Raw genomic sequence first — 57671 nt, 5'->3', positions numbered from 1 at the left:
TTGGGTTTGTAATTTTACTGTATTTTATAAATAATGTGCTTTATTCGTTTAAAGTTAAACATTTAGTTATACTTGACGTAATGAGTATTGCGGTGGGGTTTTTGCTTAGGGTTATTGGAGGAGCTCTTGTAATAAGGGTATATATTTCTCCGTGGATACTTTTGTGTACATTACTTCTTTCCTTGTTTTTAGGTTTTAGTAAACGGAGAAACGAACTTGTCATACTGGAGACGGGGGCAGAAAATCATAGAAAGATACTGGAAGAATATTCTCTTGAGTTTATAGACAATATGCTCTCTATTATAACCGCATCAACTGTAATGGCATATTCTTTATATACGTTTTCAACTAATAACGGAAATTATAATATGATGATTACTATACCTTTTGTTTTATATGGTATATTTAGGTATCAATATATTATTTACAAGAAAAAAGAGGGAGGAAGTCCGGAAGAGACAGTTTTGTCCGACATACCTCTTATAATTAGTATTGTTCTGTGGGGGATACTTAGTATTGTTATATTGTATATTTAGAAATATAAGGAGATTTAACTAAATGAAAAGTACTGCAAAAACAGTAAGCATTGTTATGATTATCACGATAGTTTCAAGGCTTATGTCCTTTTTAAGTGTGATCATATATACAGCATTTTTTGGAACAGATGATGTATATATAAATATTTACTCGTATGCGACACAGTTTCCAAATATTATTTTTACTGTGTTTGGAACAGCTTTGACTACAGTAGTAATACCAATATTTTCAGGTAATCTTGAAGCAGGAAACAAAACTAGAGCATATAAATTTGCGGACAATGCTATCAGCCTTGCAACAGTTTTTACAATGCTGCTAGCTATTGCAGGAATACTTTTGGCTCCAATTTTTCCTTTGATGACAGAGTTTAAGACAAAAAGTTATGATTTTGCAGTTACTGCACTAAGAATAATGTTTCCGATTATGATATTTTTTGCTTTAAACTACATATTTCAAGGTATTTTGCAATCCTTGGGCAAGTTTAACTGGCCTGCTCTTGTGAGTATACCAAGCAGTGTTATTGTTATAGGATATGTCCTGTTTTTGGGCAATAGATTTGGAGTTAAAGGCTTGCTGATTGCGACGTTTATTGGTCTTTCCACACAGGCACTTATTCTGATACCACCCATTTTGAATACCGATTATCGGTTCAGGCCGTCTTTAAATTACAGGGATGAAGATATAAGAAAAGCTATAAAGCTTATGATTCCAATTATGATAGGTACTTCTGCCTATCCTCTGAATAATTTTTTTAATGTTACAGTTGCGGCAAACCTTGGCAATATGGTAACAATACTTACGTTTGCACAAAACCTTGTGTCATATGCTGTGCTGGCTTTTGTATACTCAGTTACGGCGGTTATTTTTCCGAAGTTTTCAGCCCTTGTTGCAAGAGGTGAAATGGATGAATTTAAGGCCAGTATTATAAAGGTCCTCACAACTATTTTTTACTTTTTATTACCTGTAACAGCGGGATTTATTTTAGTGAGGAAAGAACTATTAAACCTAGTTGTAGGGTGGGGCAAGTTTACACCAGATGCTGTAAACCTTGGGAGTATGCTGATGGCATTTTATGCAATTGGTATAATTGGTACAGGTGTAAAGGAAGTTGTTGACAGAGCTTTTTATTCATTAAAAGATACTAAAAAGCCTGCAGTGATAGGTATAATTATAATTGCAGTTAATATTTCTTTCAGCCTTGTATTATTGCGTATTATAGGTGCTTACGGGATACCGCTTGCAAACTCAATATCTATACTGACTGGTGCTATGGTGCTGGTATTGATGCTTAGAAAGAAAATCGGTGCCTTTGGATGTAAAAAGCTTGCTAAGGTAGTATTTAAGATAGCATTATCGTGCATTATTATGTCAGCAGTTGTTTTACCTGTGATTTACGTTGTCAACAGATTTACATATGGAGATGTTCTGATTGATAGGACAATTAAGCTTATTTTACCTGCAGCAGTTGGAGCTTTGGTGTATTTTGCTTCTACATATATATTAAAAGTTGATGAGACTGTGAATGTATTAAATAAGCTCAAAACCAAGGTTGGCTTTTAGGAAGAATTAGATGTAAAAAGCAATAGTTTTGGAGGATTTGAAATGAAAAAGTTGAAATACTATATTTGTTTAATGTTGTATTATTCTTTTGGCCGGCATCTTCCAGGATCAGATATGGTTTATAGCCTGGGGTCCAAACGGATACGACGTTTGTTGTGTAAAGGGATATTTGAAAAGACAGGCAAAAATATAAATATCGAGCACGGTGCTTTTTTCGGAGCAGGGATAGGCATTGAAATAGGTGACAACTCGGGTTTGGGTGTGAACAGCAGAGTTTCAGGGCCTTTAAAAATTGGCAATGATGTAATGATTGGACCCGACGTAATGATCTTTACTCAGAATCACAGAAACGACAGGTTGGATATTCCAATGAGGCTTCAGACTGACCCGAAAAAGCCCGTAGTAATAGAAGATGACGTCTGGATTGCGGCCAGGGTGATTGTACTGCCGGGTGTTACAATCCATAAAGGAGCAATAGTTGGTGCAGGAGCAGTTGTAACTAAAGATGTACCCGAGTATGCTGTTGTTGGGGGCAATCCTGCGCGTGTTATCAAGTATAGAAATGGGAAACCTGTCTAGAGATAGTATATGTTATGTTAAAAAGCATTGGATACTAATACCTATTATGGAGGTGATAATATGTTAAAGGTTTTGTATTTGCTTAATCATGCAGGTAAGGCTGGAACCGAAAGGTATGTTGAAACACTTGTTGAAAAGCTGAATAACGATAAAATCAAGGCATATTTTGCATATAATGAAGAGGGCTTGCTGGTAGAAAGATTGAAGGAACTAGGGCTAGATACTTATAGGATTGAGATGAAAAACCCTTTTGATATAAAAGCCGTTATTGAGCTTAACAATTTGTGCAGAAAACTGGATATTGATCTTATTCATACACAGTTTTTGAGAGAGAACTATATAGCATTGTTGTCAAAGCTGTTAAATCCAAAGGTTAAGGTATTTTATACAAACCATTTTATATTGTATAATAACAAATTCTTAAGAATAACCAACAGAATGCTTAATCCGCTCAGGTCAACTATTATTGCAGTTTGTAACAAAGGTAAGGATATGATGATCTCAAATGGCGTAGATGGCAAGAAGATAAAGGTAATCTTTAACGGTATTGATGTAAACTACTGGGCTGAGAAAATAGAATCCACAATGAGAAAGGAATTTGGCATTGGAGAGGACGAGTTTGTATTTTTATGTGCATCAAGGTTTGCCAATGACAAGGGCCACAAATTTCTCATTAATTCTGTTGCTGAACTTAAGAAGCTGACAGACAGGAAGTTTAGGTGTGTACTTGCAAATGATGGGCCTTTGTTTGAGGAGTGCAAAAATCAAGTAAGGGAATTGGGTCTTGAAAATGATGTAATATTTACGGGTTTTCGTAAGGATATTAAAAACTTGATATATGGAAGTGATCTGTATATAAATTCATCTGAGCATGAGGCTTTGAGTTTCGCAATTATTGAGGTTTTGGCATGTGGAATTCCTGTTATAGCTACAAATATGGCAGGAAATGGTGATATAATTAATGACGAGACTAATTGTGGAATACTGGTGGAATATAACAATTCAAAGGGACTGGCAGAAGCTGTTAACCGCATTATGAGTGACAAAGACCTGCAAAGGATGCTTAGGGAAAATGCGTTAAAAACTGTTAAAGAGAAATTTAACCTTGATAAGGTGGCTGCAGAAACATATAATTTATACAGGGAAAGTTGCAAAGGTAAAGAATAAATAATATAGGAGTGTATAAAAAATGATTATTGACAGTAAGGGGAAGCTTTTTGGGAAGGTAAGCATTATTGATATTTTAATTGTTTTAGTAGTAGTTGCAGCAGTTGTAGGTGTGGGGTACAAGCTGACGAAGTCAAACACTATTTCCTTTAAGCCAAATGAAGAAAAGTTTTTATTAACCTTTTACGCTGATGAGGCCCCAGATTACTCAGTAAAAGCAGCTAAAGTAGGGGATATTGTAAAAGATTTTGAAAATGGTTCTACTTTTGGAAAAGTAATAGAAGCGCCAAAAATAGACAAGGCAATATCTTTTCACGAATTTCATAACGGTGAGTGGATAGTAGGCAGCAAAACGGGTTATTGTTCTTATTATATGAAAGTTGAAGGAACTGGTGTAACTAACACTGATGGTGGATATTCTTTCACTGGTGCTAACTACTATATAGGAAGAACTGTTACAATGAGGGTAGGAAACGCTGTTTTCTCAGGAAGAATTTATAATATAGAAAAGGAGTAATGTGCTTTGATATATAATAGTTTTATTTTAAAGCCGATATTCTATATTATCAGAATAATTGAAGCTTCATATCCCGGGAGTTTTACCGGAAAGTTTTTCGCCTGGGTTCTAAGAGTGGCAAATAGGGTAAATGAAGCCTATGAGAATAGTTTGATACATCGAGTTATAGATAAAGTTGTAGTTATGTTAATAGTTTTGTTTACAAACAGCTCAATTTTCGGATTCTTTGCAAGGAGTGGAAGGGTCGGTAAGTGGTGGGAAAACAGCCTGATATTCAGGTTCGCAAATTTCTTATTTACTGCACCTTCAAACATGTTTAAAAATCTGTACAGAAGTAATGAAGCGGTTTTTAAAGAAAGTATATTTCTAAGATTGCTGTCATTATTGCTTCATAGGTTTGAAATTATTATCGGAATGGTTCTGTTTGTGACATTGATTGCACCTCATGAAATGTGGCATAACATCTATAGCGCTATATTGGCTATAGCATTGCTGGTTTTGTTATTTATATGTACCGTAATTAAACGGAATTCGTATTTTAACCTTAAGGCATTTGATTTTTCATTGGTTCTGTTTATGTTGATTGTAGCACTTTCATGGATTACCTCAATTAATCGTGGTTTAAGTTTTAATTTTCTTTTAATTAATATGACTTGCTTTTTGTTCGTTATACTTATTGTGAGTTCTATTAAAAATGAGAAGTCCCTAGGCGCGTTTGTTGAGATAATTCTTGCTGGTATAACTGTAATTTCACTATATGGTTTATGGCAGTTTGCTTCTGATTCGGTGCGTTTTGATCCTTCGCTAACTAATGTAAAATTAAACGAAGGTATGCCTGGTAGGGTTTACGCTACTGTGTTTAATCCGAACAATTTTGCAGAAATATTGATAATGATGCTGCCTTTTTACGTCGCGGTTATATTAAATGCCAAGACTTTTGTCAAGAAAGCGATATTTTCATTAATGGGCCTTTCGGCTTTGGCAGTTCTGTTTTGTACAGGTGCAAGGTCGGCATGGATTGCATTTGCTGTATCGGCTTTGGTATTTACGTTTTTTAAAAACAAACGTTTGCTGCCTTTAATGATGGTTGTTGGAATAATTGCAGTACCATTTCTTCCGCAGCATGTATATAGAAGGATACAAACTTTATTCAATCTTTCAAAAGACACATCGGCTCAATATAGAGTTAAGATTATTCAGACTTCATGGCCTATGCTAAAGGATTATGTACTAACGGGAGTTGGATTGGGAACTGATGTGTTTATGGATATTGTAGGCAAATATAAGCTTTATACATCTAAAGTGCCAGTTCACACCCATGTGTTGTATATGCAGATATGGATTGAGATGGGTATCATGGGGATTTTATCATTTGTATGGTTTTTGTTTAGAACAGTTAAAAGTTCAGTTACAAGTGTTTTGGAAAAATCAAATGTATATTTTACCAATGTATTAATAGCAGGTATATCATCACTTTTAGGAATACTTACTATGGCAGCGGTTGAGTATATATGGTATTATCCTAGAGTTATGTTGTTCTTTTGGGTTGATGTAGCGATTGTTTTATCGGTTTTAAGCATTATAAGAATAAGGAAAAACAAACTTACGGAAAATTGATAACCATAACCTGATAATGACATGGATTAATTTCCAAGGAGTGCAGACCACAAGCATGTGCAGTGCGTTTTTAACATTAATGACGGATTAAAGAGGTATAATGTTGATAAGCGCCAGGTGAGGGGGATGTATTATGTTTAATCCACTTGAAAAGCTTTTTGAAAAGAAGGTTCAGCATCAGCGGAAAAAGTTTGATAGAAGGGTGCTTAAAAAAAACAATATACATCTTCTCATTCTTGATGAAAGGTGGAATGGGCTCTTTCAAAACACCCCTAAAACAGAGGAAATATTAGAATGTGAGAAAAAGCTTAGGGAGCTTATTAAGGACGATTCACGGTTTACTTCCGAAACCAAAGAGCTGGTGCACAGAAAAAAAGAGTGCATGGATAAAATTATAAAGCTCACTCCGGATGTGTTTGAGAAAAATGACGAACAGGCAAAACTTGAAATGCACAATTGTGAACAAGAAATAAAGCATATCAATGAAAGATTGAAGGAAATAGAAGAGGGGCTTGAGATTAATCCTGACAAAGTCAGAGATACTAATCTTGAGCTTCTTGAGCATACAGTGAATACTGTCTATTTTAAAATGCGCGAAAACCAGAAAATATATAGGGAACTGGAAGGTTTAATTGAGGTAACCAGGCAAAAGTTAAAAGAATATACTGAAGAGAAGGAGTTTTTATCCCAGGATGATACTGCTACTTATTCATATTTTCATGACCTTCTAGGAGGAGAAGAGCTGGAAAAATTGGATAGGGAATACTTTGGGGAAACTTTTACTACTTTAAGGCCTGAGAATAATGCCGATAATGAAAATGAGTAAAACTAACGATGAACATATAAAATACACCTTTATAAATATTAAATAGATACGTTGTAAAGAGCTGTCTGGAGGTAAATGATGAGAGCAGTAACACCTGACCAAATGAAGGAAATTGACAAAACTGCCATAAATGACTTTGGTATACCGGGGATGGTATTGATGGAGAATGCAGCCTTGGGGGTTGTCCGGGAGATTTCAAAAATCCTTGGCACTGATCCAGGCTGCATGGCGAGCAGTGCAGCGAAGCGAAACGAGCCAAGTAAAAAGGTTATTATACTTGCAGGTAAGGGTAACAACGGAGGAGACGCTTTTGCAGTTGCACGACACCTGTTTAACATGGGTGCCAGTGTAAGTGTATATGTGTTGTCAAAGCTTGTTGATATTACCGGAGATGCAAAGACCAACCTCGATATACTGGTCAAAATGGGAATTGAAATAAATGAAGTTACAAGAGATGAGCAAATCGATGAGGTTAAAAAGAGAGTAGAATTGGCAGATATAGTGGTGGATGGATTATTGGGCACGGGACTAAAAGGTGAGGTTAAAGGTATCATGGCGTGTGTTATTGAGCTTGTGAATGATTGCCATGTTCCTGTAATAGCTATAGATATTCCATCGGGAGTGAACGGAGAAACCGGAAAAGTATCAAGCTCATGTATTAAGGCTTGTACAACAGTGACTTTTGGGTTCCCGAAGATTGGGCAGCTAATACATCCGGGTTGTGACTATGTTGGAGATTTGAAAATTGTAGATATAGGAATACCTAAGGCAGCTGTCGATAACATCAAAATAAAAGGCCATTTAATTGACATGGAGTTTGTTTCACAATTAATACCAAGAAGGCGAAGAGACAGCAATAAAGGTACCTATGGAAAGATTCTTGTTGTAGCAGGATCTAGAGGAATGACAGGAGCGGCGTGTCTTACAGGTGGAGCAGCCTTAAGATCAGGAGCAGGGCTTGTTTATCTGGCAGCTCCGTTATCTTTAGTACCTGTTTACGCTGGGGCTTTAGTTGAGGCGGTTACAATACCTTTTGAAGATGAGAATAAAGGTTATCTTCCGAGGCAATCAATTTCAGGAATATTAGAGCAGCTCAATAATGTAAATGTTGCAGCAGTGGGGCCTGGTCTTTCAGCAGGGAATGAAATTGCAGATGTGGTATATAATATTATAAAAGGTTCAAGAGTACCTATTGTGCTTGATGCAGATGGTATAAATCTGGTAGCAAAAGATTTGTCCGTTCTAAAGGATATAAGAACGCAGATAGTTATGACTCCTCATCCGGGTGAGATGGCAAGATTAATAGGCACAAGTGTTAAAGAGGTCCAGAAGGACAGAGTTAATATTGCCAGAAATTTCTCAAAAGAATGGGGTGTAATCACTGTTCTAAAAGGTTCAAGAACTATCATTGCATCACCTGAAGGTGAAATCTATATAAATACTACAGGTAATCCGGGAATGTCTACAGGTGGAAGTGGAGATGTATTGACAGGAATTATCGCCGGGCTCATTGGGCAGGGACTAAAACCTCTGGATGCTTCAATTGCAGGAGTATATTTGCATGGAGCTTGTGGGGATAATATTGCAGCAGAAAAAGGTGAACATGGCCTTATTGCGGGCGATCTGGTTCGGGAAATTCCTAACCAAATAAAAATTTTACAATTGCCTTAATGGAGTAGCGGGATGAAACTGCATCGTTGAAATGGTTTGCTGCGGTTGGAAGCAATTGCTTTATTTAATATAAAAACAGAGGAGTGGTGTAAAATGAAGGCTAGAGATATTATGTCTACAGATGTAATTGCCATTAAGAAAGATACTACAGTTGAAGAGATTGCCCACTTATTATCTGAAAAGAATATCAGCGGAGTACCGGTTTTGGATGACAGCAGTAAAGTTATAGGAATGGTTTCGGAAAAGGATTTGCTATATAAAGACATTGAACCTCATTTCCCTCCTGTTGTAGAAATTCTTGGAGGACTGATATTTTTAAAAAGTGTAAAGCAATATAATGAAGAACTCAGGAAACTTGTTGCAACTAGAGCAGAAGAGATAATGACAAAAAAGGTGGTAACTATTGGACCGGACACTGAAGTTGAGCGGATTGCTGAACTTATGATTGAAAAGGATATTAACAGAATTCCTGTTGTTGATAATCAAAAGCTTGTGGGTATCATAAGCAGAGCAGATGTTATAAAGTACATATCACAGCGGTAATAGATTTTCAAGTAAGAGTTCCGCTGCGGATAGAATAGAATGTGAGCTAATTTACTGAAATAATGGATCGAGGGGTCGAAATGGACTACAAATTTAACAGGGCTTGGGCAGAGGTTAATCTTGACAATATAGCCCATAATGTAAAAGAGATAAGAAGAATAACAGACAAAAAGGCTGAAATAATGGGGGTTGTAAAAGCTGATGCTTACGGGCATGGTGTAATGGAAGTAGCTAAAACCTTGCTTGAAAATGGGGTTACACGATTGGCGGTTTCCATGCTTGATGAGGCTATTCAGTTAAGGAAAAACGGCATTGACGTACCGATACTGATACTTAGCTATACAGACCCTAGAAGGGCAGAAGAGATCATTTTAAATGATGTTACTCAGACGGTATTCAGTCACGACCTGGCAGAGGCGCTATCTGAAGCTGCCGTAAGGCTTGATAAAAATATAAAAATTCATATTAAAATAGATTCGGGAATGACAAGGGTAGGTTTTATGCCTGGCTACAGCGCAGTAAAGAATGTTGTAAAAATAAGTAAACTGCCTAAAATAATTATTGAAGGGTTGTTTACACACTTTGCATCATCAGATGAGATTGACAGAAGCTATACCTACATGCAGTTCGAAAGATTTATGAGTATTGTCAGTGAATTGAACCGTATAGGTATATATATTCCTGTAAAGCATGTTTGCAACAGTGCAGGTGTTATTGAATTCCCGGAGATGCATCTTAATATGGTAAGACCCGGGATTGCATTATATGGAATGTATCCTTCTGAAGAAGTTCAAAAGGACAGGATAAACCTGAAGCCGGCCATGACCTTAAAGGCAAACATAATACTGGTTAAGGACGTAGAAACAGATACCTGCATAAGTTATGGAAGGATATTCAAGACGCAGCGTGAAAGCAGGATTGCGACATTACCTATAGGTTATGCTGATGGGTATACAAGGCTTCTGACAAATAAGGGCAGAGTATTGGTTAATGGGCAGTCGGTGCCTATCGTAGGAAAGATATGTATGGATCAGTGTATGATAGATGTGACCGACGTTCAGGGAGAAGTTAACGTAGGAGATGAAGTTGTGCTTTTTGGAAGCCAGAACGGAAGTGAAATATCGATAGAAGATCTAGCAAGCAAAATTGGCACCATAAATTATGAAATAGCATGTATTATCGGAAAGAGAATACCTAGGGTTTACTGGAAAGACGGGCAGCTTTTTAATGTGTTGAACTACTTGATATAAGGAATTTGCGAAGCAAATGTCCTAAAATGGAATGGGGCTAAATGCCCCTGAGATTTTCACTGAAGGAATTTGCGAAGCAAATGTCCTAAAATCGGCCATAAAAGGAAAACTGGAATATTTTGATGTCAACATATTTTAAATTTTTGGAGTTATATATGTATAAGTTGGCAAATAATATTAAAAACTAACTTTAATAAAATATTTCAGTTTTAATACTGGTGGGGATGATATAGATGCATTGAAAATTTGAGTTAATTGCATGGAATTATTTACATAGCTTGTAATAGCGCAGTAATTTAATTTTAATTTGACCCGTGCATATGTTGCGCTTTATAATTATATATATAAGTATGCAATAATTATGCTCTAAAATTGCATATTCATATATTATTCTTATCGCACGGTAGTACAATTAAAGTTGCAAAGTACATAATTAGTTGTGCTGTAGGCAGATGTTTCTTAATAATTATTGCAAAGTTTACAGGTTATTCATTTTAATTGTTTCTTTTAAATCTTGTAGACCCAATAAAAGAAGTGGGGGTTTTATTTTGGCTCAGTTAAAAAAGATTTTGATAAGTCTTCCCGATAACTTATTAAAAGAGGTTGATTCCATAGTAGCTATGGAGAGAATTAACAGAAGTGAATTTGTAAGGGAGGCTATGAAGCTTTATATACGAGAAAAGAGAAGAATTGAAATGAGGGATAGGATGAAGAAGGGCTACCAGCAGATGGCAGAAATTAATGAGAAGCTGGCTGAAATATGGTTTGAAGCCGACAACGATCAACAGCAAAAATATGAGGAAGGGCTTAGGGAGTTGGAAAAATAGTGGTTATAAAACGTGGAGATATATTTTATGCTGACTTAAGTCCGGTTATTGGTTCGGAACAGGGTGGCATAAGACCTGTGTTGATTGTCCAGAATGACATAGGCAACAAATACAGTCCTACTGTTATAGCTTCTGCGATAACATCACAGATAAACAAAGCAAAATTGCCTACACATATAGAATTAAGTGCAAAGGATTACGGACTCCCAAAGGATTCTGTAATACTTTTAGAGCAAATAAGGACTATTGACAAAAAGAGGCTAAGGGAAAAGATTGGCCATCTTGATGATGAACTTATGGAAAGAGTAAATGATGCACTCAGTGTTAGTTTTGGATTAGTAGAGATGTAGTAAGGGGGTTACAAAAGATGAAAACTATTAGAAGATGGAATAAGAAAACCATAGCTTCTTTATTAATTATTGCGTCAAGTTTGGTTGCGGTACATATTATTCAGGCGGCAGTTGCTGCAGAGCCTGGCACAGATTCTGATCCTTTGGTTACTCAAAGTTATGTTGATCAGAAAATTGATTCGCTCTCTACTAATGAGCAGGAGCTTATCAAGAAAGTTGATGAATTGACCAAAACAGTAAATGAATTGTCTTCAAAAAACAAAGATATGGAAAGCAGGCTGTCAAGCATAGAAAAGTATGGTATGTTTGTAGCTTTAGAGCTCACTGAAAACCAGAAGCTTATGGCTGGTGCAAGTGCAGAAATAATTGTTAGAGGTGGAAAGGCAAAAGCTATAAGAGGAACTGGAGGCGGATTATCTGATATCACATCAGGAACAGGTACTGACATTACCACAAACCAAGATGTACCTCTAAATCACTTGCTTCTAGTGTCCAGAGATGATGGAAGAGGAATTAAAATTGTAGGTAAAAAGGCATGGGTACTTGTGAAAGGCCCATATACTATAGAGTAGTTTGGGTTTTAATGTTTCGAGAATTGCAGCCAAGGTTTTACTTAAAAAATTTAATGTATTTTTTAATAAGACTCATATTAATTGAGGCTTATTTTATGCCAGCACTTATTAAAGAAATTATGGATAGACTGGCGAATGAATAAAAAATTATTATGAAAATAAATTATGAAAAGAAGGAAAAATGTATTTTGTGTAGAATTATTTTACATATAGAATTATTTTGAAGGTGGAAATTACATCTTTTAAGATCTAATAATTCCTGTAGCTTATTCTTATGATTTAACCAATGTAATATGGTTGATTATAGTTCTTGATAATATCAGAAATTACAATTCCAGGTTTAATGATTCTTTTTGGTACTTTAACTCTGTTTCTACTCATGCTAAGTTATGGATATAAATTGGTTTACGAGGTGAAAATATGAGAATTAATTTTAATTTGAAAAAGTTTTTTATAAAAGGCCGAATACCAAATATAAAAAATTTAAAGTCAAAAGGATTGAAAATTACGAACATATTAAACCTAAGGAATGCAAAGATAGGTCTTAAATTAACTATGGCCTTCGGAGCTATTATTCTATTTACTCTCTTTGTAATTGTTTATTACTCATATAAAAATATTTCAAATATACTACTTGAGCAAAATAAAAGCAATACAATTAATATACTTGAACAGACAGCCAGCAATATTGAAAGAGAATTAGAGGATATTTCCGGAGTTGCGGAGCTTGTTGCTAATAATAGTAGTATTGCTGAGAACATTCAGGCGATGAATAGCACAAAAGACAGCAATGTTTTTGAAAGTTATAGAGGCAAAATTAAAGGCGATTTACAAAGATATCTTGCAAACAGTTCTGATAAGATTGCATATATGATAATATCGAGTAATAACTCTACAAAGTCTTCACAGGCTGAAATGGTAGGAGAGGGAAGCTTGCAACATCTGAGAGCCGGACTAAACTATTTTGATACCTTGGGAATGAGAGAATTTGCTGAAAGCAAACAGAAATCTTTGTGGATTGATACTCACATTACAGACCTCAGTTTTATCAACTTAGGGCAAAATCGATTATTTTGCTTTTTTAGAAATGTTTATACTGCAACTAGTTTGCAAAGCCAGGGAATACTTCAATTTGATGTCAAAGAGGATGTATTAAGAGATGTCTTGTCTAGTGTAGATATACCCAATAAAGGTGAAGTGTTTTTGGTAGGGCGACAAAATAATATGATATATAACCGAAGTAACGTAGGTGAAGATGGATTTTCATTAAATGAGTTGTTTTTAGCAAATAAAGAAGGAAAAACAATGGCTGATTTGCTTGGAAAAACTCAAATCAAAGTAGGCGAAGAGATATTGACAGAGCCTACATACAAATTAGATATAGGAACTAAGCTCACTGATGAGCAGAAAGTAGGTTTAAAGCAGAGGGACAACTATTTAACAGAGGAAATATATAATCTGGTACAGGCAAAAGTAAAGGAAGCGTATAAGGAGTCAGAGAGCAACTTAGTAGGTGGAATGTTAGAAGATTTGTATGTTAATGGAAAGAAAGTAGTTGTAGGGTACTACTCAATAAAAAATATAGATGGAACTCCTCTTAACTGGACTTTGATATCAATGACCAAGGAGTCTTTAGTAGTTGGTAAGGTATATGAAACGTCGAGAAATATATTGATAATAGGTTTGATTTGTTTCATATTCAGTTTAATTATATCGGTAATTATTACTTCTGATATTACATCTGGTATAAAAGTTTTGGCAAATTCTATGAATGAAATAAAAATGGGTAACCTTGGGGAAGTATTTGACCTGAAGAGGAAGGACGAAATTGGAAGTCTTGGTGAAAACTTTAAGGAAATGGTACAAAATTTAAAGAAGCTTATAGGCAGTGTAAAGGAAGCATCTCAAGTTTCTATTGAGTCTTCTCAGTCCGTATCGGCAACTTGCGAAGAAAGCTATGCTTCTATACAGGAATTTCTTTTGATGCTTACCAGGATGAATTCGGAGATGGATAAACAGAATAAAGAGATTGATGTAAATGAAAACATTGCCAATAACCTATCAGATAAGATTCAACTTATAACTGACGACTTTAAGGAAGTCAATAGCATAGTATTAGGCGCAAAAGAACTTAGTGAATATGGTAAGTCAACTGTAAACAGCCTCCAGGTGAATGCTCATGAGGTTAAGAATACTTTATCCGAGTTTTCCAAGTTGATTAGTATATTAAAGGTTGAATCTACAGAAATATCAAAAATAACAAATGTTATAAAGAGTATAGCAAGACAGACGAAATTACTCGCACTAAACGCTACAATTGAAGCAGCTAAAGCCGGAGATGCCGGTAAAAGCTTCAGCGTTGTTGCACAGGAAATAAAGAAGCTTGCGGCTCAATCAAACGATTCAGCATTTTATATTGAAAATAAGCTGAAGTATATAACAGAGACTATTGAAAAAACTGGTGAAGTAGTTAAAGTGTCAGATGAGGTTATCAGTCAGCATGATTCATCAGTCAGCGATACTATAGAGAAGTTTGATAGCATTATGGATTTCATGGATAACGTCTTTAACCAGATGAATAACATTAATAACTCAGTTAAGTATATACAGGATGCAAAAGAAGAAATGCTAGAGTCTTTGCTAAAATTGAACAACAGTACAAAGAAAAATGTTCAAGATATTGACAACATATCAGGTGGTTTTAGCGAGCTAGTTCAGATAATCAAGCATCTTGTACTTCTATCGGAGGATTTGGGTAAACTTTCAGGACGACTTGAATCTACAATTGGTGAGTTTAAAGTATAATAAATATAAATAGCCTGCGAATGTAGCAGGCTATTTTATTCTGACTCTTTTAAAATTTATTTTTTTAGACCTACTTTCTTAGCAGTTACAAGCAGGATAAACCTTGGTAAATCAAGCATTCTTATAAACCTCCAAGGTTCCTTGTAAAGACGGTATAACCATTCAAGACCATTCTTTTGAAAAAACACTGGTGCCCTTTTGGCCCTGCCTGCAAGTACATCAAAAGTACCTCCAACACCTATACAAATTTTTGCATTAAGTCTATGTTTGTTTTTGTATATCCACTTTTCCTGCCTTGGAGCGCCAAGAGCAACCAACAGAACATCAGGATTTGAGGCATTTATTTGTTCAATTATATTTGATTCTTCATCAGCAGAAAAATATCCGTTTCTAATTCCAACAATATTGATGTCAGGGTTTTCTGTTTGTACTTTTTTCGCTGCTTCCTCAGCCACTCCAGGTTTTCCACCAAAAAAGAAATAAGAAATATTCATTTTAGAAGACAGCTTGAAACAATTTAGAGTAAGATCATAACCTGCAACACGTTCCTTTAAATTATCCCTGATAATTTTAGATGCAAGAACCACACCCGCCCCATCAGGTAAAAGCATGTCAGCTTCACTTAAGATTGCTTTTAAATCTGGCTCTCGTTGTGCAGCCATCATTATCTCGGCGTTTGGGGTATAAATGGTGTGTATACCGGGTTCGCCCAGGAGGTATTTAAACCTTTCTACTGCTCCCTCCATTGTCAAGTTATCTACAGGTATATCTAAAATTTTTACAGTCCTTCTCATACTAACTCCTTTGTATTATAAATTTACCAAGGGATTAATTCCCGAAATTAATAGTTTTCAATAAGATCAAAAGCTACATGGGCATTTTTTAATGCCTTTTCCTTAAGGTCTGCAGTAGTAGAATCCAGTTCTCTTTTGATACTTTCCCTGTTGTTCCATACATTATCAACTATTTGTTTCATTTTATCAAATTCCAATGAATTTACATGACCTGCCGAGGCTTGGTTTGCATACTTTAGAAAGCCTTCAACCTTAGGTTCGTAAACAATACCGACTGATGGAATGCCTATACTGGCTGCAAATATTAAAGCATGTAGCCTCATGCCAATAAGCATTTGAGTTTTACCAATTATTCCAAGTGTTTCTGATACAGAGTGTTTTTTTCTGATTGCATAACCTTTATTTTTCATCTTGGATAGTATGTTTTCAATAATTACAAGATCACCAGGATAATGCATTGGAATAAATAGTGTGTTAATGCCATATGTTTCTATGATGTAATCCGCAATTTTGGCAATGGTTGTTTCATATTTGTCATGGTTATTCCACCTTCTTACCGAAAAACCGATAAATGGGGTCTGAGGGTCGATCCCTTCACTTGAAAGTAAATAATTAATATGTTCAGGATTTTCAGCTTTTATAGTGAAGGCAGGATCTGCAGTCACATGAATTTGGGGTTTGTCTATATTTAAATTAACAAGCTCTTTGTAGGATAATTCTTCCCTAAGAGTAATAACATCTACTTTATTGACAACATATTTTGTTAGATTTCTATTGTTCTTCTTGTTTAAAGGTCCGATACCGTTGGCATAGATCATAACTTTCATGTTCGTTTTTTTAGCCAACCAGATCATTCCAAGGTAATATATAAGGGAACGGGTACTTGTATTATCCTGAATTAGGGTTCCTCCGCCGCTTATAAATAGTTTGGATTTTCTCATGGTAAAGAGGATTCTAAGGAGGTTAATTCTGTTTATTGAATCAACATTATAAATACGTCTTGTTTCAACAGGATTCTTTGAAAGTACCAATATCCGAAGATCCTTTTTACACATCCTTAGATTATCTATTATAGCCATGAGCATTGCATCATCACCGACATTTTTAAAACCGTAGTACCCGGAAATTATAGCATCATAATGATTTCGGGGAGTTTTTCTGTCAAGGCTTCTGCATATAATGTTTTCATATATTCCAAGTTGAGTATTACACATATTTTCAAGGGAGAAATACGTACTAGCCTTTTGATGAATTTTTTGACCCATTTCTTCTCTAAGCTGCGTATTATTAACGAGTGTAAGCATGTGCTTGGCGAGGGCTTGATAATCCTTAGGCTCAAAAAGAAATCCATTTCTTTCAGTATCAATAAGGTCTGAAATACCCCCTACATTACTGCTTATTGTAGCTTTCTTAAAGAGTGTACCCTCTAAAATAGAATATGGAAAACTTTCACTTAAGGAAGTAAGGACATTTATATCTATAGTGTTAATAAACTCATAGGGTTCATTAACAAAGCCTAGAAAGAACACGTTTTTATCAAGCTTGAGAGAAGCAGCTTTACGTTCTAAAGATTTTCTTTCTTCACCATCACCTGCTATCAGAAACCTTACTGAAGGATTTTGCTTAACTACTTCAGCGGCAGCCTGAAGAAAAGTTGTGATTCCTTTTACCGGGTGAAGTCTTGCAAGAATTCCGATAATTACATCATCTTTATCAAAATGTAGATTATATTTTGATAAAAACCCCTCTTTGGTAAGCTTTAATTCCTTCTTCTCGAAATTGATACCATTATAAACAGTAAATATATTTTGGGGGTTAAACCTTCTTTCAATCAGCATATCTTTGAAATTTTTAGATACACCGATATAGTAATCTACGAATCGAAGTGCAACCATATTTACCATACCAAAAGAAAACATCTTTACTATATTTTGAAGATAATCAAGCCTGTAATCACTGTGAACCGTTGTTACTACAGGCAAACCTGTAATCTTTTTAACTGCCACAGCAACCATGTTCGCTTTAGCACCGTGCGAATGTATAAGTTCATATCCCTCTTCCTTTATTATTTCCAAAACCTTCTTGACATCAGAAAAAATAGTACCCGTTTTTACAATGTCTATATTTATACCTAAAGTGTGGGCTTCATCAGCAAATGCACCTGTCCTGAAGCTGATTAATTTAACATCTATATGCTTGCCGAGCTCATTTACTAGAGAGAGAACATGGCTTTTTGCTCCACCTATGTCTCCTCCACCAATTAGATGAAGAACTTTCATTGCAATCTCCTTGATAATAGCTTTCTTAATTTTTATATTAAGAAATAGCTGAAGTTATATTTTCAGAATTCCTGAAGCAGCCCTCGGCTGCAATCAAATTATATTATGTCCATCACATTATAGCATAAACACAATATGTAATAAAAGAGATTGGTTAATATTATCTAAAGCTTTGTATTAGTGAATTGGATGAATAATATAATATTTGGGAAACATAAATTAAATTTGAGGTGTTTAACAGAGGTAAAAAATGAATTTAAAAGAAAATGCAACCAAAAACTGGAAAGATTATTTGATGGTTGGTGTAGGCTCAATAATAACAGCGGGCTCAATAAATATATTTTTAGTTCCTTATAAGATTGCTCCGGGAGGAGTTAGTGGGATAGCAACAGTTTTATATTATGTAAGCAATGGTAAGTTACCGGTTGGTACAACCATGCTTGCTCTAAATATTCCACTGTTCTTACTGGGTATGCGCTTTATTGGTAAAAAGTTTGTTTTAAAGACACTTTTCGGGACTGTACTGTTGTCTGTTATTATTGACCTGACTGAGCCTTTTACAAATACATTTGTCAAAAATTTTCTTGGGGAATCTGGAAGTCTTATTAATTCACAGGATATACTTCTATATGCCCTGTTTGGCGGCTTTTTAATGGGAGTAGGACTTGGCTTTGTATTCAGATCAGGTGCCACTACCGGCGGAACTGATCTTGCAGCTAGAATAGTAACTCACTTTTTCCCGGTGTTGACAATGGGTGAGACTCTTTTACTTATTGATACAAGTGTAATTATACTTGCAGCTGTTGCATTTAAAAGTTTTCAGTTGGGATTGTATGCAATTGTTACTTTATTTATAAGTTCAAAAGTAATTGATGCTATATTAGAAGGTGTGAACTTTGCAAAGGCAGTCTTTATAATTTCAGATCTTTCAGATCAGATAGCAGCAAAAATTCTAATAGATTTAGATAGAGGAGTGACAGCACTTGATGGGACAGGCATGTACACAGGAAACAAAAAAAAGGTACTTCTTTGTATTTTAAATAGAGGGCAAATGCCAATGCTGAAAAATATAGTTAAAGATGTTGATAGGAATGCGTTTATAATATTGGCAGATATTAGGGAGGTTCTGGGGGAAGGCTTTAAAACCTATGAATGAGGGTTTAGAGCACGTTTTGTAAAGCATTTTGTGTAATAAATTTGTTAAAAAAGAAGCGTATCTGTAGACTAAAAGTTTCCACTGTAGTATACTTATTACGAAAAAATTTTTCTTAGGAGATGTATCATGAACGAAAGTCAGATAAAAGAGTTAAAAAAGTACTCCACAATATTGAGGAAACATATAATTGAGCAAGTATATAATGCCCAATCAGGTCATCCAGGTGGATCACTTTCTTGTACAGATATAATTACTGTATTGTATTTTAACGAGATGAGGCTAGACTCAAAGAACCCGCACTGGGAAGATAGGGATAGATTTGTTTTGTCAAAAGGACATTGTTCTCCTGCTTTGTACGCAGCACTAGCTGAGAAAGGATTTTTTCCAAAAGAAGAACTGGTAAAATTCAGGAGTGTGGACAGCTTTCTTGAGGGACATCCCAGCATGAGGTACGTACCTGGAGTTGATATGTCGACAGGTTCCCTGGGTCAGGGTATATCTGCCGCTGTTGGAATGGCTATTGCGGGAAAAATTGACAATAAGGACTATAATGTATATGCTTTGCTAGGTGACGGTGAAATTCAGGAAGGACAAGTTTGGGAAGCATTAATGGCAGCAGCTCATTATAAGCTTGATAATCTTATAGCTTTTCTGGATCACAACCATTTACAGATAGACGGAAATATTAGCGAAGTAATGTCTCCTGAACCTGTTGAGGAGAAGTTTAAAGCCTTTGGCTGGAAAGTAATTATGATAAACGGGCATGACCATTTGCAAATTATTGAGGCAATAAATGAAGCTAAGAAGTCTAAGGACAAGCCTACTATGATCGTTGCTGAGACTATTAAGGGCAAGGGCGTTTCATTTATGGAAAATCAAGCTGGATGGCATGGCGTAGCTCCTAACAAGGAGCAGGCAGAAAAGGCTATAGCTGAACTGGATGCAGTTTTGGCTGGAATGGAGGTATGATTTAGAATGCAAAAAAGTATAGCGACAAGAGAAGCATATGGAAATGCTCTAGCTGAGATAGGTGCAGATACAAGAATTGTGGTAATGGATGCTGACCTTTCAAAGTCTACAAAGACTGAAGTATTCAAGAAAAAATATCCTGAAAGATTTTTTAATATGGGAATCGCTGAGGCAAACATGATGTCGGCAGCTGCGGGACTTGCTTCCTGTGGTAAGGTGGTTTTTGCCAGCACCTTTGCAATGTTTGCTACAGGAAGAGCTTTTGAACAGGTAAGAAACTCAATATGTTATCCAGCATTAAATGTGAAGATAGGAGGTTCTCATGCAGGACTGACTGTTGGAGAGGACGGTGCCTCCCATCAGGTTATTGAAGATATTGCATTGATGAGATCCATTCCTAATATGACTGTTATCAGTCCGGCTGATGCAGTAGAGGCAAGACATGCGACCATCGCTGCGGCTATGTTTGAAGGACCTGTGTATTTAAGGCTTTCACGTCTTGCTGTTCCTGTATTATTTGATGAAAATACCTATAAGTTTGAATTGGGAAAAGGTGTTACTATTTCAGAAGGTACAGATGTGACAATAATTGCTACAGGATACATGGTGGGAAAAGCTGTTGAAGCTGGTGAGATACTTAAGAGCCAGGGAATCAGTGCCAGAGTAGTAAATATTCATACTATAAAGCCAATTGACAAAGATATTATCGTTAGAGCAGCTAAGGAAACCGGTGCCATTGTGACATGTGAAGAACACACTGTAATGGGTGGGTTCGGAAGCGCGGTAGCAGAAGTGCTGGTTGAAAATTATCCTGTACCGGTTAAGATGGTAGGGGTTCAGGACAAATTTGGTAAATCAGGCAAACCGGATGAATTAATTAAACTGTATGGCCTGACAGCTGAAAATATTGTAAATAAAGCAAAAGAAGCAATTGCTATGAAAAAAGTATAGGTTTTACTCTTAAAATTCCGGGGGGCGCGCAGCTCCCCTTTGTTTTTGTGTTGAAGTGAATAGTCATTTATACAAATATTATACTTTAAACCTATAGCCGATTCCCCAAATAGTTTCAATGTATTGAGGTTTTGAATTGTCGAGCTCAATTTTTTCCCGGACCTTCTTAATGTGAACTGTGACAGTGGAAATGTCCCCGCAGGCATCCATTCCCCAGATGTTATCAAACAATTCCTCACGAGAAAAAACCCTGTTGGGGTTTTCGGCCATGAATAATAGAAGATCAAACTCTTTACCTGTAAGAGTAATCTCCTGGTTTTCAAGCCAGACTCTGCGGGAATCTTTATCTATAATAAGGTTTCTAATGTTAACTGTTTCCGTTTTCTTTTCTTTGCTTCCTATAAGTCTCTCATAACGGGATATATGTGCTGTAACTCTAGCTACAAGTTCGCTCGGGCTGAAGGGCTTTGTTATGTAGTCATCAGCGCCAAGTCCAAGTCCTCTTATTTTGTCAATGTCTTCTTTACGGGCTGATACCATAAGAATAGGTATATTCTTAGATTCCCTGATCTTCCGGCATATTTCGAAACCGTCAATATTGGGAAGCATTAGGTCTAGAATTATTAAGTTGAAGTCTTCCTTTAATGATCTGGAAAGCCCTTTATCTCCTGTCTTTTCTATTTCAACGTCATATCCGCTGATCTCAAGATAATCTCTTTGGAGTTCAGCTATTGTGACCTCATCTTCAACTATCAGTATCCGTTTTTTCATTACCTGTACCTACCTTTTCCAATTGAAAGTATATACTTGTTCCATTTCCAAATTCGCTCTCAGCCCAGATCCTACCTCCGTGCTCTTCTATTATCTGACTTGCAATTGCAAGTCCAAGGCCGCTTCCGCCTTTAGTTGTATTTCTTGAAGGATCTGCCCTGTAGAATCTGTTAAATATGTTTGGCAGATGTTCTTTTTTAATTCCTTCACCATTGTCGTGTATACCGATCAAAACCTTATCTTGTCTATCCTGTACATCTATCTTTATTTGACTGTTTTCATTATTCATATATTTTATAGAATTTTCAAATATATTTGCTATAACCCTTTTAAGTTTTTCTGAGTCGGCTTTTACCAGTGTATCGCCTGATAAATTGTAGCAGCTTGTAATGGTTATTCCAAGTTTATCTAGTTCTATCTGGTATTCATCAATCATATCTTCAATGAAGATTTTTAGATTAACCTTGGAAAAGTTAAAGGGCACCTTTTTTAAAGTCTGATTGGAATAAAAGGTCAGATCATTTATAAGTCTGTCCATATCAATAACTTTTTTGTAGATAATATCCATATATCTTGCGGTTTTCTCGGGAGTATCGGCAACACCATCCTTTAAACCGTCGATATGGCCTTTAATAGAGGTTAGTGGTGTTTTTAAATCATGAGAGATGCTTGCTATAAATTCATTACGCTCTTCATCATATTTTAGCTGCTGCTCGAGTGCGCTTTTAAGCCTGTATCTCATCTCTTCAAAGGCATGGCAGACTTCTCCGACTTCATCCTTGGATTTTTCATCTATAACAAAGGATAGATTGCCGTCTTTTATCTGTTCAGCACCATATTTAAGCTTTTTCAGGGGTTTAATAATGCTCCGTGATACAATAAATGTAAGAACTCCATTAGTAAGCAGCACGATTATCAAAAACCAGCTTACAAAGTTTGATACAAACCCATGAAAGAAATTTTCAAAGGGTTTTGTATTAAAGAAAATATAAATTGTGCAATCTTTTCCATCCGATAATTTGAATTTGTGGTTGAAGTAATCCATTTCATCAAACGTATGATCCGATTCATCAGAAGATTGTTTATTAGCTGCAATTAATGACAAGTGGTTTTCAAACTTTTGCCGGGCTATTTTGTCAGACAGGTAGTAGATTTTATCTTCAATTGTAAAGCCCAGATATCCATTAAGTGCTCTCAATTTTGTATCAATATTCTGAAGATATTGCAAACTCTTAAATTTATCTGGATTGTTTAAAGCATCATTTGATATAGTTATAAATTCCTTAAATGTATTCTGGACAACCTCATCGGATATTTCTTTAGAACTATCATGTCCAAAGCCGGCCTTGTCAAAGTTTGTGCCAATTAAAATAATTGCCAGCACTACTGATGATACTAATGGGATTACTATCATCAAAACATTTGATAGTATCAATTTAAATCGGATAGACATTTGTAAAAGCCCCCTTGGCTAGTACTCTTTAACATTACTATTTTTCTAACCTTTCATACCATTAAAAATACACTTCATCTGTTCTAAGCCACGTACGCCTTATAAAAAATCACCTTACCGGGCACTAGCTTATGTCTTTTTGCGTAAAAAGGTACGTTCCTGCAAACATAAATATTATACCATATGCAAGAATATATAATAACTGATTTAGGATGATAGAAAGATTAAAATCGGTATAAAAGTTTTGATACCATGTAAGGTATGTTGTTGGCATAAACGGTATTATTTCCGGGAAAATAAGCGAAGCTGCTGACATAAAGATTGAGGCCAATATCATAATTACAACCGTCAGACTGCCGCTTTTTGTGAATTGAGCTGCAAAGGCAGTAATTATAGCTACGAGCAGCATGGGGATAACTGCAGATACATATGCTATAAAATTAGATGGAAGTTTTGATAAGCATGTACTTAAATTACCTCCAAATAGGCTGGCAATTAAGGAGATTAGGAAAGTACCCAGCAAGAGAAACAGGATGCTTATTCCAATTGCTAAAATTTTAGAAATATAAAGTTTATTACGTGTAATTGGCCTTACCAATGACATAACAATTGAATTGTCGGAAAATTCTCCGGAAAACAGATCACTTGTGAGCATAAGTATAAATAGCGGTAGAAGTAATGATGACATAAAGTTTAGTACAGTGACTGGAAGGTTTGCATTATTTAGCAACGGAGCACCAAAGTTTCTGGATGATAACAAATTGATGGTTGAAGCTGCCACTGTTACAAGCAATGAGATTGAAAATAGAAAGATAAACTTCTTTTTTGAAAATATTTTAGAGGTTTCATTCTTTGTTCCTATTATAATTGAATTCATTTCCATCAGCCTCCTTATTTAAATTCGTCTTTTCGATAAAATAGTCTTCGAGTGAAATGCCTTCAGCTTTAACGTTTTTAACTCTGCATGTGTCAACTATTTTTCCATCCTGTATTATTAGGATTTTATCACACAGCATTTCTATTTCATAAATCTGATGACTTGAGATCAAGAAACTTATCATAAACTCTTTTGCAAGGTCTGAAATAATTTTCCTTAATTCCTTTGATCCTTCTATGTCAAGCCCATTGGCAGGTTCGTCCAGTATTACCAGTCTTGGCTTCTGATAAATAGCCATTGCTATTGCCAGTCTTTGCTTCATCCCAAGCGAAAAATTCTTGACTTTATCATTTTTATACTTTGAAAGACCTACTATTTGAAGTACTTCATCAATTCTTGATGTATCAATATTGCTATAGTAATTTGATATAAGTTTAAGATTGTTATAGCAACTCATATTTCCAATGGCTGATGGAGTTTCAATCAGACAGCCTACATTTACTATTGCCTCTTCAAATTTATCGGAAATATTGATGCCGCAGATTTTTATATTTCCATTGTCAATCTTCAGCAGTCCTGTTATGGATTTCATAATTGTTGTCTTGCCAGACCCGTTAGGACCAAGAAGCCCGATGATTTCACCCTGATTTATGTCAAAATTTATATCACAGACGCCTCTGCCGTTTTTATAAATTTTTTTAAGATCCGTTACTTCCAGTATTTTTTCCATTCTAATTCACTCCTTCGAAATGATGCAATCAGCTGTACCTAATTCTTCAAAAAGTCTGTTTGGGAAAACAAACTTTTTGAAAGAATTATGTAAGCTTTTCTATTCTTAGTCTTGATCAAAATCTTTGTCGGATATTTCCCTTACTTCTTTACCACTTAAGTCTACTGTGTCTACAGAAGTTGAATTAATTCCACCTACATCCACACTTAACTTAAGTTCTTGATTGTGAACCTTGTTTTGAGCGTCGTTTCCAGTAATATCAAAAACTAAATCCATTTCTTTTACGATGTTGTTTTTATCAACTACTATTTCAACATTGATTTTATCAGCCTCTATGTTGGTGAGTTCAGGTAAATCTAACTTCAAGGGGTCTACGCCAATGATGTCTTTTATTTTAGCTTCTGTCTTACATTCCTTATCATCTTCTCCATCATCTGCATTGAGTGCCAGATTAACTAAAGCAGGGATTTCACTTTTGTCGAGATCAATGCTGATCTGTTTTTCCTCATTGTCAAGTTTCTTTAGGTCTACCTTCTTTTTAAGGTCCCCAACTAAAGTATCCAGAATGTTTTCACAGAGTGCTTCAACTCGGGGATTATCGTGTTCCTCATCCTCTTTATCTGACTCGTCATCGGTGAAGTTTATTTTGTTATACACATTCGACGCATCATCCTTGAAAATTATGCTGTTTTCGCCCTCGAAGAAGCTATAACTTTTGTTAACATCATTGCTGTCAAGGGAAATAGCTCCACTTATTAACTCATCCTTTTCAAGCTTTAGAGTGGAATTTACATTGGTGAATTTTTTGTTGCTGTCTGCAATGGAGCCAGAGATATTAAATGTTGCATTTTTGATTGTCCTTGAACTTTTTACAGCAGCTTTCAAGGTTTCATAACCGGTAGGGCCGGCTGCCATACCCATAACTGTAGAGGTTACTAAAAGTGATCCTCCAACTGTTAAACCAATACATGTTCTTAATAAATTTTTATTCATTTTTATTGCCTCCTTTAAGTTTAAATTTTCTTGCTACATATTTATATTACCCCTCGAAAATTAAACAGCCGTGAAAGAAACATTAAAATAAAATGAAAAAATATTAAAAAACTATAAACTTAAGAAAAAATTTTTAAATGCTCATTAAGGCATCTTGTAAAATAAGAAATTTGACCACTTGAATAATAAACCAAACCCATGTATAATAGTTTAGTAAACGCGCGTTCATGGGGGTGAATATGAAGAGTGAGGATATAGCTCGGCTGGCAGGAGTGTCCAGGAGTACGGTGTCGAGGGTTATCAACAAGTATCCTAATGTTCCTGAAGAAACCCGGGCAAAGGTTCTGAAAATAATTGAAGAGCATAACTATGAACCTAACACATCCGCACAAATACTTGCAGGCAAATCCAACAACACTATAGGATTATTCGTAATAAGTGTATCTGAAAACGATGGACCAAGTAAAATTTATCAAAGCGCATATTATTCGACCTTTATCAATACAGTTGTTGACACAGCAAACACAATAGGCTACTACGTTTTAGTTCACACCATATATTCGGACAAGGATTACTCAAAAATCAGCCAGTCCTTTATGCAAAAAAGGATCAGCGGTGGAATTCTGGTAGGAAATGAAAAGGACTTAAATACAATCAGGAATATAGCCAGAATGGGTTATCCTATAGGGATCGTAGATTATGACATCGAGGAAATAGAAAAAAACAAGCTGAATAATTCCGGTTTGATTGTCGTCAATTCTTCCGATTTTGAAGGAACTGTTGAGGCGTTGAACCACTTAATTAAGTTGGGACACAGGGATATTGGAATTATTACAGGCCGAATGGGCACATATTCTGGAAAAGAACGTTACAGAGCATATGAATATGCCCTAAAAGAAAACGGTATAGAGGTAAAGCCTGAGTTTATATTAAAGGGCGAGTTTTTGAAAAAGAATACGTATGATGAGGTAAAAAAACTTATCGATTCTAAGAGACTTCCCACTGCTTTGTTTGCATGTAATGATGATATGGCCATCGCTGCTATTGAAGTATTCATGAATGAAGGAATAAGAGTACCTGAGGATATATCTGTTATTGGATTTGACGATATACCAATGGCTTCACATGTAAAACCTGCGCTTTCAACAGTAAATATACCGGTTTATAATATGGTTACTCAGGTTACTGAAGCGCTTATAAACAGTATAGAACAGGGCTCAAAAACTTTTTGCTCCTATACGTATCCCACTAAATTCGTTGAAAGGGATACATGCTCTGCAAAAAATTGAAGATAATAAATATTGTTTCAATACCGAGAATCAGTTAGAACGGGAAATAGTAAGTAGATTTCAGCTAATGCTGCTAAAATATTAATTATAAAATACAAGGAGGCTATAAAATGAAATTTGGTTTTTTTGATGATTTAAACAAAGAGTATGTAATCACATCCCCAACTACTCCATATCCATGGATAAACTACCTAGGAACACAGGAGTTCTTCTCCCTTATCTCAAATACAGCAGGAGGATATACATTCTATAGAGATGCAAAGCTAAGACGTTTAACAAGATACAGATACAACAATGTGCCGATAGATATGGGCGGACGCTATTTCTACATATATGACAATGGCGATTTCTGGTCACCAGGATGGGCACCTGTTAAGAAGGAGCTTGAAAGCTACGAGTGCAGACACGGTCTTGGATATACAAGAATCACAGGTAAGAGAAACGGCATAAGCACTGAAGTTACTTTCTTTGTTCCACAGAATTACAACGGTGAAGTTCAAAAGGTTGTAATTAAGAATGAGGGAACTGCAACAAAGAAGATAACTCTCTTCTCATTCCAAGAATGGTGCTTGTGGAATGCTCAAGATGACACGACAAACTTCCAGAGAAACTTCAGCACTGGAGAAGTTGAAATCGAAGGATCAGTTATATACCATAAAACAGAGTACAAAGAACGTAGAAATCACTACGCATTCTATTCAGTAAATGAACCTATTACAGGGTTTGACAGTGACAGAGACAGCTTTATCGGACTTTATAATGGATTTGAAGCACCTAAAGCAGTAGTTGCCGGCAAATCGAATAATTCAGTTGCAGATGGTTGGTCACCTGTAGCATCACACTCTTTAGATATCGAATTAAAAGCTGGAGAAAAGAAAGAACTCGTATTCATATTGGGTTATGTTGAAAATAAAGAAGAAGAAAAATGGGAATCAAAAGGCGTTATAAACAAGAAGAAAGCTAAGGAAATGATTGCTCAATTTAAGACTTCCGCTGATGTGGACAAGGCATTTGATCAGCTTAAAGAATACTGGAATTCTCTGCTTTCACAATATACAATAAAGAGCCATGACGAAAAACTTGATCGTATGGTAAACATCTGGAACCAGTATCAGTGTATGGTTACTTTCAATATGTCAAGAAGTGCATCATACTTTGAATCAGGTATCGGAAGAGGTATGGGCTTCAGAGATTCAAACCAGGACTTGTTAGGTTTTGTTCACCAAATTCCTGAAAGAGCAAAGGAAAGACTTTTGGATATTGCTGCTACACAGCTTGAAGATGGCGGTGCATACCACCAGTACCAACCACTTACTAAAAAAGGTAATAATGAAATCGGCGGAAACTTCAATGACGATCCATTGTGGCTTATTATGGCTGCTGCTGCCTATATCAAGGAGACTGGTGACTTTAGCATATTAAAGGAACAAGTACCTTATGATAATGACATGAGTAAGGCAACTACATTCTTTGAACATTTAAAACGTTCATTCGATCATGTTACAAACAACCTTGGACCTCACGGTTTACCACTTATTGGAAGAGCAGACTGGAACGACTGTCTCAATCTGAACTGTTTCTCAAGTACTCCGGATGAATCCTTCCAGACTACTACAAGTAAAGATGGTAAAGTTGCAGAATCAGTTATGATTGCAGGTATGTTTGTATATACAGGCGCTGATTACGTAAAATTATGCGAATACATGGGTTTTGCAGATGAGGCTAAAAAAGCTCAGAAGCAGATTGAAGACATGAAAGCAACTGTTCTCAAGTATGGTTATGACGGAGAATGGTTCCTGAGAGCATATGATGACTTCGGCAAGAAAATTGGAAGCAATGAAAACGAAGAAGGTAAGATATTTATCGAATCACAGGGCTTCTGCGTAATGGCAGGTATAGGTCTTGAAGACGGAAAGGCATTAAAGGCGATGGATTCCGTTAAGAAGTACCTCGATACTCCTTACGGTATAGTTCTCAATAATCCTGCCTTTACAAAATACTATATAGAGTACGGCGAAATTTCAACATATCCTGCAGGATATAAGGAAAACGCAGGTATCTTCTGCCACAACAATGCATGGATAATGTGTGCTGAAACAGTTGTTGGAAGAGGAGACATGGCATTTGAATACTATTCAAAGATAGCTCCTGCTTACACAGAAGATATAAGTGATGTTCACAAAACAGAACCTTATGTATATGCACAGATGATAGGCGGTAAGGATGCAAGACGTAAGGGAGAAGCTAAGAATTCATGGCTTACTGGAACAGCAGCATGGAACTTTGTTGCAATTTCCCAGTGGATTTTAGGTATCAAGCCTGAATTTGAAGGATTGAGAATTGAACCATGTATTCCAAAAGCATGGGACGGATATTCAATTTCCAGATTGTACAGAGGAGCAACTTATGTTATAGACATCAAGAACCCTGATCATGTATCCACAGGCGTTAAGAAAATTGTTGTTGATGGCAAGGAAATTAACGGAATTATCGTTCCTGTATTTGGTGACGGTAAAGAGCATAAAGTAGAAGTTGTAATGGGATAAAAAACATATAGAAGTGTCTGATGCTTCGCGGTCTAGTGCTTTTTAGCATTACAGATTCTAATTATTCATAATGCTAAAAATGCACTTCCGCTGTTTGTGCCTTGCATACTCTAAGGAATTATTCTTTTGCAAGGCACATGGCATTTTTGGCACTTGTGGCTTAGAACATTCAAAGAATATTTAATTTATATAGGTAAGATTAAGGAGGTTTAACATGTTTGAAAAATTAGTTGCAAGGGAAGTTAAGTTGACTCCCGAGTCAGTTTTAAGAAATAGCTTTAAGAGCTTAAATGAAAATGTAAAAGTAGATGCAATGTTTGCAGATACAACTTTTAAGAGCGTGATAGGAGTATCAGGGCTACCTTTTAAAGTGCCTGCTGTATTACAACTTTTAAAGAACAGAGATGTATCTGAATACCTACTTACACAGGTTTCCGGCGGTGCGTCCATAATGATCGAGCATGGAGGTAACGGCAGTGTTAATGTGTATAAGAGTAACAATGGAGAAGCTGAGAAGGTAGAAGTTCCAGGCAATATCAAAGCAGGAATTGAAGCTGTACTTTCTAATGTAAATGCCTGGGCAGGTCAATTAAATAAAGATGGTGAGCATGTTATAGATTTGCGCACTCCAGCTCCAGGACCTCACTTCTATGTAAACCTTCTTATGGGAAATAGAACAGGTTATGACCATGCTCTTCAAACAACTCCAAAGAGTGTTGTTGACAGACTTGGTAGAGGTGCATTCAGGTCTCATGCTGCAACTCAGGTACTTGCTACACGTTGGGATATGAGACAGGAAGAGGGAGGTTTCCCTGCAAACCGTCAGTTCTATCTCGTTGAAGGCTTTAAAAAGATTTTCTATTCAGCTGATCCTAATGACAGCAATATTGAATCTGCTATATGTACTCATTCGCAGAATAATACAGTTATTGAGTACAAGACAAAATGTGGACTCTCCATAAAGAGGACTATATTCATACTTCCTCAGATGGAAGGGCTTCCTTTGGCAACAGAAGTGCAGAAGATTGAAGTTAAGAATCTTTCAGACAAAGAAAGAAATATCAAACTCATATATACAGGTATGTTTGGAACTCCTGCAACACACGCTATATTTGAGGACGTACTTTATACAAACGTTATCATGCAATCATCCATATTAAGAAATGATGACGGTTCAATAATTGCTATTACTCCAGACTATTATCCGGAACCTTGGAGAGAAGATATGAGATTCCATACGATGATGGTCAGAAGCGATGACAGCGTTGAGTTCCCTAAGGAATTCTGTGCAAACTACAATGAATTCGTTGGAAATGGTACTTTGGAAAATCCTGAAAATATCAGCAAGCTTAGCAACTACTTCTACCGTAAAGGACCTGGTTTCTTTGCATTAGGGGCTGAGGCTAAGATTGGTGCAAACAAGACTGTTGTATTTGACAATTTCACAGGCCTTTCCTCAAATAAGGTTAACCCTTCATTTAATGAAGAAGTATTTAAGAAAGAAGTTTCAAATCTTGTTGATAAGTTCTCAAAAGCTGGAGAAGTTGAAAAGGCACTTGAACAGGTTATCAAGTTCTCAGAAAAGTACTCAAGCTTTATGCAGCTTAAGACTGAAGATGAAGAGTTCAATACATATTTCAATAAAAACCTTCCTTTTCAGGTTCTTTATCAGACATTTGTATCAAGATCTTTCTGTCAGACTCAGAAAGGATACAGGGAATTAGGTTTTAGAGAAATACAGGATATATATGCTTCTATGTACTATTTTGCGAGTATGGGAGAAGGCGATTTTGTAAAGCAACTCCTCAAAGAATGGTGCTCAATGATATTTGAATTCGGTTATGCTTACCATAACTTCTTCTGGACAGGTAAGGAAGCCGGCAAATGGTCTGATGATGCTCTTTGGTTTGTTCAAGCAGTTTACCGTTATATCAGCTTGACAGGGGATATCAAATTCCTTGATGAAGAAGTTGAAGTAGCAGGTAGTAAGCCTGTAAGTAAGAGACCTGTTTATGAAACTATTAAAGCACTTTTAAGATACTCAGCGCAGATTTCAGTTGGAAAGCATGGAATGCCGCTTCTTGATAATGCTGACTGGAATGACTGCTTGAAGCTTGATAACGATTTCATTGATGGAATCACAAAGGAAAAGCTTTATAAAGAGCAGATCGCTAAAGGCGGCAAGATGGGCGATCCTTTCGAAAGCGATTATTCCGAAAGTGTTATGAATGCCTTCTTGTTGAAGGTTGCTATAGATGAAATGATACAGCTTTCAAGCGAAAAAGGTGATGCACAGTATAAGGCACAGCTTGAAGATATGTCCAAGAAGTTATTTGACAATATACAGGAATATGCATGGAAGGAAGACTTCTTTGCAAGGGTATTGTTCAACAAGTTTAAGGATGGCAAATTTACTTACCTTGGAGCTAAGGGAGATAATTTATCAGCAGATCCTGAAATTGATGGTTCATACTTCTTAAATTCCTTCAGTTGGGCAGTACTTGGTGATTGTGCAAGTGAAGAACAGATGGCAATTATGCTTGATGTAATAGAGAAGTATCTTAAGACTCCTTACGGTATCAAACTTGTTACACCTACAGACCTTGGCAAGGTTGCAAATGATACAGCTACAGGACACTATTTCCCTGGTGATAGAGAAAACGGCGGAGTATTCAAGCATGCTACAATGATGGCTACAGCCGCTATGTTTAAGGCTGCTAAAACAGTTAAAAACAAAGAACTTGCTGCAAGACTTGCAAACATGGGATACTGGATGATTGACCTTGTTGCACCGTTCAGAACTATGGTAAATCCATTTGAAAAGGCTGGAAATCCAAGGTTCTGTACACAGTACAACAACAGTGACAATGGAGAAAACATCGGACCTATGTTGAGCGGAACTTCAACATGGCTCACATTAACATTAATGAGTGCATTCGGAGTTGAATACACAACAAAAGGTTTGGTACTTGACCCGGTAATCAGAGAAGAACAGAAGACTACTTCTTACAGCATAAATACAGGTAAGGCAGTTTACAATATTACAATAAAGAAACCTGAAGGATTCTACCGCAGTGCGGATGGAAATGCAAAGATTTCTGTTGACGGAAAAGGTATCGATGGTAACCTTATTCCTCTATTCAGTGACAATAAGGAACATAATGTAGAAATAATATTTGCGTAATTTAAATAAAAAGGCACATCCGGGAATTTGGAGATGTGCCTTTTTTTATTTAAATTTAGTCAAAAATTAAGAGGCTTTAAATGCCCCAAATTGGTTGATAATGGCTGACTATTATACCTCAATCAATCCAAACTTTCTAACCAGCCAAATACAAAACTCCTGCTTTTTGCTGGTGGGTTTTTCTAACGGAACAATTATTCCGTTAAGAACTCTATAACATAATTCCGCTGAAACAAAGTGTGTTGTCCCCGTAGATTCAAATTCGATTCTGAAAACTTGATTGCCATTTTTCATCTGTGAATCTATAACTGTTGCTTTTCGATATACATCTCTAGCTGCAGGTGCAAAGATTGTATCACCTGGAACTATCTGTACTTTATATGGGCGTTTCTTGCTTTTTCTTTTGAACATTATAATTCCCCCTCTTCTTGTTGATATTGTACTGTATTTGTATTACTATATTCAAGATAATTTATAGTAATTATCGTATAAAATATTCATAATATTAACAGTAGTTTTAGTGAACTTCAATAATGTGCTAGAAACTGTATAAGAATAACATTTAGAAGGATTATATGTGCTACTTAATATCCAAATTTAAATTCAATAAATATCAATAAAATCAAGTTTTATTTCTCGAATATTTCCTAGAATGTAATTATTGTTTTGCCATTTTATTTTTTTGTTAACAATACTCTGGAATTAAAAATATGACTTTGTTTTACAAATATATTTGTTTACAGAACACTTTTGAGATATATTCTACAATAAAAAGTAAAATCCTTTAAAATTTGCAACAATGTTTTGATAATTGTTAAATTAATTAAAAGAACTTGACTGTTTTTACGATGGGACCTTTGCAAAGAGGCACTTATTAGGTCATTGTAGGTCATAATAGATTTTTCGAATTTCCAATTATATTATAGAAAGATTATGTCGATATTTAAGTACGTAGTAATATATGGTAAGATGGTGAACGTAGGGTATTGTTTTGTGTTTTTTTACTAGTAACTATTATAAACATTTCATTAATATAAAAGCATATCAAGTAGTAGCAATTGGCAGGAAAATTGATTTTCTTAGAAATTTAGATTAAAAACCAGGGAGGATTTTATTATGAAGAAAATAGCATTTATTCTAACGATTATTTTATGTCTGTCAATAATGGCAACATTTGCAGTATCATTGGAGCTACCCCTTCGTGTAGTGGTAGATGGTAATAAACTTAGCTTTCCTGATGCGCAGCCTTTTATAGATTCAAACGGAAGAACTCAAACACCGGCAAGGTTTATAGGTGAGGCACTAGGCGCATCAGTAACCTGGGATGCTGCTTCAAAGAAAGCGACTTTTGTTATGGATAGTAAAAAGCTTGTGCTGTACATAGGCAAGAAAGAATATGAACTTGATGGAAGGAAGCTGCAAATGGATACTGCCGCACTTCTTGTAGAGAATAGAACGTTCGTACCCGCAAGATACGTGGCAGAAGCTTTTGGTGCGACAGTAACCTGGGACAATGTTATTAAAACAGTGTATATTTATACTGACGGGAGAGTAGTACCTACGCCGCAGGCAACGAAGGATCCTGTTTATGGGTGGATAAAGGTTGATACTGATAGACAAGATGTAGAGTATGGCATATCCATTACATTTACTTCAGATTCTAAGATACTGGAAGAAAGATATGATGCAGCAGAAAAGATGTTTGCAGATGCATATGGGGAAGATATAGCAAAAGATGTTTTTCAATATTTAAGACAAAAGAAGACAGTCAACGATGAATTAACGCTTAAAACGTATAATTTGGGTAAAAAGACTGTAACTGCAGAGGCCGCTGGATTTAGCATATTGCTAAAAGTCTGGAAAGAGGGTGTAGTGTTTTAATGAAAAAAGTTCTTATATTTATTTTTGTATCTATATTGTTAGCTCAAAATTTTAATATAAAAGCAGCTGATGAAGGCCTAGCACCTACAGAACTTGTTAAATTAGCTAATAAAGAAATTATAGATATGGGAATTTTATCTGATGAGTATTTTAGATTAGCCAACATTGATGGAAAACCTTTATCAGAAAATGAGCATTTAAAAGGAAATAGAAATTATATCGTATATGGTCAACCAAATGGAGATTTCAAAGAAAACAGATATCGCTACTTAGGATATACGAGGATGGGTGCACTTTTTACAAATTTTCTTTTTCCAAACGATATTACTTCAATAAAGGGATTATGGGATAGAAATTGGATTGAAGATCCTAAATATAATACATTAACCAAAAACCGAAATGAAGTCAAAGGTGAAGATACATTTGATAACAACCCAATTTACGAGGAAAGTATAAGATTAGGCCTAAAGTTGATTTCGAGAAAGAATTCTGATGGATCCTTGATGGACTTCCCTAATGACAAATTAAATGAAAGGCAATGGTACAAATATGTTCATATATATCAGCCCCCTACAAGTGTAAGTTGGGGCTGTGGAATTATGTTTCACAATCCATCGGGCAATCAGGTCAATTATTTAACAGTACCTTTGTCGCCGGATGGCCTAAAAGGTGATATTAATGCGCAATTTGAAGAAATTCCATCAAGTGCTATCGCTGGAGATACTGTATTAATAGGTATTGTAGTTAAATCAACTATAAATAGAGATCTTTCAAAAACTAATGGCAATGCACCATTATTTAAGTGGGAAATTACAGACAAAACCACAAATAAACCAATAACTTCAGTAACATATGCTGGTTATTCCGAAAAGGATACAGAGAATCTAGACCTGCCAACTAATTCAGAAAAAGTGTTATATGCAGCATTTGCAATGCCGGAAAGCGATGTGAACATAAAGTTTGAGATAAATAAAGACGGACTGAATCCGGCAGAAACTGTCCTTGACAATAATAGCCTTAATGCAGTTATAACACCTGTGATACCGATAAACACAACAGGAAAATTCGACCTTGACTATAATGTTATAAGTAAAAAGGTTGCATTTCCTCTGGCTAATGGTAAAGATATTACAGCGAAATTGGCTGCTCCAAAAGGAAGTATGACAGGAAAAGCATGGGGTAAATTGATTGTAGATAATGAGACACCTAAATTGTTCCACGGATACGCAGGCGAAGAAATAGAAGTGGATGAACCGGCAGGTACGATAATTAAACATCCTCAAATAAGTTCAACAATTTACAGGAAAGATGCTACATATGATACAACTACCGGACTTTATGACAATCCAATAGAGGGTAAATATCTGAAAGGGCCGGACTCAAAGACGATAAGCGGAAAAATATCCTTTAGCGGTGATGCGTATGGAAATTACAAATATAGCTGCAACGGCTGTCAGACAAATGCTGATGGAAGTACTTATTGCAGTGGTCACACAGGTAGAACTTCTGCCCAATTTAACTCAGGTACTGATACAAGAATCATTACAACTCATATCTACAATGGCAAACCCATGATAACAGCAAAGACCTTTCAAAATAAGATTGACTATAATACATCAAATTACCTACAGAAAAATTTGTTCTGGGCAAGTGAACCATATAAATTCAATGTAATACGTTGGATGTGTCACCAGAATGAAGACAATTCTTTGTATGGATGGACGCCCGTACCGGGACAACATCAGAGAACTTTTACACAGCAAAATAGTGCAGTTCTCAACTGGTCAATTGGAAAAGATGTCAGCGGAACTTATAAAAAAGACAACAGCATGGCAGAAGAATACAAACAAGCCAGAGAAGCAGCCAGGGCACAAATTTACGAGGTTAGTAAATATGACAAAGCTGTATTTGCCACAGATATAGAATTTAAAAAGGTCGACTATCCGATTAGATCAGGGTATTACTTCAATCCAACGGGAACATATACATTCACGGTCGAAACGGTTACATACAAAACTACCGAAGCTGATACCAAAGATCATAGAGATCTTGTAAATGCGGTAATTAACTCCTTCCGCTATGAGTCTGATTTGATGTATATAAACAGCCGAAAAGAACCGGTAAATCTTCAAAATGAATTATTGTCAAAAAGCGGAAGTAGTTACAACAGACGTCCAGCAGCACTGACAGCCCAAGACCCGACTGGAGTTGATGGTTTAGTATTGCTTAATGTACTGGATAGGAACGATAATGAAGCACGATATAGCAAAAAGGTGGAGGAACTGAAACATTCCCAGCAAAGCAATGGGTACACTCACGAATATCTGAAAGCAATACTTGAAGGATATGAGGAGTCTGGGACAATTGGCAGCAAGGATATTTATAAATACAGGGAATACTTAAAGGATGGACAACACATATACAGGATAACCGAAAAGACGGCAGTCACGATTCAAATTAACCCGGAAAACAGAAAGGTGTATACTAATATAAACATGTCAGATGGAAAGTATACAGTTATGGCGTGGATAGATGATATTGAATTATCTGGTATTGGTAATGAATATAAGAAGCTTGGAACTTTAAAAGGTGTATACTCATTGGATAAAGTACAAGTGACTGTAAATGGTTCAATGTATGATGACCTGAACGGTACAATAGAGAACTAAAGGGCATGCGACATTTCGAATAAAATATGGAAAACGAGTATATCGTTAGATATTTGAAAAAAGCAAACTTTATGAAAAGAGTGGTAAAGGTAATATTTAATGTATTTTATTCCTCACAAAAACAGTTTAGGATTATTATAAAGTTAAAGGAAGTTAACTAAAAAGTTTACATTTTTAGCCCCCTTAAAATCCTATAAAAATACGATATTTATATAACATAATAAATACATATTTCTTAGGGGGGATTATAATGTTGTTTAGAAAGAAAATATCTGTTTTATGCCTTGTAGTTGTATTAACCACAACGTTTGTTTCACAGGCGGTAGGGGTTTTAGCCGAAAATGAAGGAGTAAGTAGTCCTGCTGCTACTGGAGCTGTTAGACCAACAGCTACACCGTGTGCACCTGGTAAGCCAGTTTGGGTTACTGGAGGGCGACTTGGGTATGTTAATTGGCCAGAAGGTTATATTCTTCCATTGTTCAATACCTGCCTTAGAGTTGAAGATGTAAATTTTGGATGCGGACATTTAGGACCTGATCAACTTACAATTAAGATTAATAGGATGAATGTTGATGAAGTCGAGCTTTCTGTACGTTCTGATAGTGAAGATGGTAATTTGCTGGGTACTATAGACGTTAAGGCAGATAATGAAACAGGTGAATACACAATTCCTATAAAAGAATCGGGTACAAGTGATATCTATGTAGTATTGGAAGGAGTTGAATATAGAAGTTCTACAGAGGTTGATGTTGATTGGGTAAAGATATACGACGAAAACCTAATTCCTACAGCGCCGCCTCCTGAAATTCTTAAGGGGGACTTGAATGGGGATGGAGTAGTTAATTCGATTGATTTTGCATATTTAAGAAAATATCTTTTAGGAATGATTCTACTGCCATGTCCACTTGAAGTAGCAGACTTAAATAACGATGGTGTAATTAATGTATTTGACCTTGCGTTGTTTAGAAAATGGATTTTGTGCATATAACAAAAACTTGAGGTATAAATATCTGCCAAATATAATAATGACCCGTTACCTTGTGTAAAGTGTAGCGGGTCATTTTTTTATGAAAGCTTGGAAATTAGTAATGTAAAAAAGCACTAGCTGCATCAGTCAGAAGACTGTGCAGCTAGCTTAATATTAAGAGACTATGCCGGTTTTATATTCTTATTTGCTGCTTAAGATTTGTAAACGGGGAACTGCTTGATATAACCAAGCAAATACTGTCTCATTAAGGCCAGATCAAGAGAGTTTATTTTTTCATCACCATTTAAGTCAGCGTTTTCAATGGGCATTGGGAATTGGGACTTCAGTCCAAGCAAACATGACCTTAGGTATCCAAAGTCAATTGAACTGATTTTGCCGTCGCCATCCAAATCTCCATATAAAATATCTTTTACAGGAGTAGATGTTGGATTTGGAAGTTCTTGAACAGGTGTCAACACTGGATCAGAAGCATCAATTGTCACTATTTCAGTTTTTCCGCAATTGATATTGTCTCTTGATGTTTTGCCCTGAATAATCGGTCCTTGAGCTGTATAAGTTCCAGGACTTATTACTCTTGCATAATACTCGATATATGTTTGATACTTCCAGTAGGTGCTGTTGTAGATATAGAAGCTGATTTTCTGACCTTCGGTGTTGTAATATGAGTTATAAGGCTTCAACCCTGATGGCAGATAGTCAGTTATTTCATAAACTCCATCAAAGGCAGTATCGCTCATATTCCAATCAAGTCTGACTTTAATTACATCGCCCTGCTTTAATGTATTTGAAGACAGTGGAGTTCCATTAGTGAACATATAAGTTCTTGTTACTGAAATGTCTTCATCAACGTTACCTGTTTCAAGTATGTCTTCCTTGAAGATGGATACTGCAGATACAGCTCCTTCAACGTTTGTTATCTTCAGACCAGCAAGCTGTGAAGGTAAAAGTGAAAGGCAGTAGGACGATCCATTCTCAAATGTTACAGTTTTTTCTTCTCCATTTAATGAGTAAGTAACTTTTCCAACTGCATCAATTCTCTTTTCTATTTGAGTTGAGATAAACATGAGTTTTTCCGTATTTAGCAGGATATCCTTGGCATAATTTTTTTCACAATATTCATACAGGCCTTCACATTCAGGTTTTTGAAGCTGTGCAGCAAGATATGAACAAAGTGAAGTTGCTTCAAGAATATTGTCCTTGTCTCCACTGGTGTTAACCCTGTAATAGGGTTCGAAATTTTCAACTAGCGGATAAATTCTATTATTGTAAATTTGTTCTGCTGTTGAAATATCACCAAGCTCACAGTAAGCAAGTGCAATATACATAAGAGCTTTAACATTTAAATTATCTATTTGTGCCAGATTTTCAAGTGTCAGCAATACTGGTTCGTTCAAAACGGAAAGACCATATAAAGCTTTTGCTTTATCTTCAGCGAGTGTACTGCTGTCAAGTATATTATAGTAGTAGTCTTTAAGGGACTGGGTATTTACCATGCTTTTTGCAAGTTTTGTAAGCTTAGCTGTAAGTTCAAGGTCACTTTCTGAATACGGCAATAATGACAAACCTCCATCAGCCTTCTGGTATTCATTGAGTAATGGTTTCTGAATATCGATACTATAGCTGTAATCAGGGAAGTATTTTGAAATCAAGCTGGAAGCAGTATAATTGGATATAATCTGGTCTATTCTATTGCCATATGAATATCTTAAGCCGATAAGATCCCATAAGAACACACCTTTGCTTTTATCCTGGAACACTACTTTTGTAAATCCGGACTTGCCTCCTGCAATTGTCATATTCGGAGCAGCATCATAATATTCTGCTTTCTCAATCTGGTAGTAAGATTTTACTACATTGAATGTATGCTTTACTGCGTCAGAATATTTATCAGTGTAAGCCTTTATTGTTATATCCTGTTTACCTTCATTTAATGCCCAAAGAGGTATATTGACTCTTTCAAAAGCTTTGCCTGTAACAGTAAGTTTAGGACTTGATTGATCTGAGCCTGTCACCTCAAAAGTAACCTCGTCATTCTCTTCCAAACCGTTACCATAAGCGTTTACACCGAGAATAGGTTTATCACCCTCAAGGTATGAAGTGTTAAAACTATAGTTTATAAAAAATGGAAGAGTTACAATCATATTAACCTTGTCGCTTCCTGCATGCAGATCTTCTGAAATGGCAGAAAGGGTTACTCTCCATGATGTGATATTGTCAGGAAGTTTGAATGTGATCTGGCCCCTGCCGGTTTCGTCAGTTTCAACTGATGCGAATTGAGCTGTATCCTTGAAGTCTTCCCTTACTTTTGTTTCCGAGGATGACTTGCCGGAATTCGAATCTGCAGGTGCATTTTCAAGACGGATTCCTACATAATCGTAATAACTATTATAGGAATAGTACAAATCGTGTGATTTGCCTTGGTAGTATACACCTGAATTCACATTGGCATATAAATTGTGAAGAAGATCAACATCCTGATCAAGCAAATTGAAGAAGGCCTCATCAACTACACTTAGATTTATTGTTGACTTTACAGGCTTTCCGTTTATGTCTTTGACATCAAGGTTTATGGTAACCTGATCTCCTGGTTTATAGGAATCCTTATCTGTCTTTGCTTCAATTGTGAGGTTCTTTTCCTTTACGTTGTACACTGCACTGTAGGAAGCAGATACGTAAGTTTTACCGTTAAAATATACTCCTGTTACTTGTGTGTTAGGCACTTCCCTTTCGCTGAAGTTGAAGGAATAGGAGGATGAAGAGCCAGCAGCATAGTCATATGTACCATTTTGGGATTTGTAGTAGATGTACTTCCCTGCAGGAAGAGGTTCATTTCCGTATTTGAAGGTAAGATCTACACTTTCGCCAAGGCCATAAGAGCTCTTAGTTCCCTCGAGAGTATATCCTCTGTATTGGTATCTTGAATAATCCAATTGCTCTCCGCAGTATACGGTGTAGGTCATAGATCTTCCGTTGCTGTCAACACTGTCTAGTTGTGCTGTATAGTAGGTATCAGGGATATTTGGAACATTAAAAGTATATGAAGCATATCCATCATTGGATGTTACCATTGAAAAGTTGCTTACAGGTTCTTTTAACAATTCGTAACGGTAAGTCTTATAAGTAATTTTGTTTATGTAATCATAGTAAGTACCATTTTCGATTTTGTTCCATGTATTTTTGTATATTGTACCTTTTATAGTTTTTCCGCTTACAGCATCACTGAGATAATCATAGCTGTTTTTGGCAGTTCCGCTATTAATACGGTCAAGATCGATCTTATTAACCTGTGCACTGATTGTACCTACGCCATCTTTAATTTTACCGCTTGGTTGAATTTTAATATCATTAACAAACACACGTAAATAACTTGAAGCCCTTATTTCACCGCTTTCCGGAAGAGTTGCACGTGCCTCAAGATATGCTGTGCATTCATCTTGAACACTGGAGCCTACTGAAGGAGCATATTTTACACCCAGATTTCCTTTTAAGTCGGCTGTTTGTGTTTTGTTTGTATTTCCTAATAAATTATATGAGTATATGGAATAACTTGTGGAGAGATTTGATACTCCAGTACCTTCGAAAAACGACGCCTTTATATTAAAATTAGCCTCGTCATCGACAAAAATGGCGTTCTTATCTTTGGAGATTTCCAATTTGTATGAAGGTTTAGTGTAGTTCTCTACTGTAATATATCTATTAATAATAGTTTTATCACCTTTTTTGAGAGTTATATAATAATAGCCCTCTGGAAGGTCTGGTAATTTAACTGCCCCTTCATAGAATGATTTGTTCACGTCAATATTTTGTTTTACTATAGGTGGTGTATTAGAGTAATAACTTCGGTTTATTTCAAGGGACAAATAATCTATTTTCTCATCTTCGTACCGGTTTTTGATATAACCCCAGACGTTAATTGTGTCATTTGATTTATACATACCTCTATCGGTATAGAAATAGCTCCAGTAGTTGTTTTCGTTAATATAGGAATAGTTGCTGCAATCCAGCAGGGATGATTTACCTTGTTTGGTTGTAACAATCATATATTGATTGTACCGGTTATAAATATAATAGCTGTAATACTTATTACTGTTATTAACCGGTGTATTAATACTATCAAAGTATGCAATTCCATCAACTCCGGAGTAATTAATCTTATCGCAGCCTATAAAACTTATGCTTGCTCCTTCGATAGGATTTTGAGTTGACAGGTCATTTAACCATACCAGTGTCTTTGAGTTACTTTCAGATATATATATTCCTGTATTCGTTATCTGAAGGAATGTTTGAAATCTAATATCTTTATAATATCCGTCAAGAACATAATACCCTTCAGGCAATGTTTGGGGAACTTTCAAATGGCCATTTCCGTAACGTTCTGTACTGTCTTCATTTAATACCTGTTCAAATTCAAGGACTTTTTGGAGTTTGTCAACTGGAGCAAACTTCTTATTGTAGCTTTGTGCCCAGTAAGGAGTAACATTCTTTTCTTCAATTGCGCTAACGAAGGAATTAAAATCATTGTAAGCATAAATACTGTTTTTGGTTGTTATTGTAGGAGGTGTAAAAGTTCCGCCTCCTATCATATAACTTGAATAATTTATTACAACATCAGGATTTTCTAAAGATCCAAAATCATATAGATATCTTCCCGGATTGAGATTAGTAATAACTTGGCCTGGTGCAGGAGTGGAATTTGCAGCTTTACTTTGTGTTTCAAATGAAAAAACATAATCTTCGCCTATTGTTCTTTTTGTTCCTTGAATGTACATTCCCTTATGAATAGTTACCGTATAGACTGTATCATAGTTAAGGCTTTCCGGAACAAATACGGCTGTTTTTTTATGTACTTCAAACTTTCCTTTAACAGCAGGTGTAATCTCAAAATAACTCTCAATGTTACTAAAGTTTTCATGGCTGAAGGTTATTTCAATTCCACTGTTTACAGGAACACTGACCGATTTTTCGGCAGGAAGTGAACTGACGATCTTAAAGCTTGATTGTGTCTGAAATACCCAAGTAGTCTCGGTATCCATACTCATCCTAAAAGTATAAAGACTGTTTTCCATGAGTGGTCTTGATAAATTGATACTGAACAGGTTTGTATCCATTTCTTCAATTTTAGGTGATGGCTCTCCATCAATTGAAAAGGCATTTTGAATTTCTTCGAGAGAATAATTCTTTTCTGTCTCAAGGATAAACTCAGTGTCAACAGCAATTCCTGTTGAATCAGTATCTTGGGCTACCAGACGGAATCCATTTTTAGGATATGGCGAGATACCTGATGCAAAACCTGATGTCATGAATGTGGCTAACATTGTCAAAATTACAATAAGAGCCGTGATTTTCTTAAACATAAATTTTCCTCCCCTTTATTATATATGTTTTGTTTATTACCAAGTTTTTAAAAGACAAGTAAATTAATTAGACGTATTAAGAAAAGATAAGTTCCGTAGTTGAGAAAAAGTATGCAAAGATTACATTAAGCCTTTTAATAAAACTACATGTGTACTGATTTGCGAATGCATAAGTGTACATCATAACTAATAAACCCTCGTACATATAATTTATCATACTTATATATAAAATTTCAATATATTGGGAGGAATTAATTCTTTTGTACGTTCAGAATAATTGAAAAAACCAAATTGAATATAAGTAAGAATATGTATAGAATATTGGTATATAGTTTTTTATATATTTTGTTTGAAAGCTTAAGGTTATGAAAAATAAAATAATACTAGGAAAGTATTCGGGAGGTAGATCAATGAGAGCAAAATCAATACTAACAGTGTTAAAAACCATTTTTTTTATGCTGCTGTTTTCCATTACGACGGTGTATGCAGATGATTGCAGTGTTGGTAGAACGCCTGACGGTGTCTATCCAATGGAAGATACGGATATCGTAATGGAATCTGAGGATATAAGGGTAGATGTTGAAAAAGGTTTTGTAGAGTGTAATTTTATTTTTAAGAATACCGGTGAGGAAAAAGATGTATTAATGGGTTTTCCTGCGAAGATGGAAAACGATGGGGATAATACATCGGAAGATAATTTATATCTTAAAGACTTTAAAACGTTTTCAGGCGGCAGTGAAATATCTGTGAAAACCGATAAGGGCGTTAAACCTAAAGATTTAAAGGACTCAAGCACTCCTTACTATAGTGCGTGGTATACGTTTAGTGTTCACTTTGAGTCAGGCGAAAAAAAGAATATTAGAAATACTTACAATGTAAACTTTACCTCATATTCGAATGGAGAAGTACATGCGGGGTATATATTGAAGACTGGAGCCTTCTGGAAGGACCCGATTGGATATGCAAAGGTGACTTTTGATCTTGGAAATATTGAACCATACAGGATTATAAATATTTATCCATATAGCATGCGTTTTAATGGGAAAAATACGCTTGTATGGGAAAGGAGCGACTTTGAACCGGATTTTGACCTTGCAGTTAAGTATCACGGGTATTTTTATAGTGAAGAATATTTTCAAGAAATGAGTGAAGATAAAAAAGAAGCTTTGGCAGAAGTAGAGGCATTTAAAAAACTGGATAAAGAGTTGGATAAATTATCACAAGAAGAGTTATTAAGTTATTATAATAAATATATTTCAGACCGAAAAACTGTCATTGCAAAATATATAATGAGTAAAATGCCTGAAGGTGTAATACCAGAAGGGGGACCGGTAATTAAGGATTTATCAATTGAGGGGGATGAGAATACGAGTAATTCCTATAGAGTAAATGGTAAATTTGAAGATGTAAATGGAGATTTTGTAAGTGCAAGTCTTAAAGTTTCACATATTGAAAACGGTCAGGAAGTAGTGGATTACAACGAAGTATATACAATAGGAGATTATTTGACTAATTTTCAGGATGAACAATCTTTTTATGTAGATTTTTTGCCGGATATTAATTATGATATTGATTTTATGGTAAAGGATTCACAAGACAACATAGCAACGAAAAAAATAAAGTATCCGTCAGAGCCAGAAAATCAAAATGACAATAACCCTAATATAACTAATAAAGTGAATCAAAATGAAGAGAATACTATTAAAGACCCTGAGGTAACACAAAATAATATAAACAACAAAGAAACTAATTCCGCAAGCACGCCTTTAAGTGGTATAACTGTAGTTTTGATTATTGGTGGGTGTGTTGCTTTATTAATTATAATACTGCTGGTATACCGATTTTTAAGAAAGAAGAAAGATATGATAGATTAACGCTATAAAATCAAAACAAGAGCCGTAAGACATTAAAATAAGTCTGACGGCTCTTTGCATAGCTTGGTAAAATTAATTCCATTCTTTTTGACCTGTGCTTTTCTTTGTTACAATAAAGAGCCCAAATAAGATCAAGAGTATGGATATTACTAATCTGAAGTTAATTAATGAGTTGAAAACGCTTAAAATAGTCATTGATAAGAATGATACTGTAACTGCTAAGAGTATAAAGATTGGTATTAGAAGTCCCTTTGGCTTTCCGGAAAAAAGATAGAGCTGAAAGAGGCCTATAGCAACAGATAAAACATATATTGGCCAGGTTCGGCTTGCAAATTGCCAGTTGGTGGTGACTTCAAAAAAGAACAGCAGTCCGATTGTTGATAGAATTCCTCCGGGTACCAAAAGACCAGGAGCTCTTCTGTTTATGAAATAACTTGCTTCAAAAGAAAGACCTATGCCAAGTACAAGTATTGGTAAAAAAAGCATTGGTGTTAAAAAATTAAAGTTGAATATGTTTGAGGACAACAACAGTCCGCCCAAAATAATCAGTAAAAATCCCCAGATAAAGTTGCTTTTTTGCATTATAATTCCTCCAATATAATAAATTCATAGCTTGTGTTACTGCATTTAACATATTATACTCTTAATCATATAGAATGTCTGATTAATTATTATAAAGTTTTTATTTAATTTGTATCATAAATATGTTTCTGCAATTTACAATGTTGATATTAACTTTTTAGTAATATTGGGACTAATTTTCTTTCGAGGTTTTTGATATAATTAAATTATTGTTTTAAGTTGGGGAAAGGAAGTATTTTATGGGGGCGAGAATTTTAGTTGTAGACGATGAGAAATCTATAAGAAGCTTTATTATTACAAATCTGAAAAGAAATAATTTTGAAGTTCTGGAAGCTGGTACAGGGCATGAGGCTTTACGATTGGTCAAATTTGAAAAGCCAGATTTGGTCTTATTAGATATAATGCTTCCTGATATGGATGGATTTCAGGTTTGTAAGGAAATATCATGCGATTACCCATCATTATCGGTGATCATGCTTACTGCAAGGGGACAAGACCTTGACAAAGTGAGAGGTCTTGAATTAGGGGCAGATGATTATATAATAAAACCATTTAGTCCTATGGAGCTTGTAGCTAGAATTAAGGCAATTCTGAGACGTGCAGGCAAGCAAAATTCCAGTGTTGAAATTCATATAGGTCCATTTAGAGTTGATATGGAGGCGCAAAGTATATATAAAAATGATGTGCTTTTAGACTTCACTCCGAGAGAATTCAGCTTGATGAAAGTATTCATAAACAATATAAATAAAGCATTTACGCGAGATGAAATTCTAAATATTGTTTGGGGAGAGGATTTTGTAGGAGACCCTAAGACGGTAGATGTTCATATAAGACGAATAAGAGAAAAAATAGAGGATGATCCATCCAATCCAAAGTATATTGAGACTTTATGGGGACGCGGCTACCTGTGGAGAAAGGGTGAATAGTTTGAAAAGCATAAGAGGCAGGTTGATAGGAAGCTATCTCATAATTAGTCTGTTAACGGTTACTATTTTTAGTTTAATTCTTATATTTATGTTAAGACAATATTATTACGTCAATACAGAAATGACTTTAGAGAGAGAAGCCATGTTTGCGGCAAATTCGTGTAATCTTTATACTGGAAAAGATAATTTGCAAAAAAGTGCTAAAACGTTATTGGATAGTATCAGGCGAACCACAAGTTCCCAGGTTCAGATTATTGATAGTGATGGAATAGTTCTGGCGGATTCTATAGAAGGTTTGGGTGTTGGATATAAGGTAAACAGTTCTGATGTTGAGAGTTCTTTAAAAGGCAAGCCTTCTAATTCCATAGGTAATATTTTATTTACAAATGATACAGCAATTTCTGTTTCACATCCTATAAAAGTAGATGATAAGGTAATTGGAGTTGTCAGATTGATTTCGACACTTTCTAAAGTTAACTGGATAATGGTAATGGATGGTTTGGTTCTTCTATTGGTAGATATAGCAATTTTACTGGTTGTGCTGCTTTTGAGTTATTTTCTTTCCACTACAATAATTAAGCCGGTTAAGGAAATTACAATTGCTGCGGAGGAAATAGCGCAAGGCAAGTTGGATGTTCGCGTTCCTAAAAGATATGACGATGAGGTGGGTAAGCTGGCTATTACCCTTAATTACATGGCAAAGGAACTATCAAATCATCAGAAGCTCACAAATGATTTTATTGCATCAATTTCTCATGAACTCCGTACGCCACTTACATCAATAAAGGGATGGGCTGCAACTTTAAACTCGGGCGGCTTTACTGATATGGGTGAGATTAAGGAAGGTCTTGGGATAATTGAAAATGAAACTGACAGGTTGGCGCTTTTGGTAAATGAACTGCTGGACTTTTCTAAGCTTACCTCTAAGAGTGCTTCTTTAGGCATGGAAGCAATTGATGTTGGTGAGTTTATTTGCGAAATAAGAAACCAGATGAATCCTAGAGCGCAGAGACAGGGAATTGATCTTGGACTAGAGATTGAATATGATATGGCTTTAATAAAGGCTGACAGAAACAGATTAAAGCAGGTAATGATAAATATCCTCGATAATTCACTTAAATATACACAGGAAGGCGGACGAATAAAGATATCATGTCAATCTAAAGAGGATGAAGTTTTAATAGGCATTGAAGATTCCGGAATTGGAATACCTGAAGATGATTTGCCAAAGGTAAAAGAAAAGTTTTATAAGGTTAGTACTTCTTTTTCAGGCAATGGATTAGGACTTGCCATATGTGATGAAATAATAAGTCTGCATAATGGCAGGCTTGAGATTAGCAGTGAATTTGGAGTGGGTACAAGGGTAGAGATATATCTTCCTTTGTCTAAAGAAATCCAGTTGTAATAGTGGATAAAATTTTATGAAATGGGTGTTGGTTGTCTTTAAAATTGATTTTACTTTTTAAACATTTGGTAACCATTTAATATTTTTAATGCTATAGAATTAAGTTACAAAGAATTCTGGCTGAAATGGAGAATTCATATGAAATTAAAGGGGTTTTATATATTATTTAACTTATTGGTATTATCTATGGTAACGGGGTGCGATCTATTGCCGGCACCAGGCAGCATAATTGGGCCTCCTTATTATTCACAGATAGCGACCAGTAGTGCAGAAGATATTAAGATTATAGCAGAAAAATTCTTGCCTCAAGGGACGAAGTTTTTATATCCCACGCATCCAAATGGAGCTGATGCTATACAGCTTGTAGACATTGAAAGTGATGGACAGGATGAAATGCTTGTTACATATAAAGACAACGAATCTGGTAACGGTTTCGGTGCAATTGTATTAAAAAACAGGCATGGTGAATGGCAGAATATTTGGCATGAGGATTATAAGATAAATATTATAGGGCTTGATTGGGCTCAGTTTATAGACATAACTGATGATAAAATTCCTGAACTATTATTGGGATGGAATTTGGGTTTTGAGGCTGGATATAATCTGGATATTATCTCATTTAAAGGTACTCCCAAAAAAGTCAGTAACATTAAATATAATGAAATGGCTTTAACCAATCTTTCTGGGAGTGAAAATGAAAGAAAGCCTGAGTTTATTATAACGAGAAAAGACGACGATCAGTTAGATGATAATGTGCCGCCTTTAGTCTTAAGGTGGTATGATAACGGGCTTGTACCGGCAAAAGATGTGTATCCCATATATCATAAAGAGAGAATCAAGGCTCTACAGGAAAGAAACAGGTTGTATGATAGAAACTTTTTAGACTGGTATTACTTAACGGAAATGCTGGTAAGGTCGGATAGATCACTTGAAGCACTTGAATCGGCGAATAGAGCGTTAAATATTATACCCTCCCACTATGAAAAGTATAGGGTTAAGCTGGAGACATATAAGGCGGAAGCTTTGATACAAGCGGAAAAGTATGTTGAAGGAAAGAATTTGTTAAACGATATCATTTACAAGGATGATATAAATCAAATCAGCTGTACCCAGGATGAACTGGCAGAAGTATATCTGAATCTTGGTCGGGCTTACAAGGGGCTTAAAGATTACAAAACTGCAAAAATCAAGTACAGTCAATCTTATAATATAATAAAATCTACTTATGAAGAATGGTCGGAGTATTTTATAATGAACTCCTTTACTGTAAAAAGAGAGATGGATCAATTGGAGGCATTGACAAAAATATTAAACTACTAGGGAATGAAATATTGCTTCAATAGGGGTTAGTATAAACAGGGGAAAATAGTTTCCATAACATGTTTGAAATCGACTTATTGGTAGTATATAGTTATCGAGGAGTGGATAGAATGGTGAAGGAAGAAATGTGTAAAACTAATGATAGCTTATCAGACAAGATTGCTGATAGAATACTTATTTTGTTTATCGCTATTTCAATAATTCCAATCATTACTTTGCTCAATGCTTCTTTTAATTATATTATAACTGACAATTTTAGAATGCCTCAGTTTGTTAGACAACAAGGTTTTATGAGCTACTTGAAAAACAGTATTTTTCTATCCTCAATGAGTATAATACTGGGATTGGCAATAGCGTTGCCTGCGGCTTATGCCTTAGCCAGGTATAAATTTACCGGGCTTAATATGTTCAGCATTTTTGTAGTATTTCCTCTTCTTATCCCTACTATAGCATATTTCTTGCCTTTTGCGGTATCGATAAAGAGAATTCAGGACATTTCCGGAATAAAATTCTATAACACATATAATGGCTATTATATACTTGCGATTATGTATGCAGTAATGTATCTGCCCTTTAGCATCTGGATGTTAAGGGGATTTATTGTTTCTATACCTGTGGAGATTGAGGAGGCTGCAAGGGTAGATGGGTGCTCAACTTTTGGCATAATGGCAAGAATACTTCTACCTCTTATAAGTTCTGGAATTGTTGTAACAGCAATGCTTCTTTTGATGCTTGTATGGGATGAAAGACTTTTAGTTGATGTACTGATGACCTCGGATAACATGAAGACGGTTGCACTTTGGCCAAGCTATGATAATAACCGCTTTTTTGCAGCTCCGCTTTCGAGCATTCCTATTTTTGCTATTTTCTTTGTTGTGCAGAAGAACTTCATGAAAGGGTTAACCGGAGGAGCACTTAAAGAGTAATTACATTTTATTGGGAGATTTAAATAGCGTATAAAAGGGGTGCAAAAATGAGAGAGAGAATTACATCTGGAAAAATGTCCAAAGTTAGAAAAAGTAAATCACATCCATATTTGTTGTTGATGCCTGCTTTTTTATGTATTTTATTTTTCCAGCTGTTTCCACTGATTCAAGCTATATATGTATCTTTCCTTGACTTAAAGCCTGCTACATGGAAACAGTTTTTTACCAAATTTACTGCACCTTTTATGGGCTTGAAAAACTATATATTTGTCGCCACAGGGTCAAATGGTGCAATGGAAGAGACATTTAGAAGAAGTCTTTATAATACTGCAATGTATGTTGTTATTGTCAATATTTTGTGTCTTGCTATAGGTTTGATGCTTGCAATAGCTTTAAACAGAAAGTTCAAGCTAAGTGGGATATCAAGGACTATCTTGTTTCTTCCTTTTATTATGCCGAGCTTCTTGCTGGAGGCTGCATGGGACACATATTTTAATAAGGACTATGGTTTGTTGAACAAGATTATGTTTGACTGGCTGCACCTTGTACAGTATAGAATTAACTGGTTTTCAGATGAAATAGTGCTCTGGGTAATGATAATAATTACAGTATGGCATTATGTCCCTTTATGGACAATCTTCCTGCTCTCAGGTATTCAGAATATAAGCAAAGAGTGTTATGAAGCCGCTGGAATTGATGGGGCGGGGCGTTTTCAAAAGTTTTATTATATTACACTTCCGTTACTGAAACCTGTTATTGCAATACTGATTTTTCTGGGATTAATTCTTAATGTCTATTATTCCTACAGGATCTTTGAATGGGACGCAATATCTTACTATATGTACAGGCACTTCTTCAGAAATTGGTTTTATGGAACTGGTACAGCTGGGACTATTATGATAATGCTTGCTGTTATTTTGGCGGTGCTGCTGTGGTATGGGTTCTTCGGGAGGGATTTAAGTGTTTCCGATGGGTCTATTCTAAGGAAAAAAGAAAGTACCCGACTGAGTGTTTGGTTTGATCGCGCTTTTCGCCATGCAAAATGGTTGGAGTTTATTTGCAGTTGGTTGCTGAAAGTATGGAAGGCCATATCTGCAGCATGCTTGAAACTTGAGATTAGAAAAAAAATCAAGGTTTTATCAGGTGCTTTATGCAATATATACTTAAAGGCTCGGAGCAGCAATTTTGTCTGGTTTATTTTGTGGCCTTTGACTCTTATATTGGGTTTTATATACCTTACAAACGGAAGTGGGCACGAATCCCTTTGGTTTGATGAATCGTATTCCGCAGCAGTATCAACTCATTCAATACCTGAAATCTGGAAAATCACTGCAGGAGATAGCCATCCTCCCTTGTATTTTATAATGCTCAGAGTTGTCACACTTATGTTTGGGAGAACGGAAGCTTCTCTAAGATTGCTCTCAGTACTTGGTATATTGATGCTTGCAGTACTTGGCGCAGGTCCGGTGAGAAGAGCTTTTGGCAACTTTACCGGCTGGATTTTTGGGGTTATTGTACTTATAGTGCCAATGAGTCTTTCAATGGGGCAAGAGGCAAGAATGTATACCTGGGCTGCCTTTTTTGTAACAGGTGCGGCAGTATATGCTTATTTGTGCACAGAAAAGGGTAAGACATGGGACTTTATAATGCTTGGAGTATTTTCCCTTGGGGCTGCCTATACGCATTATTTTGCTCTGCTTGCTGTAACTATTGCCAATGTAATTCTGGTATTGTACCTTATACTACGGTTTGAGAAAAAGAAGTTTTTGAAGTATGTGGTTATGGCAATTGCTACTATGGGTGGTTTTTTGCCATGGGCTATGACTTTAGTGGGACAGATTTCAAAGGTTTCTAAGGATTTTTGGATACCTGATGTTACAAGAGGGGTAATATGGCAGGCGCTGATATATCCATTTAAGGCAAAGTTTGCAAACGGGTTTGATTTTATCCTACCTTCATTCCTTATAGCTGTTGGATTTGCGTTTTGGGGAATAAGTCAGGCATATACAAACCGCAAAAAGGAAGGGATGCTATCAGCGTATGCAATTCTTATCTATATTACAACCCTTGCAGTTGCTGTAAAAGTATCTGCAGAGGTTAGACCAATTTTTGTTGACCGGTATATTTTTCCGGTAGTAGGGTTGTTCCTATTAGCAGCTGCATATGGCATTTCGAATATTAAATACAAGGATATATCAATATTTATAGTGATTCTCCTGCTGATATTTTCCTTAGACCCTATTAGACAGATAAATATGCTAAGATATAGCGGGCCGATGTTTGAGGTCAGAAACTATTTAGAAGACACAATTACTCCGGATGATATATTTGTTCATAGCGATGAGCATACTTTTGGCACTTTCTCATATTATTTCCCCAACAACAAGCATTACTTATATCTTAGTCAGGGATTTAAAGGGTATAGTTCCTATTCAGCGTTTGCGCCTAACGGTGAGGCGGGCTCTGATTTGGAGGGCTTTGTCAAAGGAAAGAAAAATATTTGGCTTGTTGACAGGCAGTATTCGTCTTCTGCAGAAAATTCATACAGATGGCTTTTAAATGGCAAATTTCATTGTGTAGTTGGTCCGGAATACTTCAATGAAGATTATTCCTGGTATGGTGTAATCATGAGGAAAGTCATTCAGGAAAATGATTAGTGAAATAAATCTGCGGAAGTATGAGCTTTATAATAGAAGCAAGAAGGTAAAAGGTTATCTTTAAGGAGATAGCCTTTTTGTTTAAGAAATTTAAGAGGTAATTCTCTAAAGATGTACTGCACTGAATGCCAGTAGTATTTTAATGTTATCGTATTTGATTATAGATAAAAGTCGGGTATAATAAAACCTGACTTTGCAATATCTAATATAGATAATGCTGAGGCTTTTGTAGTGATGTAGTGCTTGTATGAAAAAAGGTGGAAGAATCAGATGAGTGTAATTGAATTTAAGGAAAAATACAAGATAAATTTGAATCAACAGCATATGCAGGCAGTGAATCATGTAAATGGTCATGCGTTAGTTCTGGCTGGTCCAGGGAGTGGTAAGACAACTGTAATTACGGCAAGAATTGCATGCCTTATTTTAGAGTGTGGAGTAAAGCCTGAAAACATTCTTACGTTAACTTTCAACAAAGCAGCACGGGCAGAAATGGAATATCGGTTTAATAAGATATATGGTACAGATATTGGAGGAAAAGTACACTTTGCAACAATGCACAGTTTTTGCAAGCGAATTGTGAGGGATTATGAGAATAGACAGGGAAAGTGGCTCAAGATGATTGAGGGTGAGGAAAAGATTGAAGAAAATAAAAGAAAAATCATAAGAGGCCTTTACCAACAAATAAATAATTCGAAAATTAATGATGATGAATTAGAGAATTTGATCAATGAAATTGGATTCGTAAAAAACAAGATGATAAAAGATTTTGAGAATTATAATTTTAGCGCAAAAAACTTTCCGCTTATTTTTAAAGCATATGAAGAATATAAGAGATGCAACCTTTTTATTGATTTTGATGATATGCTTACGTACGCTTACAGTATTCTCGTGAAATGTCCTGATATACTCTCGCATTATAGAAATAAATACTCCTTTGTGCAGGTGGATGAGGGACAAGATCTGTCGAAGATACAGTTCGAAATATTGAAACTAATTGTAAACGCACAGAATAACAACCTTTTTATTGTTGCTGATGATGACCAATCAATTTATGGATTCAGGGGAGCTGAGCCTAAATACATCCTAGATATTAAGCACGAGTTCAAAGGATGTAGTGTGTTTTTACTTGAGAATAATTATCGTTCAACAAAGAACATTGTTGAGATAAGCAGCAAATTTATAAGAGAAAATAAGCAGCGATTTGATAAAAAGCACAAAACTGATAACAATGAAAAGTGCGACCCGTTTATAATCCAGGTTCAGGGTGATCGGGAGCAGTTGAAATATTTGATTGAGCAACTTCAGTTGCATGTAAAAGAATGCAGGAGTGTGGCTGTACTATATCGCAATAACCTATCTTCTGTTGTGATTGCAGATACATTGGACCGCAGGGGGATTTCGTTTAGAGTAAAACAAAATAAGCTATCATACTTTAGTCATTGGATTGTACTTGATGTCCTTGCGTTTCTGAATTTTGCACTAAATCCTCATGATGTTGAAGCATTTTCGAGAATCTATTACAAAATGAATCGATATATTTCAAAGACTATGCTGGAAAATGCCTTGAATGGTAATTTAGAGGAGCAAATTATTGATAGGATTATAAAGAGTGATGAAATTAAAACTTATCAGCAAAGCAGGCTTGCAGAACTCAAAATTGAATTCGCAAAATTGGCGAAAAAGAATCCTTCACTTGCGTTAAATTATATTGAGCGCAGTTTTAATTATATTGGTTATGTTAAGGAATACTGTGAAAACACAGGCCTGTCCTTTGAATATTTGTACAGGATGTTTGGAATTTTAGAAACAATTGCTGAGGGGTGCCTGACCATCTCGGATTTTTTAGAGCGCATTGAAGAGCTGCAAATATTATTTGAAAGCCCGGCGGGGCGTTCTACTTCGCTACACCGCTCGTCATACAACTTGGGAGAAATTGATTATAAACGAGCAGTTACACTTACTACAATACATTCATCCAAAGGTTTGGAGTATGATGTTGTATTCATGGTTGATTTGACTGAGGAGGAGATTCCAGGTGTAAATGCTGTTGAATCGGCGGGAAAAAATAATGATTATTCCGCTTTAGAGGAGGAGCGAAGGCTATTCTACGTGGGCATTACCAGAGCGAAGGAATATCTGTATCTTATAAGTCCAGGATCAAAAACAGCCAGATCGACTTTTGTCAAAGAAGTGGAGCAGGTTATCCATAATAATGCAATCAATGAAATAGGCGAAGGAACGATTGTTAGCCACAAACACTTTGGTGAAGGCATAGTTATTGCCATTCTTGAGCAAAAAAGCAGGCAGATTCTTCTGGAGATCGATTTCAAAGGAGTGCGCAGGAAGTTGGATCTTGCAGTGTGTATTGACAATGGACTAATAGTTTTCTAAGGGTAGGAATATTCAAAATATAAAATCGGCTATAATTTCACGGTCTAGCCTTATTTGACCCAAATATGATACGTGAAAATCTAATTTATTTTTACTCAAAATCTTTTTTGTTGTTTATTACCCACATATTGGGGTAATAAATAACTGATTTTTAGGCCGTCAGATAGGGTTGTTTGTAATAGTAATATTTATTCTACCAAAGTATAGTAGATAATTTTTTATAGGACACTAATATTATTGGTTTATTAGGCAGGTATATAAAGATTTGGAGATAGCTGCAAAACGTATTTTGATGGGAGTTAGCACTTGGTGAGTTGATTGGTTGGAGAAGAAGAAATTAAGAAAAAATTGGTAGTAAAAATTATATTATTATGTTAAAATGTTTGTGAGAATAAAACTCATTTCCTAATAAGTTTACAAAAACTTCATTTCTTACATATTACAGATAGATACTTATAATTGGACAATGAGATTATATAGATATTTTTATTTTAAAGGGGAATAAGATCGTGACAAGAAAATACTTATCTATCTTTTTGACTTTATTGATTACAGTCAATATAGTTTCTGCTAACTTTTTTCTAGTTCAAGCAGCCGATTACCTGGGAGATTATGATCAAAGTACTAATTTTGGAATTGCTAACGGTTTTAATCTATTTATTCTTGGTGACCACACACAAAGTAATGTTGATTCAGAAGGAAGAGTGGCTGTTGGAGGTAATGCGACTTATTCAAATTATGCAGTAGGTAGCAAACTTGAAAGGTCGACAACACGAGCAGATTTGATTGTTGGTGGGGATGTGAATATTACCAGCGCTCAAAATCTGAATGGGAATACAATTATCTCTCCGACAAGCAATATAATAAAATATGATATGACTCATCCTAATGGAGTGGCGAATCCAATTCGAGCAGATATAATCGATTTTGGTGCAGCAAGAACTTTTTTGCAGAATGCATCACAAACGTGGGCTAAATATGCTACTAACGGTACTTCGAAGATTACTTATGGACAATTAGTTTTAGAAGGCACTGATCCAGTTTTAAATGTTTTCTCAATTAATGGAAACAATATAGACGGAAGTGGATTTTCTCTTAATAGCATATATCAAATTAATATTGTAGTTCCGGAGAAATCTACAGTTTTAATAAATGTAGGTGGGGATAATGTTGGCTTTGGAAATTATTCTATATTCTACAAAGGATCAACAGCAACTACTGAAAATGGACAGTACTTCTTGTGGAATTTTTATGAAGCTACTTCTTTATGGAATAGCAATATAACAATTAAAGGATCCGTTTTAGCTCCAAATGCAGATTGGGTTGCTAATGGATTTGGAAATGTAGAGGGCAACTTTATTGCTAATTCACTAAGTGATGGTCCGAGCGGTAGCCATTTGGAAGCTCACAATTCTTTGTTTAAAGGTACACTTCCAACAGTAACCCCAAATAATAATCCGACTGCACCAAGTTACAGTTTATCAACAGACGAAGATACTCCTATATCAGATAAGGTAGATGGTTCAGATATAGATGGAGATTCTCTTACATATACGAAAGATAGTGATCCATCAAACGGAACAGTAGTAGTTAATGCAGATGGAACATGGACATACACACCGAACAAAGACTACAACGGAACAGACAGCTTTACAGTAGAAGTAAGTGATGGAAAAGGCGGAACAGCAATAAGTACAATAATAATAGATGTATTCCCAGTAAATGACGCACCAACTGTACCTAACTACAATGTAACAACGCCAGAAGATACACCAGTGTCAGGAACGGTAGTTGGAGCAGATGTGGACGGAGATACACTTACATATACGAAAGCAACTGATCCAGCAAACGGAACAGTAACAGTAGCAGCAGATGGTAAGTGGAC

General features: G+C 35.7%; 41 protein-coding genes (1 of these 41 running past the window's edge). 31 read left to right on the top strand and 10 right to left on the bottom strand.

Annotated features, from left to right (window positions below):
* From ACECE_RS0207150 to ACECE_RS26875, 14 genes are all read left to right on the top strand, one after another.
* Positions 1-536: the 3' portion of a decaprenyl-phosphate phosphoribosyltransferase gene (locus ACECE_RS0207150; RefSeq protein ID WP_010246071.1), read on the top strand. 367 nt of this gene lie to the left of the window's left edge; 536 of the gene's 903 nt are visible here — the last part of the coding sequence; its start codon lies beyond the left edge, outside the window; the stop codon is at positions 534-536.
* A gap of 22 nt (positions 537-558) precedes the next feature.
* A complete protein-coding gene (gene murJ, locus ACECE_RS0207145) occupies positions 559-2097 on the top strand; it encodes a murein biosynthesis integral membrane protein MurJ (RefSeq protein WP_010246068.1) in 1539 nt (512 codons plus the stop codon).
* A 42-nt stretch (positions 2098-2139) separates the two neighbouring features.
* Positions 2140-2676 (top strand): acyltransferase, encoded by a 537-nt coding sequence (locus ACECE_RS0207140; RefSeq protein ID WP_010246065.1) that lies wholly within the window; start codon positions 2140-2142, stop codon positions 2674-2676.
* Positions 2677-2736: 60 nt separating this feature from the next.
* Positions 2737-3843 carry a glycosyltransferase gene (locus tag ACECE_RS0207135; protein WP_010246062.1) on the top strand — a complete coding sequence of 369 codons (1107 nt, stop codon included), beginning with the start codon at positions 2737-2739 and terminating at the stop codon, positions 3841-3843.
* A gap of 22 nt (positions 3844-3865) precedes the next feature.
* On the top strand, positions 3866-4360 hold the full coding sequence (locus tag ACECE_RS0207130; protein ID WP_010246059.1) for a DUF4330 domain-containing protein: 495 nt from the start codon (positions 3866-3868) through the stop codon (positions 4358-4360).
* A gap of 6 nt (positions 4361-4366) precedes the next feature.
* Positions 4367-5977, top strand: a complete 1611-nt coding sequence (locus ACECE_RS0207125) for an O-antigen ligase family protein (RefSeq protein ID WP_010246056.1) — start codon at positions 4367-4369, stop codon at positions 5975-5977.
* A gap of 133 nt (positions 5978-6110) precedes the next feature.
* Entirely contained in the window at positions 6111-6803 is a 693-nt protein-coding gene (locus tag ACECE_RS0207120) for a hypothetical protein (RefSeq protein ID WP_010246053.1), read from the top strand.
* 78 nt (positions 6804-6881) lie between these two features.
* Entirely contained in the window at positions 6882-8474 is a 1593-nt protein-coding gene (locus tag ACECE_RS0207115; RefSeq protein ID WP_010246051.1) for a bifunctional ADP-dependent NAD(P)H-hydrate dehydratase/NAD(P)H-hydrate epimerase, read from the top strand.
* Between the two features lie 93 nt (positions 8475-8567).
* Positions 8568-9017: a CBS domain-containing protein gene (locus tag ACECE_RS0207110; RefSeq protein ID WP_010246047.1), complete on the top strand. Its 450-nt coding sequence runs from the start codon at positions 8568-8570 to the stop codon at positions 9015-9017.
* A gap of 80 nt (positions 9018-9097) precedes the next feature.
* Positions 9098-10267 (top strand): alanine racemase, encoded by a 1170-nt coding sequence (gene alr, locus ACECE_RS0207105; protein ID WP_010246044.1) that lies wholly within the window; start codon positions 9098-9100, stop codon positions 10265-10267.
* Positions 10268-10815: 548 nt separating this feature from the next.
* The gene (locus tag ACECE_RS0207100; RefSeq protein ID WP_010246041.1) at positions 10816-11094 is read left to right on the top strand and encodes a CopG family ribbon-helix-helix protein; all 279 of its coding nucleotides are present in this window, start codon (positions 10816-10818) and stop codon (positions 11092-11094) included.
* On the top strand, positions 11094-11444 hold the full coding sequence (locus ACECE_RS0207095) for a type II toxin-antitoxin system PemK/MazF family toxin (protein ID WP_010246038.1): 351 nt from the start codon (positions 11094-11096) through the stop codon (positions 11442-11444). Before ACECE_RS0207100 ends, ACECE_RS0207095 begins: the two co-directional genes overlap by 1 nt.
* 17 nt (positions 11445-11461) lie before the next feature.
* Positions 11462-12016 (top strand): hypothetical protein, encoded by a 555-nt coding sequence (locus tag ACECE_RS0207090; RefSeq protein WP_010246032.1) that lies wholly within the window; start codon positions 11462-11464, stop codon positions 12014-12016.
* A 420-nt stretch (positions 12017-12436) separates the two neighbouring features.
* Positions 12437-14821 carry a methyl-accepting chemotaxis protein gene (locus ACECE_RS26875; RefSeq protein WP_010246030.1) on the top strand — a complete coding sequence of 795 codons (2385 nt, stop codon included), beginning with the start codon at positions 12437-12439 and terminating at the stop codon, positions 14819-14821.
* A 56-nt stretch (positions 14822-14877) separates the two neighbouring features.
* Here ACECE_RS26875 and ACECE_RS0207080 read toward each other — a convergent pair whose 3' ends face one another.
* Together ACECE_RS0207080 and csaB are read right to left on the bottom strand one after the other, a co-directional pair.
* Complete coding sequence (locus tag ACECE_RS0207080; RefSeq protein WP_010246027.1) at positions 14878-15615, bottom strand: WecB/TagA/CpsF family glycosyltransferase; 738 nt, start codon at positions 15613-15615, stop codon at positions 14878-14880.
* Between the two features lie 47 nt (positions 15616-15662).
* Entirely contained in the window at positions 15663-17894 is a 2232-nt protein-coding gene (gene csaB / locus ACECE_RS0207075) for a polysaccharide pyruvyl transferase CsaB (protein ID WP_010246024.1), read from the bottom strand.
* A gap of 250 nt (positions 17895-18144) precedes the next feature.
* Here csaB and ACECE_RS0207070 point away from each other — a divergent pair, with 250 nt between their 5' ends.
* The 3 genes from ACECE_RS0207070 (at position 18145) to ACECE_RS0207060 (ending at position 20970) form a co-directional block, all read left to right on the top strand.
* Positions 18145-19050, top strand: coding sequence for a YitT family protein (locus tag ACECE_RS0207070; RefSeq protein WP_010246022.1), 906 nt, complete (start codon positions 18145-18147; stop codon positions 19048-19050).
* Positions 19051-19176: 126 nt separating this feature from the next.
* Positions 19177-20019, top strand: a complete 843-nt coding sequence (locus tag ACECE_RS0207065; protein ID WP_010246019.1) for a transketolase — start codon at positions 19177-19179, stop codon at positions 20017-20019.
* 6 nt (positions 20020-20025) lie between these two features.
* Entirely contained in the window at positions 20026-20970 is a 945-nt protein-coding gene (locus ACECE_RS0207060) for a transketolase family protein (RefSeq protein ID WP_010246016.1), read from the top strand.
* A 78-nt stretch (positions 20971-21048) separates the two neighbouring features.
* Here ACECE_RS0207060 and ACECE_RS0207055 read toward each other — a convergent pair whose 3' ends face one another.
* From ACECE_RS0207055 to ACECE_RS0207035, 5 genes are all read right to left on the bottom strand, one after another.
* Positions 21049-21741 carry a response regulator transcription factor gene (locus ACECE_RS0207055; protein WP_010246013.1) on the bottom strand — a complete coding sequence of 231 codons (693 nt, stop codon included), beginning with the start codon at positions 21739-21741 and terminating at the stop codon, positions 21049-21051.
* A complete protein-coding gene (locus ACECE_RS0207050; RefSeq protein ID WP_010246010.1) occupies positions 21716-23194 on the bottom strand; it encodes a sensor histidine kinase in 1479 nt (492 codons plus the stop codon). Before ACECE_RS0207050 ends, ACECE_RS0207055 begins: the two co-directional genes overlap by 26 nt.
* 124 nt (positions 23195-23318) lie before the next feature.
* Positions 23319-24071 (bottom strand): ABC transporter permease, encoded by a 753-nt coding sequence (locus ACECE_RS0207045; RefSeq protein WP_010246007.1) that lies wholly within the window; start codon positions 24069-24071, stop codon positions 23319-23321.
* Positions 24040-24801, bottom strand: coding sequence for an ABC transporter ATP-binding protein (locus tag ACECE_RS0207040; protein ID WP_010246004.1), 762 nt, complete (start codon positions 24799-24801; stop codon positions 24040-24042). Before ACECE_RS0207040 ends, ACECE_RS0207045 begins: the two co-directional genes overlap by 32 nt.
* Before the next feature lie 105 nt (positions 24802-24906).
* Entirely contained in the window at positions 24907-25794 is an 888-nt protein-coding gene (locus ACECE_RS0207035; RefSeq protein ID WP_010246001.1) for a hypothetical protein, read from the bottom strand.
* A 239-nt stretch (positions 25795-26033) separates the two neighbouring features.
* Between ACECE_RS0207035 and ACECE_RS0207030 the strand changes: the two genes are divergently transcribed.
* The 3 genes from ACECE_RS0207030 (at position 26034) to ACECE_RS0207020 (ending at position 32813) form a co-directional block, all read left to right on the top strand.
* On the top strand, positions 26034-27083 hold the full coding sequence (locus ACECE_RS0207030) for a LacI family DNA-binding transcriptional regulator (RefSeq protein ID WP_010245998.1): 1050 nt from the start codon (positions 26034-26036) through the stop codon (positions 27081-27083).
* Positions 27084-27193: 110 nt separating this feature from the next.
* Positions 27194-29629 carry a GH36-type glycosyl hydrolase domain-containing protein gene (locus tag ACECE_RS0207025; protein ID WP_010245996.1) on the top strand — a complete coding sequence of 812 codons (2436 nt, stop codon included), beginning with the start codon at positions 27194-27196 and terminating at the stop codon, positions 29627-29629.
* 214 nt (positions 29630-29843) lie between these two features.
* The gene (locus ACECE_RS0207020; RefSeq protein WP_010245992.1) at positions 29844-32813 is read left to right on the top strand and encodes a GH36-type glycosyl hydrolase domain-containing protein; all 2970 of its coding nucleotides are present in this window, start codon (positions 29844-29846) and stop codon (positions 32811-32813) included.
* Positions 32814-32924: 111 nt separating this feature from the next.
* On the opposite strand, the gene ACECE_RS0207015 is transcribed toward ACECE_RS0207020, so the two are convergent.
* Positions 32925-33224 (bottom strand): hypothetical protein, encoded by a 300-nt coding sequence (locus tag ACECE_RS0207015; protein WP_010245988.1) that lies wholly within the window; start codon positions 33222-33224, stop codon positions 32925-32927.
* Positions 33225-33929: 705 nt separating this feature from the next.
* Here ACECE_RS0207015 and ACECE_RS0207010 point away from each other — a divergent pair.
* From ACECE_RS0207010 to ACECE_RS0207000, 3 genes are all read left to right on the top strand, one after another.
* Positions 33930-34694, top strand: a complete 765-nt coding sequence (locus ACECE_RS0207010) for a copper amine oxidase N-terminal domain-containing protein (RefSeq protein ID WP_010245985.1) — start codon at positions 33930-33932, stop codon at positions 34692-34694.
* Positions 34694-37363 carry an Athe_2463 domain-containing protein gene (locus ACECE_RS0207005; RefSeq protein WP_010245981.1) on the top strand — a complete coding sequence of 890 codons (2670 nt, stop codon included), beginning with the start codon at positions 34694-34696 and terminating at the stop codon, positions 37361-37363. The genes ACECE_RS0207010 and ACECE_RS0207005 overlap by 1 nt, the downstream gene beginning before the upstream one ends.
* 250 nt (positions 37364-37613) lie before the next feature.
* Positions 37614-38351, top strand: a complete 738-nt coding sequence (locus ACECE_RS0207000) for a dockerin type I domain-containing protein (protein WP_010245978.1) — start codon at positions 37614-37616, stop codon at positions 38349-38351.
* Positions 38352-38542: 191 nt separating this feature from the next.
* On the opposite strand, the gene ACECE_RS0206995 is transcribed toward ACECE_RS0207000, so the two are convergent.
* A complete protein-coding gene (locus tag ACECE_RS0206995) occupies positions 38543-43705 on the bottom strand; it encodes a dockerin type I domain-containing protein (RefSeq protein ID WP_010245975.1) in 5163 nt (1720 codons plus the stop codon).
* Between the two features lie 410 nt (positions 43706-44115).
* On the opposite strand from ACECE_RS0206995, the gene ACECE_RS0206990 reads away from it, so the two are divergent.
* Positions 44116-45579 carry a DUF4424 family protein gene (locus ACECE_RS0206990; protein ID WP_010245971.1) on the top strand — a complete coding sequence of 488 codons (1464 nt, stop codon included), beginning with the start codon at positions 44116-44118 and terminating at the stop codon, positions 45577-45579.
* A gap of 72 nt (positions 45580-45651) precedes the next feature.
* Here the strand turns inward: ACECE_RS0206990 and ACECE_RS0206985 are convergent, their stop codons facing one another.
* Positions 45652-46161: a hypothetical protein gene (locus ACECE_RS0206985; protein ID WP_026073732.1), complete on the bottom strand. Its 510-nt coding sequence runs from the start codon at positions 46159-46161 to the stop codon at positions 45652-45654.
* Positions 46162-46400: 239 nt separating this feature from the next.
* Between ACECE_RS0206985 and ACECE_RS0206980 the strand changes: the two genes are divergently transcribed.
* The 7 genes from ACECE_RS0206980 to ACECE_RS26860 all read left to right on the top strand — a co-directional run.
* Positions 46401-47087 carry a response regulator transcription factor gene (locus ACECE_RS0206980; RefSeq protein ID WP_010245968.1) on the top strand — a complete coding sequence of 229 codons (687 nt, stop codon included), beginning with the start codon at positions 46401-46403 and terminating at the stop codon, positions 47085-47087.
* Positions 47080-48492, top strand: a complete 1413-nt coding sequence (locus ACECE_RS0206975; protein WP_235715920.1) for a sensor histidine kinase — start codon at positions 47080-47082, stop codon at positions 48490-48492. Before ACECE_RS0206980 ends, ACECE_RS0206975 begins: the two co-directional genes overlap by 8 nt.
* A 138-nt stretch (positions 48493-48630) precedes the next feature.
* A complete protein-coding gene (locus ACECE_RS0206970; protein WP_010245962.1) occupies positions 48631-49812 on the top strand; it encodes a hypothetical protein in 1182 nt (393 codons plus the stop codon).
* A 110-nt stretch (positions 49813-49922) separates the two neighbouring features.
* Positions 49923-50738, top strand: coding sequence for a carbohydrate ABC transporter permease (locus ACECE_RS26870; RefSeq protein WP_010245959.1), 816 nt, complete (start codon positions 49923-49925; stop codon positions 50736-50738).
* 47 nt (positions 50739-50785) lie between these two features.
* On the top strand, positions 50786-53395 hold the full coding sequence (locus ACECE_RS29180) for an ABC transporter permease subunit (RefSeq protein WP_010245957.1): 2610 nt from the start codon (positions 50786-50788) through the stop codon (positions 53393-53395).
* A 270-nt stretch (positions 53396-53665) separates the two neighbouring features.
* On the top strand, positions 53666-55786 hold the full coding sequence (locus ACECE_RS0206955; protein ID WP_010245955.1) for an ATP-dependent helicase: 2121 nt from the start codon (positions 53666-53668) through the stop codon (positions 55784-55786).
* A 509-nt stretch (positions 55787-56295) separates the two neighbouring features.
* Positions 56296-57671 (top strand): choice-of-anchor A family protein (locus ACECE_RS26860; protein WP_010245953.1); only part of this gene is annotated, 1376 nt, incomplete at its 3' end.

The organism is Acetivibrio cellulolyticus CD2 (assembly GCF_000179595.2).
Taxonomy (GTDB): Bacteria; Bacillota; Clostridia; order Acetivibrionales; family Acetivibrionaceae; genus Acetivibrio; species Acetivibrio cellulolyticus.
This window is presented reverse-complemented; position numbering and strand designations above follow the sequence as displayed.

What these genes read in the sequence shown, in the direction of transcription:
- murJ (WP_010246068.1), top strand. Translation starts at nt 559, where the DNA reads ATGAAAAGTACTGCAAAAACAGTAAGCATTGTTATGATTATCACGATA.
- ACECE_RS0207140 (WP_010246065.1), top strand. Translation starts at nt 2,140, where the DNA reads ATGAAAAAGTTGAAATACTATATTTGTTTAATGTTGTATTATTCTTTT.
- ACECE_RS0207135 (WP_010246062.1), top strand. Translation starts at nt 2,737, where the DNA reads ATGTTAAAGGTTTTGTATTTGCTTAATCATGCAGGTAAGGCTGGAACC.
- ACECE_RS0207130 (WP_010246059.1), top strand. Translation starts at nt 3,866, where the DNA reads ATGATTATTGACAGTAAGGGGAAGCTTTTTGGGAAGGTAAGCATTATT.
- ACECE_RS0207120 (WP_010246053.1), top strand. Translation starts at nt 6,111, where the DNA reads ATGTTTAATCCACTTGAAAAGCTTTTTGAAAAGAAGGTTCAGCATCAG.
- ACECE_RS0207115 (WP_010246051.1), top strand. Translation starts at nt 6,882, where the DNA reads ATGAGAGCAGTAACACCTGACCAAATGAAGGAAATTGACAAAACTGCC.
- ACECE_RS0207110 (WP_010246047.1), top strand. Translation starts at nt 8,568, where the DNA reads ATGAAGGCTAGAGATATTATGTCTACAGATGTAATTGCCATTAAGAAA.
- alr (WP_010246044.1), top strand. Translation starts at nt 9,098, where the DNA reads ATGGACTACAAATTTAACAGGGCTTGGGCAGAGGTTAATCTTGACAAT.
- ACECE_RS0207090 (WP_010246032.1), top strand. Translation starts at nt 11,462, where the DNA reads ATGAAAACTATTAGAAGATGGAATAAGAAAACCATAGCTTCTTTATTA.
- ACECE_RS26875 (WP_010246030.1), top strand. Translation starts at nt 12,437, where the DNA reads ATGAGAATTAATTTTAATTTGAAAAAGTTTTTTATAAAAGGCCGAATA.
- ACECE_RS0207080 (WP_010246027.1), bottom strand. Translation starts at nt 15,615, where the DNA reads ATGAGAAGGACTGTAAAAATTTTAGATATACCTGTAGATAACTTGACA.
- csaB (WP_010246024.1), bottom strand. Translation starts at nt 17,894, where the DNA reads ATGAAAGTTCTTCATCTAATTGGTGGAGGAGACATAGGTGGAGCAAAA.
- ACECE_RS0207070 (WP_010246022.1), top strand. Translation starts at nt 18,145, where the DNA reads ATGAATTTAAAAGAAAATGCAACCAAAAACTGGAAAGATTATTTGATG.
- ACECE_RS0207065 (WP_010246019.1), top strand. Translation starts at nt 19,177, where the DNA reads ATGAACGAAAGTCAGATAAAAGAGTTAAAAAAGTACTCCACAATATTG.
- ACECE_RS0207060 (WP_010246016.1), top strand. Translation starts at nt 20,026, where the DNA reads ATGCAAAAAAGTATAGCGACAAGAGAAGCATATGGAAATGCTCTAGCT.
- ACECE_RS0207055 (WP_010246013.1), bottom strand. Translation starts at nt 21,741, where the DNA reads ATGAAAAAACGGATACTGATAGTTGAAGATGAGGTCACAATAGCTGAA.
- ACECE_RS0207050 (WP_010246010.1), bottom strand. Translation starts at nt 23,194, where the DNA reads ATGTCTATCCGATTTAAATTGATACTATCAAATGTTTTGATGATAGTA.
- ACECE_RS0207045 (WP_010246007.1), bottom strand. Translation starts at nt 24,071, where the DNA reads ATGAATTCAATTATAATAGGAACAAAGAATGAAACCTCTAAAATATTT.
- ACECE_RS0207040 (WP_010246004.1), bottom strand. Translation starts at nt 24,801, where the DNA reads ATGGAAAAAATACTGGAAGTAACGGATCTTAAAAAAATTTATAAAAAC.
- ACECE_RS0207035 (WP_010246001.1), bottom strand. Translation starts at nt 25,794, where the DNA reads ATGAATAAAAATTTATTAAGAACATGTATTGGTTTAACAGTTGGAGGA.
- ACECE_RS0207030 (WP_010245998.1), top strand. Translation starts at nt 26,034, where the DNA reads ATGAAGAGTGAGGATATAGCTCGGCTGGCAGGAGTGTCCAGGAGTACG.
- ACECE_RS0207025 (WP_010245996.1), top strand. Translation starts at nt 27,194, where the DNA reads ATGAAATTTGGTTTTTTTGATGATTTAAACAAAGAGTATGTAATCACA.
- ACECE_RS0207020 (WP_010245992.1), top strand. Translation starts at nt 29,844, where the DNA reads ATGTTTGAAAAATTAGTTGCAAGGGAAGTTAAGTTGACTCCCGAGTCA.
- ACECE_RS0207015 (WP_010245988.1), bottom strand. Translation starts at nt 33,224, where the DNA reads ATGTTCAAAAGAAAAAGCAAGAAACGCCCATATAAAGTACAGATAGTT.
- ACECE_RS0207010 (WP_010245985.1), top strand. Translation starts at nt 33,930, where the DNA reads ATGAAGAAAATAGCATTTATTCTAACGATTATTTTATGTCTGTCAATA.
- ACECE_RS0207005 (WP_010245981.1), top strand. Translation starts at nt 34,694, where the DNA reads ATGAAAAAAGTTCTTATATTTATTTTTGTATCTATATTGTTAGCTCAA.
- ACECE_RS0207000 (WP_010245978.1), top strand. Translation starts at nt 37,614, where the DNA reads ATGTTGTTTAGAAAGAAAATATCTGTTTTATGCCTTGTAGTTGTATTA.
- ACECE_RS0206995 (WP_010245975.1), bottom strand. Translation starts at nt 43,705, where the DNA reads ATGTTTAAGAAAATCACGGCTCTTATTGTAATTTTGACAATGTTAGCC.
- ACECE_RS0206990 (WP_010245971.1), top strand. Translation starts at nt 44,116, where the DNA reads ATGAGAGCAAAATCAATACTAACAGTGTTAAAAACCATTTTTTTTATG.
- ACECE_RS0206985 (WP_026073732.1), bottom strand. Translation starts at nt 46,161, where the DNA reads ATGCAAAAAAGCAACTTTATCTGGGGATTTTTACTGATTATTTTGGGC.
- ACECE_RS0206980 (WP_010245968.1), top strand. Translation starts at nt 46,401, where the DNA reads ATGGGGGCGAGAATTTTAGTTGTAGACGATGAGAAATCTATAAGAAGC.
- ACECE_RS0206970 (WP_010245962.1), top strand. Translation starts at nt 48,631, where the DNA reads ATGAAATTAAAGGGGTTTTATATATTATTTAACTTATTGGTATTATCT.
- ACECE_RS26870 (WP_010245959.1), top strand. Translation starts at nt 49,923, where the DNA reads ATGGTGAAGGAAGAAATGTGTAAAACTAATGATAGCTTATCAGACAAG.
- ACECE_RS29180 (WP_010245957.1), top strand. Translation starts at nt 50,786, where the DNA reads ATGAGAGAGAGAATTACATCTGGAAAAATGTCCAAAGTTAGAAAAAGT.
- ACECE_RS0206955 (WP_010245955.1), top strand. Translation starts at nt 53,666, where the DNA reads ATGAGTGTAATTGAATTTAAGGAAAAATACAAGATAAATTTGAATCAA.